41 protein-coding genes and 7 tRNA genes are annotated in these 57,671 nt (G+C 61.6%); 21 read left to right on the forward strand and 27 right to left on the reverse strand.

Going from position 1 to position 57,671, the window contains the following annotated elements; translation table 11 throughout:
• Positions 1-111 precede the first annotated feature (111 nt).
• Positions 112-188: transfer RNA gene (locus HF885_RS04710), tRNA-Arg, on the forward strand.
• Between the two features lie 33 nt (positions 189-221).
• Here the strand turns inward: HF885_RS04710 and HF885_RS04715 are convergent.
• A complete protein-coding gene (locus HF885_RS04715) occupies positions 222-581 on the reverse strand; it encodes a hypothetical protein (protein WP_170103797.1) in 360 nt (119 codons plus the stop codon).
• A 148-nt stretch (positions 582-729) separates the two neighbouring features.
• Positions 730-2,016, reverse strand: coding sequence for a serine--tRNA ligase (gene serS / locus HF885_RS04720; protein ID WP_170103798.1), 1,287 nt, complete (start codon positions 2,014-2,016; stop codon positions 730-732).
• Positions 2,017-2,148: 132 nt separating this feature from the next.
• On the opposite strand from serS, the gene HF885_RS04725 reads away from it, so the two are divergent.
• Positions 2,149-2,373: a DUF6724 family protein gene (locus tag HF885_RS04725; RefSeq protein WP_090847084.1), complete on the forward strand. Its 225-nt coding sequence runs from the start codon at positions 2,149-2,151 to the stop codon at positions 2,371-2,373.
• A gap of 143 nt (positions 2,374-2,516) precedes the next feature.
• Here the strand turns inward: HF885_RS04725 and HF885_RS04730 are convergent.
• A tRNA-Leu gene (locus tag HF885_RS04730) sits at positions 2,517-2,603 on the reverse strand.
• A gap of 213 nt (positions 2,604-2,816) precedes the next feature.
• Between HF885_RS04730 and HF885_RS04735 the strand changes: the two genes are divergently transcribed.
• The 6 genes from HF885_RS04735 (at position 2,817) to pknB (ending at position 12,358) form a co-directional block, all read left to right on the forward strand.
• Complete coding sequence (locus HF885_RS04735; RefSeq protein ID WP_328804329.1) at positions 2,817-4,598, forward strand: serine/threonine-protein kinase; 1,782 nt, start codon at positions 2,817-2,819, stop codon at positions 4,596-4,598.
• Positions 4,585-5,697 carry an FhaA domain-containing protein gene (locus HF885_RS04740; protein WP_170103799.1) on the forward strand — a complete coding sequence of 371 codons (1,113 nt, stop codon included), beginning with the start codon at positions 4,585-4,587 and terminating at the stop codon, positions 5,695-5,697. The genes HF885_RS04735 and HF885_RS04740 overlap by 14 nt, the downstream gene beginning before the upstream one ends.
• Positions 5,697-6,113 carry an FHA domain-containing protein gene (locus tag HF885_RS04745; RefSeq protein WP_170103948.1) on the forward strand — a complete coding sequence of 139 codons (417 nt, stop codon included), beginning with the start codon at positions 5,697-5,699 and terminating at the stop codon, positions 6,111-6,113. The genes HF885_RS04740 and HF885_RS04745 overlap by 1 nt, the downstream gene beginning before the upstream one ends.
• Positions 6,110-7,414, forward strand: a complete 1,305-nt coding sequence (locus HF885_RS04750; protein WP_170103800.1) for a Stp1/IreP family PP2C-type Ser/Thr phosphatase — start codon at positions 6,110-6,112, stop codon at positions 7,412-7,414. The genes HF885_RS04745 and HF885_RS04750 overlap by 4 nt, the downstream gene beginning before the upstream one ends.
• 5 nt (positions 7,415-7,419) lie before the next feature.
• Complete coding sequence (locus HF885_RS04755) at positions 7,420-10,272, forward strand: FtsW/RodA/SpoVE family cell cycle protein (protein ID WP_170103801.1); 2,853 nt, start codon at positions 7,420-7,422, stop codon at positions 10,270-10,272.
• Between the two features lie 97 nt (positions 10,273-10,369).
• Positions 10,370-12,358 (forward strand): Stk1 family PASTA domain-containing Ser/Thr kinase, encoded by a 1,989-nt coding sequence (gene pknB, locus HF885_RS04760; RefSeq protein ID WP_170103802.1) that lies wholly within the window; start codon positions 10,370-10,372, stop codon positions 12,356-12,358.
• Positions 12,359-12,593: 235 nt separating this feature from the next.
• On the opposite strand, the gene HF885_RS04765 is transcribed toward pknB, so the two are convergent.
• From HF885_RS04765 to HF885_RS04835, 15 genes are all read right to left on the reverse strand, one after another.
• Positions 12,594-12,669, reverse strand: a tRNA-Arg gene (locus tag HF885_RS04765).
• Between the two features lie 47 nt (positions 12,670-12,716).
• Entirely contained in the window at positions 12,717-13,415 is a 699-nt protein-coding gene (locus HF885_RS04770) for a hypothetical protein (protein WP_170103803.1), read from the reverse strand.
• Positions 13,402-14,298, reverse strand: a complete 897-nt coding sequence (locus tag HF885_RS04775) for a phosphoribosylaminoimidazolesuccinocarboxamide synthase (protein WP_206109809.1) — start codon at positions 14,296-14,298, stop codon at positions 13,402-13,404. The genes HF885_RS04770 and HF885_RS04775 overlap by 14 nt, the downstream gene beginning before the upstream one ends.
• 171 nt (positions 14,299-14,469) lie before the next feature.
• On the reverse strand, positions 14,470-16,008 hold the full coding sequence (locus HF885_RS04780) for a sensor histidine kinase (protein ID WP_170103804.1): 1,539 nt from the start codon (positions 16,006-16,008) through the stop codon (positions 14,470-14,472).
• Positions 16,009-16,033: 25 nt separating this feature from the next.
• A complete protein-coding gene (locus HF885_RS04785; protein ID WP_090847058.1) occupies positions 16,034-16,756 on the reverse strand; it encodes a response regulator transcription factor in 723 nt (240 codons plus the stop codon).
• Positions 16,757-16,861: 105 nt separating this feature from the next.
• A complete protein-coding gene (locus HF885_RS04790; RefSeq protein WP_170103805.1) occupies positions 16,862-18,097 on the reverse strand; it encodes a Tat pathway signal protein in 1,236 nt (411 codons plus the stop codon).
• A 7-nt stretch (positions 18,098-18,104) separates the two neighbouring features.
• Positions 18,105-18,380 carry a TIGR03905 family TSCPD domain-containing protein gene (locus tag HF885_RS04795; RefSeq protein ID WP_170103806.1) on the reverse strand — a complete coding sequence of 92 codons (276 nt, stop codon included), beginning with the start codon at positions 18,378-18,380 and terminating at the stop codon, positions 18,105-18,107.
• A 131-nt stretch (positions 18,381-18,511) separates the two neighbouring features.
• Entirely contained in the window at positions 18,512-19,864 is a 1,353-nt protein-coding gene (purB, locus tag HF885_RS04800) for an adenylosuccinate lyase (protein ID WP_170103807.1), read from the reverse strand.
• A 143-nt stretch (positions 19,865-20,007) separates the two neighbouring features.
• Complete coding sequence (argH, locus tag HF885_RS04805; protein ID WP_170103808.1) at positions 20,008-21,405, reverse strand: argininosuccinate lyase; 1,398 nt, start codon at positions 21,403-21,405, stop codon at positions 20,008-20,010.
• 36 nt (positions 21,406-21,441) lie between these two features.
• Positions 21,442-22,704: an argininosuccinate synthase gene (locus tag HF885_RS04810; RefSeq protein WP_170103809.1), complete on the reverse strand. Its 1,263-nt coding sequence runs from the start codon at positions 22,702-22,704 to the stop codon at positions 21,442-21,444.
• Between the two features lie 684 nt (positions 22,705-23,388).
• A tRNA-Lys gene (locus HF885_RS04815) sits at positions 23,389-23,464 on the reverse strand.
• Between the two features lie 38 nt (positions 23,465-23,502).
• Positions 23,503-24,786 (reverse strand): aminopeptidase, encoded by a 1,284-nt coding sequence (locus HF885_RS04820; protein WP_170103810.1) that lies wholly within the window; start codon positions 24,784-24,786, stop codon positions 23,503-23,505.
• 118 nt (positions 24,787-24,904) lie between these two features.
• Positions 24,905-24,979, reverse strand: a tRNA-Gly gene (locus HF885_RS04825).
• Between the two features lie 550 nt (positions 24,980-25,529).
• Positions 25,530-25,605 (reverse strand) — tRNA-Ala (locus HF885_RS04830).
• A gap of 60 nt (positions 25,606-25,665) precedes the next feature.
• A tRNA-Ile gene (locus tag HF885_RS04835) sits at positions 25,666-25,742 on the reverse strand.
• A 230-nt stretch (positions 25,743-25,972) separates the two neighbouring features.
• Here HF885_RS04835 and HF885_RS04840 point away from each other — a divergent pair.
• Positions 25,973-26,476 carry a bifunctional nuclease family protein gene (locus HF885_RS04840; RefSeq protein WP_170103950.1) on the forward strand — a complete coding sequence of 168 codons (504 nt, stop codon included), beginning with the start codon at positions 25,973-25,975 and terminating at the stop codon, positions 26,474-26,476.
• A 154-nt stretch (positions 26,477-26,630) separates the two neighbouring features.
• Here the strand turns inward: HF885_RS04840 and gyrA are convergent, their stop codons facing one another.
• From gyrA to HF885_RS04875, 7 genes are all read right to left on the reverse strand, one after another.
• Positions 26,631-29,447 (reverse strand): DNA gyrase subunit A, encoded by a 2,817-nt coding sequence (gene gyrA, locus HF885_RS04845; RefSeq protein ID WP_328804330.1) that lies wholly within the window; start codon positions 29,445-29,447, stop codon positions 26,631-26,633.
• Between the two features lie 39 nt (positions 29,448-29,486).
• Positions 29,487-31,496, reverse strand: coding sequence for a DNA topoisomerase (ATP-hydrolyzing) subunit B (gene gyrB / locus HF885_RS04850; RefSeq protein ID WP_170103811.1), 2,010 nt, complete (start codon positions 31,494-31,496; stop codon positions 29,487-29,489).
• Between the two features lie 129 nt (positions 31,497-31,625).
• Entirely contained in the window at positions 31,626-32,228 is a 603-nt protein-coding gene (locus HF885_RS04855; protein WP_170103812.1) for a hypothetical protein, read from the reverse strand.
• Positions 32,221-33,309 carry a DNA replication/repair protein RecF gene (gene recF, locus HF885_RS04860; RefSeq protein WP_170103813.1) on the reverse strand — a complete coding sequence of 363 codons (1,089 nt, stop codon included), beginning with the start codon at positions 33,307-33,309 and terminating at the stop codon, positions 32,221-32,223. The genes HF885_RS04855 and recF overlap by 8 nt, the downstream gene beginning before the upstream one ends.
• A 2-nt stretch (positions 33,310-33,311) precedes the next feature.
• Entirely contained in the window at positions 33,312-34,415 is a 1,104-nt protein-coding gene (dnaN, locus tag HF885_RS04865; protein WP_170103814.1) for a DNA polymerase III subunit beta, read from the reverse strand.
• 238 nt (positions 34,416-34,653) lie between these two features.
• A complete protein-coding gene (locus tag HF885_RS04870; protein WP_170103815.1) occupies positions 34,654-36,204 on the reverse strand; it encodes a chromosomal replication initiator protein DnaA in 1,551 nt (516 codons plus the stop codon).
• Positions 36,205-36,427: 223 nt separating this feature from the next.
• On the reverse strand, positions 36,428-37,534 hold the full coding sequence (locus HF885_RS04875) for an ATP-binding protein (protein WP_170103816.1): 1,107 nt from the start codon (positions 37,532-37,534) through the stop codon (positions 36,428-36,430).
• A gap of 381 nt (positions 37,535-37,915) precedes the next feature.
• Between HF885_RS04875 and rpmH the strand changes: the two genes are divergently transcribed.
• The 8 genes from rpmH (at position 37,916) to HF885_RS04915 (ending at position 44,151) form a co-directional block, all read left to right on the forward strand.
• Positions 37,916-38,050 (forward strand): 50S ribosomal protein L34, encoded by a 135-nt coding sequence (gene rpmH / locus HF885_RS04880; RefSeq protein ID WP_019127408.1) that lies wholly within the window; start codon positions 37,916-37,918, stop codon positions 38,048-38,050.
• Positions 38,051-38,057: 7 nt separating this feature from the next.
• On the forward strand, positions 38,058-38,384 hold the full coding sequence (gene rnpA / locus HF885_RS04885; protein WP_170103817.1) for a ribonuclease P protein component: 327 nt from the start codon (positions 38,058-38,060) through the stop codon (positions 38,382-38,384).
• A 30-nt stretch (positions 38,385-38,414) separates the two neighbouring features.
• The gene (gene yidD, locus HF885_RS04890) at positions 38,415-38,627 is read left to right on the forward strand and encodes a membrane protein insertion efficiency factor YidD (RefSeq protein ID WP_170103818.1); all 213 of its coding nucleotides are present in this window, start codon (positions 38,415-38,417) and stop codon (positions 38,625-38,627) included.
• Between the two features lie 21 nt (positions 38,628-38,648).
• Entirely contained in the window at positions 38,649-39,404 is a 756-nt protein-coding gene (locus HF885_RS04895) for a YidC/Oxa1 family membrane protein insertase (protein WP_170103819.1), read from the forward strand.
• A gap of 106 nt (positions 39,405-39,510) precedes the next feature.
• Complete coding sequence (locus tag HF885_RS04900) at positions 39,511-40,053, forward strand: R3H domain-containing nucleic acid-binding protein (RefSeq protein WP_170103952.1); 543 nt, start codon at positions 39,511-39,513, stop codon at positions 40,051-40,053.
• A 1,560-nt stretch (positions 40,054-41,613) separates the two neighbouring features.
• Entirely contained in the window at positions 41,614-42,360 is a 747-nt protein-coding gene (gene rsmG / locus HF885_RS04905; RefSeq protein ID WP_170103820.1) for a 16S rRNA (guanine(527)-N(7))-methyltransferase RsmG, read from the forward strand.
• 122 nt (positions 42,361-42,482) lie between these two features.
• Positions 42,483-43,283, forward strand: a complete 801-nt coding sequence (locus HF885_RS04910) for a ParA family protein (protein WP_170103821.1) — start codon at positions 42,483-42,485, stop codon at positions 43,281-43,283.
• Positions 43,276-44,151 carry a ParB/RepB/Spo0J family partition protein gene (locus tag HF885_RS04915; protein WP_170103822.1) on the forward strand — a complete coding sequence of 292 codons (876 nt, stop codon included), beginning with the start codon at positions 43,276-43,278 and terminating at the stop codon, positions 44,149-44,151. The genes HF885_RS04910 and HF885_RS04915 overlap by 8 nt, the downstream gene beginning before the upstream one ends.
• A gap of 302 nt (positions 44,152-44,453) precedes the next feature.
• Here HF885_RS04915 and rlmN read toward each other — a convergent pair whose 3' ends face one another.
• Positions 44,454-45,533, reverse strand: a complete 1,080-nt coding sequence (rlmN, locus tag HF885_RS04920; protein WP_170103823.1) for a 23S rRNA (adenine(2503)-C(2))-methyltransferase RlmN — start codon at positions 45,531-45,533, stop codon at positions 44,454-44,456.
• Positions 45,534-45,643: 110 nt separating this feature from the next.
• On the opposite strand from rlmN, the gene HF885_RS04925 reads away from it, so the two are divergent.
• Positions 45,644-46,615 (forward strand): D-alanine--D-alanine ligase family protein, encoded by a 972-nt coding sequence (locus HF885_RS04925; RefSeq protein WP_170103824.1) that lies wholly within the window; start codon positions 45,644-45,646, stop codon positions 46,613-46,615.
• Positions 46,616-46,624: 9 nt separating this feature from the next.
• Positions 46,625-49,579: a helicase C-terminal domain-containing protein gene (locus HF885_RS04930; RefSeq protein ID WP_170103825.1), complete on the forward strand. Its 2,955-nt coding sequence runs from the start codon at positions 46,625-46,627 to the stop codon at positions 49,577-49,579.
• Between the two features lie 84 nt (positions 49,580-49,663).
• Here the strand turns inward: HF885_RS04930 and HF885_RS04935 are convergent, their stop codons facing one another.
• The gene (locus HF885_RS04935; protein WP_170103826.1) at positions 49,664-51,655 is read right to left on the reverse strand and encodes a helix-turn-helix transcriptional regulator; all 1,992 of its coding nucleotides are present in this window, start codon (positions 51,653-51,655) and stop codon (positions 49,664-49,666) included.
• 195 nt (positions 51,656-51,850) lie between these two features.
• Between HF885_RS04935 and HF885_RS04940 the strand changes: the two genes are divergently transcribed.
• Positions 51,851-57,043 (forward strand): hypothetical protein, encoded by a 5,193-nt coding sequence (locus HF885_RS04940; protein WP_170103827.1) that lies wholly within the window; start codon positions 51,851-51,853, stop codon positions 57,041-57,043.
• 32 nt (positions 57,044-57,075) lie between these two features.
• Positions 57,076-57,540 (forward strand): hypothetical protein, encoded by a 465-nt coding sequence (locus HF885_RS04945; protein ID WP_170103828.1) that lies wholly within the window; start codon positions 57,076-57,078, stop codon positions 57,538-57,540.
• Positions 57,541-57,671: the final 131 nt, after the last annotated feature.

Raw genomic sequence — 57,671 nt, forward strand, 5'->3', positions numbered from 1 at the left:
GGCGTTACCTCAGCTGGATAGAGGGTCTGACTACGAATCAGAACGTCATAGGTTCGAATCCTATACGCCGCACCAGATTATCCGGGAGCCCCGGAAGGGGCTCTTGCACAGGCGGCGTTACCTCAGCTGGATAGAGGGTCTGACTACGAATCAGAACGTCATAGGTTCGAATCCTATACGCCGCACCAGAACTTGCGAGGCCCCGAAAGGGGCCTCTTTTCTTATAAGAAGAACCCGTCGACGGATGACACGGCCTTGTAGGGAATGGCACTCCAGTCGAGCCAATCCATAAGGTCGAGCGTGGTTCTCTCCCCCGTCTTGAAGAACTCGCCAAAAACCTCCGCCGGCTCGCCGTCGCGGTTTCCAAACAGCGACATCGCCTCGTTTGCTGCGGAAGCATCGAGCACGACCCTGTTTATGTGGCTGGGGACTCCATGAACAGACATGGTGGTGGGACCGAATGTCTCCTCCCACACCTCCACGCCGTTATCACTCATGACCACGTCCACGGTCCTGGACTCTCCGGCCGCGTGCACCGAAAGGACGTTGGTGCCGACAGATCCCACGAGAACATCCTTCATCTCTTCTCCCTCCCCGACGATTTCGTTGGAACGAGTATACTACGTCCGATTGAAAAATAGAACTGTTGTTCGTAACTATTTCAAGAAGAAAGGCGAACGCCCGGATGAGCGCCCGCCTGGGAAAAGCAAGCCGTGCGTGTGGTCGCGGCTACGCGAGAGGCTTGATGACCTCCATGTCGCGCATGTAGGGGCGAAGAACCTCGGGGACCGTGATCGAGCCGTCGGCGTTCTGGTAGTTCTCCATGATGGCGGCCATGGTGCGTCCGACGGCGAGGCCCGAGCCGTTCAGCGTGTGGACGTAGCGGGACCCCTTGAACTCGGACGGGTCCTTGTACTTGATGTTCGCACGGCGCGCCTGGAAGTCCCAGCAGTTGGAGCAGGAGGAGATCTCCTTGTAGTTGTTGTAGCTCGGCAGCCAGACCTCGAGGTCGTAGCACTTGGTGGCGCTGAAGCCGATGTCGCCGGTGCAGAGCGTCACGACGTGGTACGGGAGGCCAAGCAGCTGCAGGCACCTCTCCGCCTCGGCGACCATGGACTCGAGCTGGTTCATGGAGTCCTCGGGCTTCGCGAACTTGACCATCTCGACCTTGTCGAACTCGTGCACGCGGATGATGCCGCGCGTGTCGCGACCGGCGGAGCCGGCCTCCTCGCGGAAGCACGGGGTGAACGCCGTGTACCACAGTGGTAGCTGGGAGCCGTCGAGGACCTCGCCGCGATGGATGTTGGTCAGCATGACCTCCGCGGTCGGGATGAGGTACATGCCGCCCGAGACGTGATAGAGGTCGTCGTCGAACTTGGGGAGCTGGCCGGTGCCAAACAGGCTGTCATAGTTGGTTATGACGGGGGGCCACCACTCCTTGAAGCCGGCCTTCACGTGTGTGTCGATAAAGAAGTTGATGAGCGCACGCTCCATGAGGGCTCCGGCGCCGCCAAGCAGGTAGAACCTGGTGCCCGCAAGCTTGATGCCGCGCTCGAAGTCGATCATGCCGGTGCTGGGGCCAAGGTCCCAGTGCGCCTTGGGCTCGAAGTCGAAGTGCGTCGGCTCGCCCCACTTGCGAACCTCCGGGTTGTCGGAATCGTCGACGCCGTAGGGAACGCTCTCGTGCGGGATGTTGGGGATGGCCGCCACCAGGTCAAACAGCTGCTTCTCCACGTCGGTGCGCTTCTCGTTAAGATCGGCGATCCTTTGCTTGTTTGCGGTGACCTTCGCCTTCGCGGCCTCGGCCTCGTCCTTCTTGCCGTCGCGCATGAGCAGACCGATCTCCTTGGAGGCGGCGTTACGCTCTGCCTGGAGGCTCTCGACCTCTGCGATCACGGAGCGCCTCTCCTCGTCGAGCTCGAAGAACCTCTCCCTATCCCAGTGCGCGTTTTGCCTGGACGCACACGACTTGTCCACTGCGTCAGGATTTTCGCGTACGAACTTGATGTCGAGCATCTCGTTTCCCCTTTGTATCGGTAACAAGCGACCTGTCGGGACAGGCCTACGTACAGCCGTTCAAGTATATACTTGTTGTTCTGAATCTCGCTTTTTAGCCTGAGTTGTTCACCAAGATAGAAAGGTCACCTCATGGGTCAGATCGGCACCTTCTTCGACTGGCTGTTCAACAAGCCAGCGGGCGTGCTCTGCCTTATCGTCGGCGGAATCATCTTCTTCCTGATCGTCTCCGTCGTGCTGGAGCGCAAGACGCGGAAGATATACAAGAACCACGAGAAGTCCCCCGAGGACTGGGACCTCTTCGACGACGATGACGACGAGAGCGGCTGGAGCAGCTTCGAGGACGACAACAACTAGCTCCATAAGACAGAACGACGAGAAGAGCCGCAGGTTAGGGGTCCCACAGCCACGTTGGCCGCGGGGCCCTCTTGTTGGCGAGCGACGTACGCATAAGCAAAAAGCCCCACCAGCCAATCCGACTGGTGGGGCCTCGCATGCAATGGTGCGGGCGAAAGGACTTGAACCTTCATGAGATTGCTCTCATACGGACCTGAACCGTACGCGTCTGCCAATTCCGCCACGCCCGCGTGAGTCAGCATTCTAATACCATCCACCATCGTTTGGCAATGGGTAATTTTGAAGAGTTTCGCCGCGGCGGGAGTCGCCACATCACGTTCACACCTTTCATATGCTGAAATGGGTTGCGTCGTGGCAGACACGCCCTTCTCGACAGTACAATGTTCGTGCCGTGACACTTCATCGCGCCAGCACATGCAACTCAAACGGACAAGGATGGCGTCGTGGGGGACCAGGACTTCTTGCAACATCAGACGGGCACCGCCCAGCCTCAGCCCAGGCAGGCGCTTCTGCTGGGCCGCTACCGGGTCATGAAGCCCGGCGAGGCGGGCGGCTTTGGCACCGTCCTCACCTGCTGGGACACGCGGCTGCAGCGCAGGGTCGCCATCAAGCGGATTCCCCTTATGGGCCAGCCGGGCGGCGCGGCGACCTCGACCATAAGCGAGGCTCTCGCGGAGGCCCGTACGGCAAGCATGCTGGCGCACCCCAACATCGTCACCATGTACGACTTCGAGGTGGACCGCGCGTACGCGTACCTCGTGATGGAGTACGTGGACGGACTCACGCTCGCGGACTTCCTCGCGCGCGTCGAAGGCGGCACGCTCACAAACGACGAGTGCGCCTACCTGGTGCAATCCGTCGCGAGCGCCCTGTCCTTCGCGCACGAGAACCGCGTGCTGCACCTGGACATCAAGCCCACGAACATCATGATCGAGCACTCGGGCGCCATAAAGCTCTGCGACTTTGGCATGGCGATGCTGGCCTCTGCGGCCGGCTACGGCGGCGCGCGCGGCGGCACCGTTGGCTACATGCCGCCGGAGCAGATCGAGGGCGACCTGGTGGACGAGCGCGCGGACATCTTCTCGCTCGCCGTCGTGGTCTGGCAGGCACTGACCGGCCAGAACCCCTTTGCGGCGAAGACGGCCGAGGAGTCGCTGCGCAAGATCGAGCGTGGGCCCAAGGTGGCGCTGTCCAAGATGGACCCGACGCTTGCGGGCATGGCCGAGGAGGTCATCATGCAGGCGCTCGACCCCAATCCCACGCAGCGCACCCCCTCCGCGGAGGCCTTCGCGAACGAGCTTGTGTTTGGCCTGGGAGACCCCGACCTTGGCGCGGAGTCCATAAGGGAGCTCATGTCGCAGGACGAGAAGGACGTGGCGCTCAGGGCAGACGAGTTCAAGCCAGAGGCGCTGCCCGTTGCCTATCGCTACCCCTGGCTCGGCAGCGTAGCGGCGCGCGCCGGGGCCGCGGCTCTTTCCGCCTGGGCGGTGTACGTGGCGCTCACGGCGTCGTCGCTCGCGCGGAGCGCGGGCGCCGCGGCAGTGGCTGCGGCCGGCGTCGGGGCCGCGTGGCCGCCGGCGGGCTCGGCGCTCGCGCTGGCGGCGTTCGCGTTCTCGCTCTTCGGCGTCGGGGCCACCGCCGCGTCCATCCTGCTGCCGCTTGCCTGCGTCATGGCGTTCCTGGCGTGGTGGATTCCCGTCGGCACGAGCGAGCGCCTGTCCACGTGCGCCGTTCTTCTCCCCTGCGCCCTTGGCCAGCCGTTTGGCGGGGCGGCGCTCGCGGCGTTCTGCCTTGCGCCCGCGCGTGCCGCTGCGACCGCGGGGGTGGGCTTCGTATGGCAGCTTGCCTTTGGCGCGGCGCGGCAGGCCGGCTTTGGCGCGGACGCCGTGGGCGCGGCGCTCGTGGCCAGGCTCGCGCAACCTGGCACCTGGCTGCTTTTGGCTGGCAGCTGTCTGGGGGCCCTTGTCGCCTCGCTCCTGTACCGCTCCGGCAGGCTCAGGAGCTCCGTTGTCAGCGGTGTCGCAGGTCAGGTCGTTGGTACCGCGATTCTTATAACGTCGCAGTTCATGGCGGCGCGAGTGGAGAATGGCGGTATATGGACCAGCCCTAAGTTTGCAGACGTCGCCGTTGCGATACTCTTATGTGTGTTTGTGTGCATTGCCACCAACCTAAGGGGCCCGCTCGACGCGGGCGGGGAGGTTGAGGAAATAGATGAACTTGCTTAAGACGTTCGAGACCCGCGTGGGCGACGCGTTTGGCGCCGCGCCCCAGGGTTACACCGCGCCGTTTTCTTTCAAGAAGCTCGCAAAGCGCGCCACGCGCGAGATGGAGAACGAGACGTTCGAGATCGACGGCATAAACACTGCGCCCGCGCTGTATACCATCCTGGTCTCGGCCGCGGACGACGCTGCGATGCGCCCCCTGTATGCGCAGCTCACCGCAGAGATCGTCGCGTTCGTGGAGGCTCAGGCCCAGAGCAAGGGGTACATCTTCGTGGGCAAGCCGCTCGCGCGCTTCATGATCGACCCGTCGCTTCGCAGCGGCAAGTTCGCCGTGTTCGCGGAAAACGTCGACGCCGGCACGCTCTCCAGGCTGCGCGCGGAGGAGGACGCCTTCCTCTCAAGCTCCGTCGGCCTTGGCGGCGCCGCGGGTCAGCTCCGTCCCGAGCCGCCCGCGGCGGAGCGCAAGCCGCGCCGCGCACGGTCCCCGCACCGCGCGCCCGCAGAGCCCGCCATCGAGGTCCTGCCGCCGGAGCCCGCGGCGGCGCCTTCCGTTCCGGAGCCCGCGCCCATCAACCGCGACATCGTGGACGGCCTCCTGCACGAGGAGTTTGCCCCCGTCGTCGAGCCCGTCGCGGACGCGTCCGCTGGCCTCAAGGTCATCCCCACGGACTTCGTCCAGCCGGACGACATCCCGGCCGCCGCGCAGCGGCAGGATGAGGCCATCCCCGTGCCGCAGACGCAGCGCCGCAACGTCCCCCTGGTCAGCCGCGACCGCAACCTTTCCAGCGCGCAGGAGGCCGCCGCGGACGTGCCCACCTGCCTGCTCGTCAACCACCAGACCGGCCGCACGTACACCGGCATCGCGCCCACCACGGTCATCGGCCGCGAGCGCACGCCGCACGGCATCGTCCTGCACGACCCCAACGTGTCGCGCCACCACGCCGAGCTCTCGTTCGACGGCCGCACGTGGCACATAACGGACCTCAACTCCACCAACGGCACCATGGTGAACGATGCCGAGGTCAGCTCGTGCGCCCTTGCGGACGGCGACCTCATCACGCTTGGTTTGGTGAACCTTGAGTTCAGGGAGAACCAGTCATGATGATCGACCTCGTTCTGTTCATCGGCAGGATCGTCCTCGTCGTCCTGTTGTACGCGTTCCTCTTCGCGGTCATGAAGACGGGCATCGGCCTCGTGCGCGGCCAGCGTCGCGACGCGGCCATCTGGTCCGTCGACGTCGAGAAGGGCTCGCGTGCGCTCCGCGGCCTCCACGTGGACATTCTGGGCCCCGTGGTCATAGGCCGCTCCCCGTCCTCGGACATCGTCATCAACGAGCCGTTCGTCTCGGCCACGCACGCACGCTTCACGCTGCAGGGCCCGGCGCTCGTGCTCGAGGACCTTGGCTCCAAGAACGGCACGCTCGTGAACGGCCACCCCATCGGAGACACGCCCGTCACGCTTCGCGACGGCGACGAGGTCCAGGTGGGCGACGTCATCATGCATGTGAGCCGCCGATGAAGCTGAAGCCGTTGCCGCTCCCCCTCCACAGGGAGAGCCTATACACAAGGATCGCCGGGCACGGCGCCAAGAAGCCCGTCGCAAGCCCCGGCCACGACGTCATACCCGTCGAGAACCGCGAGGGCACGGACTCCAGAAAGGGTGCCAGCGGCATGCTGGCCTGGGGTGCGCGCACGGACATCGGCCTGGTGCGCAGCCACAACGAGGACTCGTTCCTCGTGCAGGCGCCCGTGTTCGCCGTGTGCGACGGCATGGGCGGGCATGCGGCCGGCGAGGTCGCCAGCTCCATCGCCGTCGAGACCATCGCCGCTAACGCCCCGCTCCACGCGGACGACGTCCTTCTCGGCGCCGCCGTCGAGACAGCGAACGCCAAGGTGATCGAGGGCGCCAAGACCGGCAAGGGCAAGCCTGGCATGGGCTGCACCGCATCGTGCATACTCGTCGAGAAGAACAAGGTCGCCATCGCCCACGTTGGCGACTCGCGCATCTACCTCCTCCACGCAGGAGCGCTCGTGCGCCTCACGCACGACCACTCGTACGTCGAGGAGCTGGTGGACGCCGGCGAAATCACCGCGGACGAGGCGAGGGTCCACCCCTCGCGCTCCATCATCACCAGGGCGCTCGGCAACGACCCCGACATGTACGCCGACCACTTCACGCTCGAGGTCGCGACGGGGGACCGCATCATCATCTGTTCGGACGGGCTTTCCTCCATGGTAGAGGACTCCGAGATAGAGGACATCGCCGTCTCGTGCGTCGACCCCCAGACCGCAGCGGACAACCTTGTTTCCGCGGCCCTCGCGGGCGGCGGGCACGACAACGTCACCGTCATCGTGGTGGACGTCCTCGACGACGGCTCCTCTGAGGCCAGGCGCACGTATCGCAGGCGCTGGATGTTTGGTGGCCTGCTGGCCTTCGTAGTCCTTCTCGCCCTGGTCACCGGGGCGCTGGCGCTGTACGTGCGCAGCTCGTGGTACCTGGGCAACAACAACGGCACCGTCGGCATCTACTCCGGCGTGAACCAAAGCGTGCTCGGCATCCGCCTGAGCCACCTGGTAGACACCTCGTCCGTGCAGGTGAGCGACCTGCCCGCGGCCATCCAGCAAAGCCTGAGGAAAGGCGTCGCCGTCGATTCTGAGCAGGCGGCGCTCGACACGGTCGAAAGCTACCGCGACCAGATCGACACGGACAAGACCGATGCGGCGATCACGGCAGACAAGGCAAAGGCAAAGTCGGATTCGGACCAGGACACCAGCGACTCGTCGCAGTCGGACGCCTCGTCCACGTCCGGAGGTGAGTAGTCACGATGCCAAGGGCAATCAACACCCGCAGGAACACTGAGCTTGGCCTGCTCATTGCGGCGGCCATCCCCGTCATCCTTCTGTATGCAATGTATCTGCTCAACGCAAAGGTCGCGCTGAGCTTCTCGTCGCTCGCGGTGCCCATCGGGCTGTTCGCGGCGTTCGGCGTCGCGCACTTCGCAACGCGCCGCTTTGCTCCAGAGGCCGACCCGGCCATCCTTCCGCTTGTCTTCCTGCTCTCTGGCATCGGCATCGCGTTCGTGACGAGGCTCGCGCCCTCGCTCGCCATAGGACAGGTCACCTGGCTCTTCCTTTCCGTCGCGGCCATGATCGCCGTGCTGGTGCTCGTGCCCAGCATCGAGGCCCTGGCGCAGTACAAGTTCACCATGGGCATCGTCGGCGTCGCGCTGCTGCTCCTGCCCATGCTCATCGGCACGTCGCGCGGCGGCTCCAAGCTCTGGATTGTCCTGGGGCCGCTCTCGTTCCAGCCCGGCGAGCTCGCGAAGATCCTCATCGTCCTGTTCCTCGCAGCCTACCTCGCAGAGAACCGCGAGATGCTCTCGGCGTCCGCCGTCAAGGTCGGCCCGCTCGACCTGCCGCGCCCGCGCATGCTCGCGCCCATGATGCTCATGTGGGGCATGTCCCTTCTGGTCGTTGTGTTCGAGCGCGACCTGGGCAGCGCACTTCTCTTCTTCACGTTCTTCGTGATCATGCTGTACGTCTGCACCGGGCGCGTGGGGTACGTCCTCGTGTCCATCCTGCTTTTGGCCATCGGCGGCGTGTTCTGCTACCACTTCTTCGGCCACGTGCAGACGCGCGTCCAGATCTGGATGAACCCGTTCAAGGACCCGTCCGGCAAGGGCCTGCAGATCGTGCAGTCGCTGTACTCGCTCGCGGACGGCGGCCTCGTGGGCTCCGGCATCGGCAAGGGGCTTCCCAAGCTCATCCCCGTCGTCGAGTCAGACTTCATCTTCTCGGCCATCGGAGAAGAGATGGGCCTCCTCGGCGCGTCCGCCGTGCTCATCTGCTACATGCTGCTCGCCGTGCGCGGGCTGGCCACTGCCGCGCGCGCAAAGTCCGACATCTCCGCGTTCACCGCGGTTGGCCTCACCGCAGCCATCGCGGTGCAGGCGTTTCTCATCGTGGGCGGCGTGACCAAGCTGCTGCCGCTCACGGGCGTCACGCTCCCGTTCATGAGCCAGGGCGGCAGCTCGCTTCTGGCCAGCTTCATCATCGTCGGGCTTCTGCTGAAGGCCGGCGACGAGGGGACGGGCCGCGAGGCCCTGATAGAGCAGGGCTCCGGAAGCGTGGGCTCTCAGACGCAGGTCGAGAAGGCCATGGCCTCCGTGGTGCACGGCGCCCATGCACGCGCCCGCCGTGGGCTTGACACCCCGGAGTCCGGCGTCCTGGGCCGCGTGGCCCTCGGCAACAGGCTCGTGTCGCTCGTGACCGTGTTCACGATGATGTTTGCCCTGCTGGTGGCCAACCTCACCTACATCCAGGTCTTCAAGGCCGACTACTACCAGACGCTTCCCAACAACAACCACACCATCGCCAAGAGCGCGAAGGTCCAGCGCGGCGCGATCATCGCGGCGGACGGCGCGACGCTCGCAGAGTCCGTCAAGCAGCCCGACGGCACGTATGTGCGCACGTACCCGCAGGGAAACGTCGCCACGCACACCGTGGGCTACCTCTCGTCACAGTACGGGGCAAGCGGCGTCGAGGCCACCATGAACCAGACGCTCACGGGCCACTCGGACTACTCAACCTGGTCAAGCGCCATCAACGCGATGGCCGGCATCGAGACTCCGGGGTCGTCCGTGGTGCTCACCATCAACTCGCAGATGCAGAAGGCCGCCGAGCAGGCGCTCCACGGTCACCGCGGCGCCATCGTGGTGCTGAACCCCACCACCGGCGCGGTGCTCGCGAAGGCCTCCAACCCGTCGTTCGACTACAACGACATCGGCTCGGCCATGTCCGGCAACAACGCCAGCCTGGTGGACCGCGCGACGCAGACGCTGTACACGCCGGGCTCCACGTTCAAGATCGTGAGCCTTTCTGCGGCGCTCGACTCTGGCGTGGCGACGCTCGACAGCACCTACCGCGCTCCCGCGTCGATAGAGATCGGCGGTGCAAAGGTCACGAACATCGATGGCGAGGCGTGGAGCTCGCTCTCCCTCAAGGAGGCTCTCACCTATTCCGTCAACACGGTGTTTGGCCAGCTGGGCCAGCAGGTGGGCGCAAGCAAGCTCGTGAGCTACTCCGACGCGTTCGGGTATGGCCAGAAGCTTGGCCAGGACTTCTCCACCGTGGCCTCGCTCATGCCGGACCCCTCGCAGATGACCGAGTGGGAGACCGCGTGGTCGGCCGTCGGCCAGCCCGTGGGCCAGCACTCCAGCCCCGCGGGACCGCAGACCACGGTCATGCAGAACGCCGTCGTCGCGGCCGCGATCGCGAACAAGGGCGTCGTCATGAACCCCTACGTGGTCGACCACATCCTCACCCCCGAGGGCGCGACCAGCTCTACCACGAAGCCCAAGTCGCTGGGACAGGCGGTGTCCGCCCAGACGGCGCAGCAGATCGGGGAGGCGATGCTGGACGTCGTGAACGACGGCACCGGCATGGGCGCCCAGGTCCCCGGCGTGAAGGTCGCGGGCAAGACCGGCACCGCAGAGGTGAGCTCCAACACGGCAAACTCCCTGTTCGTGGGATTCGCCCCCTACGACCAGCCCACGGTGGCGATTTCGGTCTGCATCGAGGGATCCGAGGGCGAGAGGATGGTAGGCGTCGCCGCGGGAGTTGCAGGTAAGGTGCTTGCCACGTGCCTGCGCGTACAGGCGATGGGAGCCGGCGTATAGTATCGAGTTCCCACACAACGACGCGATGGCGAGCGGGTAGATTAGTATGTTGAATGCCGCACGAGCGCGCGGCTTTTGAGGATGAGACGGAGTGACGATGGCAGAAAGAGTTCTTGGGGGGCGCTATACCGTACAGGACAGAATCGGCACCGGCGGCATGGCGATTGTCTACCGCGGTCTGGACGAGGTGCTGGGACGAACCGTAGCCATCAAGACGATGCTACCCCAGTACGCCGCCGACCCCTCCTTCGCGGCACGCTTCAAGCAGGAGGCCCAGGCGGCCGCCGCACTGCAGAGCCCCTACATCGTGTCCGTGTACGACTGGGGCAAGGACGGCGACACCTACTACATCGTCATGGAGTACCTGCGCGGCACCGATCTCAAGAGCGGCATCCGCAAGCACGGCGCGCTTGACAGCAAGAAGGTCGCCCAGATCGGCAGCCAGATTGCGCAGGCGCTCTCCGTCGCGCACCGCCACGACATCATCCACCGCGACATCAAGCCGCAGAACATCATGGTGCAGCCGGACGGCAACATCAAGGTGATGGACTTCGGCATCGCCCGCGCCAAGAACAGCCACCTGACCACGGACAACTCCGTCCTGGGCACCGCCCACTACGTATCGCCCGAGCAGACGCAGGGCAAGGAGCTTGGCCCCACGACCGACATCTACTCGCTCGGCATCGTCATGTACGAGGCCGCGACCGGTCGCGTCCCCTTCGACGGCGACGACGCCATCTCCGTCGCGCTCAAGCAGGTGAACGAGCAGCCGGTGCCGCCGACGGCCGTGAACCCCGCCGTGGACTCCGCGCTCGAGAGCATCATCCTCAAGTGCATGCAGAAGGACCCGAAGGACCGCTTCCAGACCGCGGACGAGCTGTACCACGTCCTGCGCGACTACCTTGCGGGACGCCTCGCGGCCGTCAACAACGCTACCGAGGTGCTGCCGGCAAACCCCGTGGTGCCCGCGATCGCGCCCATCGCCGCGTCCAGCACCCAGAGCCTGCCGCGCATCGACACCGCCGAGCACATCAAGCCGCAGACCGCAACGCAGAAGGCCCAGCAAGAGGCCGACGCCGCCATGAAGAAGCACAAGCGGCGCGTCGTGCTCTTCTCGATACTCGGCGTCATCGCCCTCATCGCGGCGATCGTAGGCATCTACACGCTCGTGAACCCCAGCAACCAGAAGCGCGAGGTGCCAAACTACCTCAGCATGACGGAGGCGGACGCCCTGAAGGCGATCGACGAGTCCGAGTTCTTCAAGAAGGGCTCCGTCAAGGAGCAGTACTCCAGCACGGTCGAGAAGGGCGTGGTCATGGACCAGGACCCCGATTCCGGCCGTATGGTGGCAAAGGGCACGAAGATCAACCTGGTAATCTCCAAGGGCAAGGAGCCCGCCGCCACGGTGAAGGTCCCCGACCTCACGGGCATGAGCCCCTCGCAGGCCGACAAGGCGCTCGCGAAGGTTGGCCTTGTGGGGCAGGCCGGCGACTCCGTGTACGACGAGAACGTCTCGGTTGGCATGGTCGCAAAGCAGTCTCCGGTGGGCGGCTCCGAGGCCAAGGCCGGAGACACCATCACCTACCAGCTGTCCAAGGGCAAGGAGTCCGTGGACGTGCCCAGCGTTGTGGGCCAGGACGCGGACTCCGCGACGTCCGCGCTCAAGGGTGCCGGTTTCGAGGTCAACGTCAGCTACGGCAACAGCGACACCGTCCAGAAGGGCTACGTGTACGACCAGTCCCCCACCGGCAGCGCCGACAAGGGCACCACGGTCACGATCTACGTCTCCAACGGCCCGAAGACGGTCTCAGTGCCCAACGTCGTGGGGTCCACGGCAGACGACGCCAAGGGCGCGTTGGAGGCCGAGGGCTTCAAGTACAACCTCACTTACCAATACAGCTCCAGCGTCGCACAGGGTACCGTCGTCTCGCAGTCGGCAACGAGCGCCAAGAGCGGAGCCACGATCACCCTCGTGATCTCCAACGGTCCCGACCCCACAACCAGCGGCGCCAACACCAACACGGACAGCACGACGACCAACAATGGCGCCACCGGCACGACGACCAAACCAACCGGAGGCCAATAGAGGCCTAGCGCACCAAACATAGGAAGACGCCCGCGGGCGAGAAGAGCCGTTCTTCTCGCCCGCGGGCTTTTCTGTGGGCACATGTGGAGGCGTCGGGCAGCGACCCACCAGAGCCTCGCGCGGCAACGGCCGGTCAAAAGGCGCATGCCACCGAGACGCGCAGCCATCGCACCTGGCCGGCATTGCCGCGCTAACGAAAAAGGCCAGCGACCTAAGCCGCTGACCTCACATTTCATGGTGACCCCGGTCGGATTCGAACCAACGACACCAGGTTTAGGAAACCTGTGCTCTATCCCCTGAGCTACGGGGCCGTGCTCGACCATTCTATCATCTTCTGGACGATGTGGGGCCGAGAGTTTTACTTGTGCTGCTCGTGCCTTCCAGAGCGCTTAGCACGGCGCGCGGCCTTGGCCTCGTCGCGGGCGGCCTGCTCGCGGGCGATCTCGTTCGCCTCGCCGCGGAGCACCTTCGTGACCTTCTTGTTGGTCATGGCACCCGTGGTGGACTCGGCTTTCTTCCTCATGGGGCGCACGACGCGCCAGTCGTACACGAACGCCGAGATGATGAGGGCGTACGCCGCGACCAGCATGATGAACACCGCAACGCCCATGGGGGTCGTTCCCTCGTTCACCTGCTGGGGGAAGAGGTTCGGCAGCAGCCACGAGATGATTGTGCACACGAAGCCCGTGCCAAGCAGCCCCCACCAGACGCGCTGGGACCTCTTGTACCCCGGGATCTGCTTCAGCACGATCTGCGAGGCGGACGCGCGGCGGTCGGCCTCGTCGCGGCGCTCGCGGCGCGCGCGCTTCTTCTCGTCCTTCGTCATCTGGACCGGGGCCTTGCCCGAGGCAGCGGACTTTCCCGCACCGCCGGAAGCGCCTACGACGCGCACGCCCGATGCGGCCTCGCGCGCGGGCTTTGCACGAGAGACGGAGCGCTTCGAGAAGCCCGAGCGCTCCTCCTCGTCGGCTGCGGCCTTCTCTTCCTTCTTGGCGAGGGGCGCGTTTGCCTCCTGCGCCTCCCTCTTGGCCGCGTTAATGGTTTCACGCAGAGACATTTGACTCCTTCATGGGGGTGAACTTCTCGCCAGTGATGATCTCGAAGGCCTCCTGATAGCGCTCCGAGGTACCCTTGACGACCTCTTCGGGCAGGTGGGGCGGCTCGCCGGTCATGTCCCAGTTCGCCTTCAGCCAGTCGCGCACGTACTGCTTGTCATAGCTGGGCTGCACCTTTCCGGGCTCGTAGCCGTCCGCGGGCCAGAAGCGGCTCGAGTCGGGCGTGAGTGCCTCGTCAATCAGCGTCAGCTTGCCGTCGATGAAGCCGAACTCGAACTTGGTGTCCGCGATGATGATGCCGCGCGTCAGGGCATACTCCGCCGCCGCGGTATACAGCTTCAGGGACTCGTCGCGCAGCTGGGTCGCGACGTCCTCGCCCACGAGCTCGGCGCAACGCTCGAAGCTGATGTTCTCGTCGTGGTCGCCAAGCGCGGCCTTGGTGGACGGGGTGAAGATCGGCTCGGGAATCTTGGACGCCTCGGTCAGGCCGGCGGGCAGCTTGATGCCGCAGACGGTGCCGTCCTGGTCGTACGTCTTCTTTCCAGAGCCGGTGAGGTAGCCGCGGACGATGCACTCGATGGGAACGGTCTTGGCCTTCTTCACGAGCATGGAGCGACCCGTGAGGTACTCGCCGTACTTCTGGTACTCCTCCGGATACTCGCTCACGTCCATCGTGATCAGGTGGTTGGGCATCAGGTCCTTGAACCTGTTGAACCAGAAGGCCGAGATGCGGGAGAGAATCTCTCCCTTGTACGGAATCTCGTCGGGCAGGATGTAGTCGAACGCGCTGATGCGGTCGCTCGCGACCATGAGCAGGCTGTCGCCGCAGTCGTAAATGTCGCGAACCTTGCCGTGAGAATCCGGACGAAGCTCCATGGCTCCCATTAGGTGTCTCCCCTCATCGAGGTCCAGTTAACACACGTGCATAGCGCATCCATTGTAATGGATTAGCCATTTCAGGCTCAGGCGCGCCGCGATGCGTCACGCAATTTAAACCGGCCCGTGCGTCATTCGCAGCGGGCCGGCGAGCGCGGCGCTGGGACTATTCCGCTGGGGCTACTCCTCGCGAGAAGGGCTTCCCGCCTTGTGCTCGAGCGGGATGTGCAGCGTGAACGTCGTGCCCTTCCCAAGCTCGGACTCCACGGAGATGCTGCCATTGTGCTTGTCGACAATCTCCTTCGTGAGCGCGAGGCCCACGCCCAGCCCGCCAGAGACCCGCTCGCGGCTTGCGTCTGAGCGCCAGAAGCGCGAGAACACCCTCGGAATGTCCTCCTTCGCGATGCCGATGCCCGTGTCCCTAACGGATATCTGCATGTAGCTGCGACCCTCGTAGCCAATGCTCACCACGACCCAGCCGCCCGCGGGCGTGTAGCGCATCGCGTTTGACATGAGGTTCGTGATTGCCTCGCGAATGAGGTCGGGGTTCACGTCCGCAAAGAGCTCGTGGTTCGGCGTCTTGTCGTCAAAGCGCAGCCGCAGGTCGCAGTCGGCAAACAGCTGCTGCTGCATCGTCACCAGGCTCTTCAGCACGAAGACCATGTCGGTCTTCTCGGTCTTGAACTTCTCGTTGTTCTCAACGCGGGAAAGGTGCAGCATCGCGTCGACCAGGCGAGAAAGGCGTCTCACCTCGCTCGCGACCGTCTCGAAGTGCTCGTCGTCCGCCGGCAGCACCCCGTCCTGCATGGCCTCGACCGTAGCCTGCATTGCCATGAGCGGCGTGCGCAGCTCATGCGCGACGTCGCTCGTCAGGCGATGCTCGAACTTGATGTCGCGCTCGAGCTCCGTCGCCATGCCGTCAAACGTCTCGCCCAGCTGGCCTATCTCGTCCGTGCCCTTCAGCCCTGTGCGGGCCGTCAGGTCGCCGTTCCTGATCTGCGTCGCGGTCGCGGTTATCTTCTTGATCGGTCGCGTCAGGGCGCGCGACGTGTAGTAGCCAATGATGCTTGCCAGGAATATGGCGACAGCCGCGGCCATCAGGATCGCGGTGTACGAGTTCTGCCTGAAGGCCGCATCTGACTTCGTGATGAGGGCCTCGGACCCAAACGCCCAAAGCCGAACGGTGCCGACCTTCTTGCCCGTGCTGTCGGTCACCTCGGCCGATACGATGTCGTTTGCCGAGGACGGCACGGGGTTCTGCTTCGAGTCGTGCGACATCTTGCCAGAGGCGGCGCGGTTTGCCGCGGTCTCGTCGTACACCAGGGCGTCGTTGGCGTCCAGTATCTGCATGCTTATGTCCGGGTACGCGGACACGCTCGTCTTCGCGTACTCGATGACGCTCGAGGTCCAGCGGTCCCCGCCCTTGTCGTACTGCGTTCCAAGGGTGTCGGCGGTCTGCTGGGCAAGGCGCTGCATGTTCTGCCTGGTGTAGCCCTGGAACTGCTGCTCCCACACCACCGCCAGCACGATGGAGAGTATGGCCGCCGTCATCACGGCGGTCAGCGCCGAGAAGAAGGCCATGCGACCCGTGAAGGACGTCGTCGGGTTGGCAACGCGCGGCGCGCGCCTCAAGGTCGAGTACTCGGCCTTCGCGCTCTCGCTCTTCTCGCCTGCGTCCTCACGCTCGTCGTATGACCTGGTTGCGTCTATGTCTGCCACGTCTGTCGCTTACCTGTCTGCGGCGCTATTCCGCACTCTTCTTCTCCGGCTTCTGCGGTGCCTCGAAGCGGTAGCCAACGCCGTGCACCGTATAGAGCCAGCGCGGGTTGCGGGGGTCGTCGCCCAGCTTCGCGCGAAGGTTCTTCACGTGGGAGTCTATCGTGCGCTCGTATCCCTCGAAGTCGTAGCCCAGGACCTTCTCGACCAGCTCCATGCGCGTATAGACGCGGCCCGGGTAGCGTGCGAGGGTCGTGAGCAGCTTGAACTCTGACGCGGTGAGGTCGACCTCCTTGCCCTCGACCATGACCTTGTGGCCAGAGATGTCGATGACGAGGTCACCAAAGTCCAGCACCTCAAGCTGGGGCTCGCTCTCCGCATGCGCGCGGCGTAGCAGCGCGCGAACGCGGGCCACGAGCTCGCGGGGCGAGAAGGGCTTGATCAGGTAGTCGTCGGCGCCAAGCTCCAGGCCGATGATGCGGTCCTCGACCTCGCCCTTCGCGGTCAGCATGATGATGGGGACGTTAGAGGTCTCCCTGATGGCGCGGCAGACGCGCTCGCCAGAGAGCTTCGGGAGCATGAGGTCCAGAATGATGAGGTCGAAGGAGTGCTTCTCGAACTCCTCCAGGGCGCTTTGGCCGTCGCCTACGCCACGTACGATGTAGTTCTCGCGCTCAAGGTATGCCGCGACGGCGTCGCGAATGGTCTTCTCGTCCTCGACCAATAGGATGCGTTTCTCGTCCGAAGCCATGGATGGCCTCCTCCATTTACTGCTCAGGGGCTGTTATGTGCATTGTGCGCCTTTTTTGTGATTCAGAGTAATGATACCCCAGAACGAAGCCCCTAAAAGCGGGAACTAGAGAGAAAATATTCGGATAGACACTGATTCGGGGTAGCCGGTGTCCTGGTTCTTGATGGTCGAGAAGGTCACGAACCGCGACGTGTAGCCCACGCAGGCCGGATACTCCCCGTAGTCCACGCAGCGGTTCTGCGCCGCAAGCACGGAGTACTTCCTCTTGTCCGTGTCGATCACGAAGTACGACGCGCGGCTCTTCACGATGTAGGTGCCGTCCTTGCCGCAGATCGGGGCGAACGGCTCGCGGGACAGCGCCACGAACGGCCCCTCCGGCTTGCCGATGTAGGAGCCCATCGTCCCCAGCAGGCCGCCGGAGTCGTAGCTCGCCTCGATGGAGAACGCGAAGCGGTCGTCTATGCTCACCGCGTTGAGCGGCTTCACGCCCGCCGGCAGCACGAGCTGGTCCACCTGCTCGGAGAGGTCGTCGCTCAGCTTGTACGATGTTATGCCGTAGTACGTGCCCTTGTCCGCGCGCACGCGGGGGGTGAGCGTTACGGTGCCGTCGGAAACCGCCGGCTCCGTCGCAAAGCGGCCCGGGGACTCTATGGCCCGCCGCGCCTTGGAATCCCCCAGGGACCACACGTAGCAAGACGAGCTCTTCGCGGCCTTCGCGCCCGTTGCCGATGGCATGACCTGCCAGATCACGCGCTTGCCCGCAACGGCAAACAGCGGCGGGTCATAGTCCTTGCTCGCGTGCCAGAGCGTGGACACGTCCCCCGCAAGGGCGCCTCCAGAGAACGCCGCGGCGTACAGGTACCACTTGTGCGTGAGCAGGTCCAGCTCGCTCCACGCATAGACGCTGTCCGAGCACCTCACGTCGTATATCACCATGTTGGTGTTGTGCGACGTGTGGGTCTTGCTCACGACCTCGGAAAGCGTGCCGCTCGTGATGTCGAGCGCGGACCCCTTCACCATGGGCGTCGCGGAGCTCCCCGCGGACGTGACGGGAATCCACGTGTCGCCGCCGGGATGCAGCACGTTGCCCACGGGAATGGTCCACGTCGCGACGGGCTCCTTCTTGAAGTCGACGGACTTGTACTTGCTCTCGTTCGTCTTCGGGTCGATCACGTAGTCCGCGGACTTGTCGTTCACCACGGTCGGGGCGGTCTCGTCGTCCTTCGTGTTGCGCCCGCAGCCCGCCATGACGCCAATGGCGGCCGCCGCCACGCCCGTGGCCGCGCCCGCCCTGAACAGCCCGCGCCTGGTAAGCGCGTGCCTCGCGCCGCCCTTCTCCATGACCGGACTAGTCCCGCGCCCGCGCAAGCTCGCGCTGGGCCTCGCACAGGGCGATGGTCATCTGGTCCGCGCACGAGGTGCCGCGCATGCCGCAGGTGTTGCCCGCAAGAAGCTCCACCACGTCCGCCACGGGCCTGCCCTCCACCAGCTTGCCGACGGCCTTCAGGTTGCCCTCGCAGCCGCCCTCGAAGCTCACGCCCTCGATGGTTTGCCCATCGTCGCTCAGGTCCAGGTGGATGACGCGCGAGCACACGCCGCGCGGCACAAAGTCGTAGTGAAACATTCCCGTCCTCTCTGTCGGAAACAAGTATACCCAGCGCACGCTGCACGCGGCCGCCATACACAGGAAGACCCGCGGCTGGCGTCGCGGGTCTTCTCGCCTAGACGTTCCCTTGCATTTGCCTGCAGCAGGCGCTAGTCGAAGCTCAGCTGCTCCAGCCTGTCAAACACCACGTCGATGCGGCCGAGGAAGCTCCACGGGTCGAAGATCTTGTCCAGCTCCTCCTTCGTCAGGTGGCTGCAGCGCGGGTCGGCCTCGAGCTTCGCGCGGAACGTGGTGCCGTTGGGGTCGCACTGCTGGATCTCGTGCCACGTGGCCATGGCGTTCTCCTGCACGATCTTGTAGGCGTCCTCGCGCGTGATGCCGGTGTCCACCAGGTGCAGAAGGACCTTGGACGAGAAGATCAGCCCCTTGGTCTTGTTGAGGTTGGCCATCATCTGCGCGGGGTACAGCTGCAGGCCGTCCACGATGCGGATGAGGCACTGGAACATGTGGTCCAGCGCGATGAAGCTGTCCGCCTGCGCCACGCGCTCCGCGGACGAGTGGCTGATGTCGCGCTCGTGCCACAGCGCCACGTTGTCGAAGGCCACCTGCGCGTTTGCCTTCACCACGCGAGAAAGGCCGCATACCTTCTCGACGGTGATGGGGTTGCGCTTGTGCGGCATGGCGCTGGAGCCCTTCTGCCCCTTGCGGAACGGCTCCTCGGCCTCGAGGGTGTCCGTGCGCTGGAGGTTCCTGATCTCGGTCGCGATGCGCTCGCACGTGGCGGCCGTCGTCGCAAGCACGCCGGCGAGATACGCGTGGTGGTCGCGGCTGATGACCTGCGTCGACAGCGGGTCGTGCACCAGGCCCAGGTGCTTGCAGACGTATTCCTCCACGCGCGGGTCGATGGAGCTGTACGTTCCCACCGCGCCGGAGATGGCACCAAACGACACGTTCTTGCGGGCGTCCCTCAGCCTGTCGAGGTCGCGCTTGAGCTCCCACGCCCAGCTGCCAAACTTCATGCCAAACGTCATGGGCTCGGCGTGGATGCCGTGGGTGCGGCCCACGCAGAGCGTGTTCCTCTCCTCGAACGCGCGGCGGCGGCAGATCTCTCCCAGCTTGCGGCAGTCATCTATCAGGATGTCCGTCGCCTCGCACAGCTGGTAGCACAGGGCGGTGTCACCCAGGTCAGAGCTGGTCATGCCGTAGTGCACCCAACGGCTGGGCTTCGGCTCGCCCTCGGGCACGTCCGCGTCGATGTAGGAGCCCATGTTCGTCAGGAACGCGATCACGTCGTGGTTGGTCACGGCCTCGATCTCGTCCACCTCGGCCTTGTTGAACTTCGCGTGGTCGCGAATCCACTTGGCCTCCTCCTTGGTGATGCCGCTCTCGCCCAGCTCCGCGTGGGCCTCGCAGGCCAGGACCTCGATCTCCTGCCAGACCTCGTACTTGTGCTCGAGCTCGAAGATGTTTCCCATCTCGGGACGAGTGTAGCGATCAATCATGCGGCTTCCCTCCGTATGGCAACAGGTTGGTTACGCTCCTACACGCAAGATTCTACCGCGCAAAAAAGAGCCTGGGCCGGCTGTGGCCCAAGCTCAGAAGACCGTCATGCAAGAAACGTGCGAGTTTACCCATGCGAGAAGAGCTACATGCCCTCCACCATGGCCTCGTCGGACTGAAGGCGCGCCTTGGCCTCGCCCAGCTGCACGCGGACGGCGTCGTGCCCGGTGCCGCCGTAGGTGTTGCGCGCGCGAGCGATGCCCGCGGGGTCCAGGTCCGCCACCACGTCCTCCTCAAACAGGTCGCTCGCTGCCTGGAACTCCTCCAGCGTCAGATCCTCCAGGCCCTTGCCGTGCTTCTCGCAGTACAGCACCAGCTCGCCCACCACCTCGTGGGCGCGGCGGAACGGCATGCCCTTCTTCGCAAGGTAGTCGGCCACGTCCGTCGCGGCCGTAAAGCCCGCCTTCGCCTCCTCTAGCATCCTGTCCGCATGCACGGTCCAGGTGTCGATCATGCCCTCCATGCAGGTCATGCAGTCACGCAGGGCCTTCGCTGAGTCGATGGCGCCCTGCTTGCACTCCTGCAGGTCCTTGTTGTACGCAAGCGGCAGCCCCTTCATCGTCACCAGGAGCGCCACCAGGTTGCCAACCACGCGCCCGGACTTGCCGCGCGTGAGCTCGGCAAAGTCGGGGTTCTTCTTCTGCGGCATGATGGAGGACCCCGTGGAGTACTCGTCGCTCAGCGTGACGAACCCAAACTCCGTGGTGGACCACGTGATAATCTCCTCGCACAGGCGCGAGAGGTGCATCATGCTCACGCTGCAGGCAAACAGCAGGTCAAGCAGGTAGTCGCGATCAGATACCGCATCCATCGAGTTTGGGATGGGGTGGTCGAAGCCCAAAAGCTCCGTGGTATAGAAGCGGTCCAGCGGGTACGTCGTGCCCGCGAGCGCGGCCGAGCCCAACGGGTTCGCATCGGCGTCCTCAAAGGCAGACTCGATCCTCTTCAGGTCACGCGTGAACATCCAGAAGTACGCCAGAAGATGATGCGAGAAGAGCACGGGCTGGGCATGCTGCATGTGCGTATAGCCCGGCATCACCACGTCGAAGTTCTTCTCGGCCGCCGAAAGCAGGGTCTTCCGCAGCTTGCAGTTCTCTTTCGCGAGCTCGCGCAGCATGTCCTTTGCCAGGAGCCTGATGTCCGTCGCCACCTGGTCGTTGCGGGAACGCCCGGTGTGCAGGCGCGCTCCGGGCGCGCCGATGTCGCGAATGAGCGCGCCCTCCACGGCCATGTGGATGTCCTCGTCGTTCACGTCCCACGCAAACGTGCCGGCGTCGATCTGGCCCCTTATCCTCAGCAGGCCGGCCTCGATCTTCTCTGCGTCCTCCTGGGGGATGACACCTTGGCGGGCAAGCATCCTTGCGTGCGCGATGGAGCCCGCGATGTCTTGCGCGTACATGCTCTTGTCATCCTCGAGCGACGCGCCAAACTCCTGCGTGAACTCGCTCACTCCCTGCTCAAAGCGGCCTGACCAAAGTGCCATCCCTGTCCAATCTCTCGTTTTTCTGCCCTGGCGACCCTACGCCACGTGGACGTTCTCGCTCTGCTTCTGCAGCTCGTACTCCGCGGCGGGTCCCTGCGTCTTGGACCACGTGGTCGCGGCGAGCGTGTGCAGCTCGATGAAGCCCTTGGAGGCGCTGCGGTCAAAGGTGTCACCCTCACCATACGTCGCCAGGCTGTAGTCGTACAGCGAGTACGCGCTCTTGCGGCCGGTCACAGTCATGCTGCCCTTGTAGAACTTAGCCTTGACCTGGCCGGTTACGAACTTCTGGGTGTCCGCGCAGAACGCGTCCAGGGCCTGCTTGAGCTGGGAGTACCAAAGCCCGTTGTAGACGGTGGTCGCCCACTGCTGGTCGATCATGTGCTTGTACTGCAGGGTCGCGCCGTCCAGGCACATGGTCTCGAGCGCCTTGTGCATGTTGATGATCGCAAGGGAGCCGGGACACTCGTACACCTCGTGGCTCTTGATGCCCACAACGCGGTCCTCGATCATGTCCAGGCGGCCGTAGCCGTGCTTGCCCGCGATCTTGTTCATGCTGATGATCAGGCTCAGCAGGTCCATCTTCTTGCCGTTGAGCGAGACCGGCTTGCCCTGCTCGAATCCAAGGACGACCTCCTCGGGCTCGTCCGGGGCGCTCATCGGGTCGGCGGTCAGCGTGTAGATGTCCGCCGGAGCCTCCTTCCACGGGTCCTCAAGGGCGCCGCACTCGATCGCGCGGCCCCACAGGTTCTCGTCCAGGGAGTACGGCTTCGCCGCGGTGGTGGGAACGGGCACGCCGTGCTGCTTCGCCCACTCCATCTCGTCCTCGCGGGTGTGAAGGTCCCACTCGCGCGCGGGCGCCAGGATCTTCAGCTCGGGATCAAGCGCGTGGATGCTGGACTCGAAGCGCACCTGGTCGTTGCCCTTGCCGGTGCAGCCGTGGCAGATGTAGGACGCGCCGGTCTCGTGCGCGATGTCCACCAGGTGCTTCACGATCAGGGGACGAGACAGGGCGGACAGCAGCGGATACGTGTCCTCGTACATGCCGTTTGCGGCGATGGCCTTCGTCAGGAAGTCCTCGGCGTACTCCGAGCGCATGTCAAGCGCCTTGGAGTACACGGCGCCCATGCCCAAGGCCTTCTTCTCGATCCAGGTGAGGTCCTGCGCGTCCTGGCCAACGTTGCCGCAGATCGCGACGACGTCGAGGTTCTTCTCGAGCTGCAGCCACTTCACCATGACGGAGGTATCCAGACCACCCGAATACGCCAGGACGACCTTTTCCTTGTTCTTCTCTGCTGCCATCTTAAACACCCCTGCTTCCTATGTGCGATTTTCCGTGTGATGTGCCAAATTTTCGATAGCTATGACCACGGGGCCATGCCCCGGTTGTTTGCACCGTTGCGTAGGTACAAAAAAGGCGCCCGGCTCTGCCAGGCGTCTACACTGTCCAGTTTTAGGCTTGTTGAACTATGCCTCGAGGACCGAAGTGAGCGCGCGCTGGCGTCGCAGCGTGGAACGTCGATCCTGGCGTCGGAGGGAGTTGATCATGTTGAGCGTGAATGCCATATAAAACCCCTCCTTCATGCGTTGTGCTGCATCCATTGCAGCGCTTCCTGCGTTGGTGAAAGACTTTAGCGGCAAAATCGGGCCACACAACCCAGAATCTTGGTTCGAGACACGTTCGTAACAATGTCAACACAACTCCATAACGATTGTCACGCACGTGGCCACGGTGCAAGATACGTGCAAAAACGTGCCCGCGGCGCTGCCAATGACCCCTGTGGGCGCCCGATGCCGCATCTCACAAGCTGTCATGACATCGCTATTCAAACCATTGCATCAAGAAGTTCACGCCATGACGCCGTAGAGAAACAGGGGCCCGCCTAGGCGAGAAGTGCCTGATAGGCGGCTGTAAGGCCGCTGCCGTATGCTAGGCACAAAAAGAGCCCCACACCGCGTTTTCGCAGGTGTGGGGCTTGTTTTTAGTGGTGGGTCGTGTGGGTCTCGAACCCACGACCTTGGGATTAAAAGTCCCCTGCTCTACCAACTGAGCTAACGACCCTCATGTGTGCGTACGGAAAATGATATCACGTCGGGCAGCTATTCGCTCTCCCAGGCCCACGCACCGTTGCGAAACACGGGGACCTCCTCGCCGGACGCCTTCACACCCGTGACGTTGAGGTCGTCGGAGCCAATCATGAAGTCCACGTGCGTGGCGGACTGGTTCACGCCGCTCGCGAGCAGGGCGTCCTTGTCCATGTCCAGGCCGCCCTCCAGGCACTCCGGGAAGCCCGTTCCCAGCGCAAGGTGACAGCTGGCGTTCTCGTCGTACAGGGTGTCAAAAAACAGCAGGCCGGACTGCCTTATCGGCGTGCGCTTCGATATGAGCGCGCACTCGCCAAGGTACGCGGCGTTCTCGTCGGTCTCTATAATGTGGCGCAGCACTTCTCCCCCGCGCGCGGCGTCGTACTCCACGACCTTGCCGCCCTCGAATCTCAGCCAGAAGTCGTCCACGATCTGTCCGGCGTGCACCAGGGGCATCGCGGAGTACACGATGCCGTCCACGCGCGTGCGTGCCGGCGTGGTGAAGACCTCCTCCGTCGGGATGTTCGGGAAGAACACGGTGCCGTCCACGGTGCGGCCGGCGCCACCCTCCCAGATGCCTTTCGCGTTCAGGCCAACCGTGAGGTCGGTGCCGTTCTTCGAGGTGTAGTGCAGGCGATCGAAGGCCATGTCGTTCAGGAAGCCCTTGTTCTTCTCGAACGCGGCGTTGTGGGTCTCCCAGTCAAGCTGCGGGTCAAGGCCGTCGGCGCGCGCGACCTTCAGGATCGCAAGCCACAGGCGATAGACCGCCTCGTAGGGGGCGCAGTCGGGAAAGACCTTCCGCGCCCACGCCTCCACGGGCGCGCCGGCGATGCACCAGACGTTCTTGCCAAAGTCCATACCGTTTCTGAACGAGAGGCACTCCGTGTTGCGCGCGTGCGCCGCCGCGGCGGGCTTCGCGGGGTCGATGCCGTCCAGCGCGGATGGGTCGCTGCCCTCTATGAACAGGAAGCACGCGCCCGCCTCGGCAAGCGAGTTCAGCTGCTCCACCTTCCACGTGGGCGTGTGGCGAAAGTGCTCCAGCGGCACGTTCTCATACTCCAGCCGCGCCATCGCGTCGTCGCCCCAGATCACGGTCACGTGACCGGCGCCCTCGCGATAGGCCAGGCGCACCACGCGCCTGGCAAAGTCAGCGCACTCCACGGGGGCCTGGACCACGACCTCCTGTCCTTCTCGCACGCAAAGGCCCTTGCGCACAAGCAGCTCCGCGTACTTGTCAATCTGGCCGCTCAGGCCCTCTATGGCCAGCGTGCACTCCTCGCGGGTCATTCCCTTGCTCACGTTCGCACCTCTTCTCTTGTGGCTTTGCGGCGTCAACGGAAGACGCCCGTAAGGTCCCGGCCAACCGGCCGCCGGACCGCAAACAAATACGGGCCCCGAAGGGCCCGTCTGACATCCATGGAGCGGGCAACGGGATTCGAACCCGCGGATGATGGCTTGGGAAGCCATTGCCTTACCACTTGGCGATGCCCGCATCTGTTTGAGCATTCTAACACAGCTTGCCCAACGCGGGGAGTGCGGGCACAATTCCTTCCGCACAAGCCGCAAAGCAACGCGCATGGCCGCGGGCGAGAAGGACATGGGGCCAAGACTAGCAGGCATCTCCTTACCATGTACGCAATTCCAGCCCGTCGCGGTACCCCTGACCTGCAAGAAGGTAACTGCAAGACGCGTGCGAGCCATCTGCAGGTGCCGTTTGCTACGCTTTCCGTCCACGAAGGCCCCCATAGGAAGGTGAACCACATGGTCGAACGCGAACCGCGTCAGAACGCCGAGGTCACAAAGGCCAAGGAGCCAACACGTCATGGTCTGGCCAACAGGCCGGGCCGCTGTCAGCTTCGCGGCGGGGACCCCATAAGGGGCGGCGTCCCGCTTGCCGCCGGGCATGCCGGCCTCTTGGGAGGTGATCGTCGCGCGCTGTAGAAGAGCCGTCACATCGCAACAAAAAGGAAGTCCACCAATGTAGGAATGTCGTTGCGCGTCTAATAAAAAACCGCGGGAGCGTACCCGCGGCATCATAAACATGGTGGAGACGATGGGGATCGAACCCACGACCTCAGGCTTGCAAAGCCCGCGCTCTCCCAGCTGAGCTACGTCCCCGATAATAATCGCCCCAGCGGCGACTCGGCTAGCGCTGGGGCGATTATTCTCAAGAAAAAATGGTGGGCCCGACAAGGTTCGAACTTGTGACCTCCCGGTTATCAGCCGGACGCTCTGACCAACTGAGCTACGGGCCCAACGCGAGAAGTAATATTACTCAGCATCGGTACCTAGGTCAACCGCAATCCCAAATTTCTTTCCCTTCTCTTTTCCTCCACATTTCGTTCGTTCTGTCCGGAAGCGCGGCCGTGCAGCGGGGCAATGCAACGCGGCAGTGTATATCTGGTGTTTGCCAAATAGTGCTTGCGCCCCTTCCTATTGTGGGTAAGATATCCACGCTAAAGAGAGGTGGATTCACTTGGTAAGAATGGACATCCAGACAGTGGTGGTCGGCGGAGGTCCCGTCGCGTCCCTCATCGTCCTCAGGACCAGGAAGCCCAACGCGGACGGCAGCTTCACGCAGCTACCCATCCGCATCGGCGCGGTCGAGGCAACCGCGATCTCCATGGGGGTCGATGGCGCGCACGGCAGCCGCCCCATGACGCACGACCTTTTGGCGTCGACCATCAAGGCGCTGGGCGCACAGGTCTCTCGCGTCGTCATTTCCGACGTCGAGGGAACCACGTTCTTTGCCCAGGTGGCGCTCCGGACCGATTCTGGCCGCATCGTTCAGGTGGACGCGCGCCCGTCGGATGCCATCGCCCTTGCGGTCCGCGTCGACGCGCCGCTGTTTGCGGAGGAGTCCGTGCTCGAAGCCGCGACCCTGCCCGATTTCGCGTCGGTCGAGAAGGACGAGGAGAAGCAGGAGCTCGAGAAGTTCCATGCCTTCGTCGAGGGCCTCTCCCCAGACGATTTCAACGCCACCCACTAGCTCCGGCCTCGTACCTGCCCCCGGCGCACCAGGGCGTCGCAGGGGCTTCAACACGCACATGCCTGCCGCTATGGCAAACGCCCGGGCGAGAAGATCAGCTCTTCTCGCCCGGACGCCTTTCTAGCGTCAGCCTTTCCCAGGGGTCGCGGACCCGCTACTCGTCGTCCTCGATGAGCGTGTCGTCCAGCTCCTCCTCGCCGCCGATGTCGACGGGATCCTCGTCGTCGGCCTCCTTGGCACCGGCAGCCGCAAGGTCAAGCGATCCCTGCATCGGGTTCGCCTTCGCGGCCTTCTTCTTGTGCGCGACCATCCTGGCGACGGCGCTGATCTTGTCGCTCTCGCCCAGGTTCATGATCTTCACGCCCTGCGTCGCGCGGCCGAGCCTCGATATGTCGCTCGACTTCACGCGAATAACGACGCCCTCCTCGGACACGATCATCAGCTCGTGCTGAGGCCCAACGACGCGGCACGCCACAAGGTTGCCCTTCTTCGTGGTCATCGCGATGGTGGCCACGCCCTGGCCGCCGCGCTTGTGCTCGGGGTACTCGGACACGGGCGTGCGCTTGCCATAGCCGCGGTCCGTGATCACCAGCAGGTCACCGTTGCCGTTCGTGATCTCCATGCCCAGCATCTTCGCGCCGTCCTTCAGCGTGATGCCGCGGACGCCGGAGGTGTCGCGACCGGTCGGGCGGATCTCGGCCTCGTCAAACAGGATGGCCTTGCCCAGGTCGGAGCACAGGATGACCTTCTCGCCGGACTTGACCCTCCTCACGTTGACAAGCTCGTCGCCCTTCTTCAGGTTGATTGCGATGATGCCGTCGCGGCGGCTCTTGTCGTAGTCGCTCATGGCGGTCTTCTTGATCATGCCGTCGCGCGTGGCAAACAGCAGGTACTCGTCCGCGGGGAACTCCCTCGTGGTGATGACGGCCGTCGGGTGCTCGCCATCCTCAAGCGGCAGCACGTTCACGAGCGCGGAGCCCCTTGCGTGGCGGCTGCCCAGCGGCAGCTCGTGCACCTTCAGGCGGTACACCTTGCCCCTGTTCGTGAAGAACAGCACGTAGTCGTGGGTAGACGCCACAAACAGGTCCTCGACGAAGTCGTTGTCCTTCAGCGAGAGGCCCTGGACGCCCTTGCCGCCGCGCTTCTGGGAGCGGTACGTCGCCACGGGCAGGCGCTTGACGTAGCCGGCGTGCGTGAAGGTGACGACCATGTCCTCCTCGGCGATGAGGTCCTCGACGTCGAGGTCCACGGGTGCGTCAGATATCTGCGTGCGACGCTTGTCGCCAAACTTCTGGGCAATTTCCTGCATCTCGGTCTTGATGACCTCGAGGATCTTCCTCTGGTCCGCAAGGAGTCCCTCGTAGTACTCGATGGCCTTGCGCAGGCCGTCGAGCTCGTCCTGGATCTTGTCGCGCTCCAGGCCGGTCAGGCGGCGCAGGCGCATCTCGAGAATCGCCGTCGTCTGGATCTTGGTGAACCCAAACCTGTTGATGAGCCTCTCGGACGCCTCCGTGTCCGTGCGGCTGGAACGGATGATGGTGATGACCTCGTCGATGTGGTCGAGCGCAAGCAGCAGGCCCTCGAGGATGTGCGCGCGGGCACGCGCCTTCGCAAGGTCGAACTTCGTGCGGCGGGTAACTACGTCGACCTGGTGGTCGATGTAGTACTGAAGCATCTCGCGCAGCGTGAGCGTCCTCGGCACGCCGTCGACGAGCGCGAGGTCGATGATGCCGAAGGAGCTCTGCAGCGCGGAGTACTTGTAAAGGTTGTTCAGGACGACCTCGGGCACCGTGCCCTGCTTCAGCATGAGCACAAGGCGCAGGCCCTTGCGATTCGACTCGTCGCGCATGTCGGTGATGCCGTCGATGCGCTTCTCGTTTACCAGGGCCGCGATCTTCTCTTGCAGGGTGCCCTTGTTCACGCCATACGGGAACTCGGTGAACACCAGCTTGTTGCGGCCGCCCTTCGTGGACTCCACGTGCGCCTTCGCGCGGATGGTGATGATGCCGCGACCGGTCTCGTACGCCTGCTTGATGCCCTCGGAGCCCATGATGAGGCCGCCGGTCGGGAAGTCAGGTCCCGGCATGACGGTCATGAGCTCGTCCACCGTCGCATCCGGGTTGTCGATCAGCATGCAGACGGCGTTGATCGCCTCGCGCAGGTTGTGCGGCGGAATGTTCGTCGCCATGCCGACTGCGATGCCCTGAGAGCCGTTGACCAGCAGGTTCGGGAAGCGCGCGGGCAGGACCACGGGCTCCTGCAGCGACTCGTCGTAGTTCGGCTGCCAGTCGACCGTGTCCTTGTTCAGGTCGCGCAGGAGCTCCATCGCCGGCCGGGCAAGGCGTGCCTCGGTGTAACGCATTGCCGCCGCGCCGTCGCCGTCGATGTTGCCAAAGTTGCCGTGGCCGTCCACCAGGGGCACGCGCATGCTGAACCACTGGGCCAGGCGGACCATGGCGTCGTACACGGCAGAGTCACCGTGCGGGTGGTACTTGCCGATGACTTCGCCAACGGTCCATGCCGACTTCTTGTGCGGCTTGTTCGGGAAGATGCCCGCCTCGTTCATGGCGTACAGGATGCGCCTGTGAACGGGCTTCAGGCCGTCGCGCACGTCCGGGAGCGCACGGGCCGTGATGACCGACATGGAGTACTCGATGAACGACTGCTCCATCTCGTGACCGAACTCGTGAAACTGCAGACGGCCGCCATGCACGTCCACGCCGTCGCCGGCGCCACGGTTGTCGTCGCCCATCTGGAGCTGCTCGTCGGCGTCGTCGTCCTCGGCGTCGTCCTCGTCGTCGGAGCCACCGTCGTCCATGCCGGCCTCGTCCTCCGCGTCCGGGTCGTACACCGGCGCGTCAGAGTCGTCCGACTCTGCCCTGTCCAGCAGGCGCTGCAGGTCCTCGGGCAGGGTGACGTCGTTGTCGCCGCCCTGTCCCAGACCGTCGTTGCTGTTGCTGTTATCTGCCACTTATCGTGCCTTTCGTCTGTCGCTTGCCTGTCTGCGCCGCTACGCGTCCAGGAAGCGGGCGTCCTTCGCGTGCTTCTCGATGTAGTCCCTGCGGTACTCGACGGAGGTTCCCATCAGTCGCGACACCGCCTGCTCGGCGCGCGCGGCGTCCTCGATGCCAATCCTCTGCAGGATGCGCGTCTTCGGGTCCATCGTCGTGTCCGCCAGCTGCTGCGGGTCCATCTCTCCCAGGCCCTTGTAGCGCTGGACGGTGTACTTGCGCTGCTTGCCCTCCGCGTCGCGCGGCACGTACTGCTCGATCGCCTGGGCGAGAAGAGCCTCCTCCGCCGTCTTGCCGTCTGGGTACACGTAGTGGATCTTCTTGCCCACCTTCACGCCGAAGATCGGCGGGCAGGCGCTGTAGATGTAGCCTGCGTCGATCAGCGGACGCATGTACTTGTAGAAGAACGTCATCAGCAGGATGCGGATGTGCGCGCCGTCGACGTCCGCATCGGTCATGATGATAATCTTGTGGTAGCGGGCCTTGTTGATGTCGAAATCGCCCGCGTCCGTCGTGACGCCGGTGCCGATTGCCGTGATGAGGCTCTGGATCGTATCGGAGTTGAACGCCCTGTGGTCACCCACGCGCTCGACGTTCAGGATCTTGCCTCGAAGCGGGAGGATCGCCTGGATATCTCGGCGGCGGCCGTCCTTCGCCGATCCGCCTGCCGAGTCACCCTCGACGATGAAGAGCTCGGTCATGGCCGCGTCGCGCACGGAGCAGTCCGCAAGCTTGCCGGGAAGCGACGCGGACTCGAGGATGCTCTTGCGGCGCGTTGCCTGGCGCGCCTTCTGGGCCGCAAGGCGTCCCTTTGCGGCGCTCGATGCCTTCTTGAAGATCTCTTTCGCCTGCTTGGGGTGCTCCTCCAGGTAGTCCGCAAGGCCGCGCGACACGATCTTGTTCGTGAGCGTCCTCATGTACGAGCTGCCTAACTTCGCCTTCGTCTGTCCCTCGAACTGCGGGTCGGGAAGCTTGACGGATATGACGGCCGTCAGACCCTCGCGGATGTCGTCTCCGGTGAGGTTCGCCTCCTTCTCCTTCAGCAGCTTGTGGCTGCGGGCATAGTCGTTCACCGTCTTCGTGAGGGCCGTCCTGAAGCCCTCCAGGTGCATGCCGCCCTCCTCGGTGTAGATGTCGTTCGCGAACGACATCACGTGCTCCGAGTAGCCGGTGTTCCACTGCATGGAGACCTCGACCTCGCCCTTCTTGGCGAGCGGGGTGTCCTCGTCCGTCTTGCCCTCGATGTAGATGGGCTTCGACAGGCCGGGAAGCACGGTCTTCTCGTACGCCTTCTTCTCGGGGCTCCAGCCGTTCAGGAACTTGACGAAGTCGTTGATGCCGCCGGCATAGCAGAACTCCTCCACGCGCGGAACAAGCTCGCGCTCGTCGGTCAGTACGATCTTCAGGTTCTTGTTCAGGAACGCCGTCTCCTGCAGGTGGTTCTTCAGGGTGTCGAAGTTGTAGACGGTGGTCTCGAAGATCTTCTCGTCGGGCCAGAAGGTGATGGTCGTGCCCGTCGTCTTGGACTTGCCGATCTCCTTCATCTTCTCGATGGTCTTGCCGCGCGAGAATTGCATCTCATAGATCTTGCCATCGCGCTTTACCTGCGCAATCAGCTTCTTCGAGAGCGCGTTCACAACGGAAACGCCGACGCCGTGCAGGCCGCCGGACACCTTGTATGCGTTGTTGTCGAACTTTCCGCCGGCGTGCAGGATGGTGAGCACGACCTCGAGGGTCGGCTTCTTCTCGGTGGGATGCATGTCGACGGGGATGCCGCGGCCGTTGTCCACGACGGTGATGGAGTTGTCCGGATGGACCGTGACAAGAATCTTGTTGCAGTACCCGGCCATGGCCTCGTCCACGGAGTTGTCGACGATCTCCCACACCAGGTGGTGGAGACCGGTCTCGCTCGTGGTGCCAATGTACATGCCGGGACGCATGCGGACGGCTTCGAGACCCTTGAGGACCTTGATCTCGCTTCCGCCGTAGTTGCTTTCTTCTGTCGCCACTCAGTTTCCCCTCTATATTGAAATAAAAAGAGACTCCTCGATTTTAGTCCAAGGGGTCTCTTTTAGTTTGAGCCAAACATAAAATGGAATGCTGCGCCATCTTAAAATCACGTCAGCGGGCTTGTAAGCCTATTTCTGATGATTTGTCCGATTCTTCGTGTTCTCTAGCAGTTCTCTTCTGAACGAGAGCTCAATGGCTCTCTCCGCCTTCGCGCGAATCCCGTCGGGAAGGTCGCGCGTCATGTCCTCGATGCGGCCGCGCTCCTCCTGCGAAAGGCCGGGCAGCGCCACCGAGGCATGCTTCTTGCCGATGCCCTCGTACTTCTCGCCCGTGGCCTTGCGCATGTGCCGCGCGTCGGAAAGCCTGAACTTGACGCCAGACACTTGCAAGCCAACGCCATGGAGCCGCGCAAGGTAGATCTCCTTGTTCGCGTTGAAGTCCGACATCCTCACGTGCGAGTCCACGTACACGCACAGGACGGGGTCCCTCCCCTTCTTCGTGGGTGTCTTGTCGAGAAAAACGCCCGTAGTGTGCTTTCGCTCTATGTCTCCGTTCGCGCCGTACCAGGCCGCGCGGGCGCGTTGGTTCTCGGTCATGTGCGCGCGCATGTCCGTGCTCACCGTACCGCTCAGTATGGACGAGAGGGGCGTGTCGTTCCTGAAGCGCTCCTCGTCGAAGACGTAGCCCCTCCCGTAGTTCTTGGACGTGCCTTTTTCCCTGGGGTTACCCATCTATCCTCACGACTCTCGCGTCCAACAGAAGCTCCTCCGGGAAGTATCCAAGGTTTGTCGTCGTCACGACCGTCTGTATGCCGGACTGCACGAACCTCGTCATCGCGTCGCGACGCCCTTCGTCCAGCTCGCTCATGACGTCGTCCAGAAGCAGCAGCGGCTGCTCGCCCACAACCTCCTGCGACAGCCTCACCTCGGCCATCTTCCACGCCAGCACGATCGAGCGCTGTTGCCCCTGCGAGCCGTACGCGCGGGCGTCGCGGCCGTCGATGGTGAAGGCGATGTCATCGCGCTGGGGTCCCACAAGCGTCTGCTGGCGCCTGAGGTCGTCCTGCCTGCCCTCCTCCAGCTTCCTCGCAAAGAGGTCGCAGAGCTCGTCGCGGGTGCGCCCGCTCAGGTCCTCGCCAAGAGACGAGACGTACTGGCAGTCCAGCTTCTCGCCGGAGGCGATCTCGCTATAGATGTCGCGAAGATAGTGCCCGAGCCTCTCGAAGAGCCTCAGCCGCGCGGCGAGCAGCGTCGCCCCGCCAAGGGATACCGATGCGTCCCATGCGTCCAGGAGCGCGAGGTCGGGGTAGTCCTCCTTCAGGAGCCGGTTCCTCTGCTCCACGGAGCGCAGGTAGGCGGAGAGCACCTTCGCATAGCCACGATTCGCCTGCCGGCCAAAGCCGTCGAGCTCGTCGCGGCGGTACGAGGCGCCCCGCTTCACAAACGAAAGGTCGTCGGGGTTGAAGAGAACCGACATGAGCGTTTCAGGAAGGTCCTGAGAAGAGCACTTCTTGCCGTTCCTGAAGAATCGGCGGCGCCTGTCCTCCACCTCGCACGATACGTCTATCACGCGTCCGTCGCCCTCGAGTCTTGCGGATATCTTCGCGGCGGCACAGTCCTCGCGAACCTGCTGAGACGGCTTCGCCTTCCTGAACGAGGTTCCGGCGGTAAGCATCTGCAAGGCCTCGACGGTATTCGTCTTACCGACGGCGTTCCTTCCCGCAAGGATGGTCATGCCGTCGGCAAAGTCGATGCTCTTCTCGCCAAAGTTGCGCCAGTCGCGCATGCCAAGGGTCTTGACGCGCAGTCCCACGGCTACATCCTGACGGGCATCAGCAGATAGAGGTAGTTGATCTTGGAGTATGACTTGAAGATGCCCGGCTGCATGGTGCTCTGGAGCTCGAGCGTGATCTCCTTCTGGTCGTTCGCGGCGTTCACGCAATCGAACACGTAGTGGTAGTTCAGCGCGATGGACATGGCGTTGCCCTCGACTTCCACCGGCAGCAGCTCCGTGGACTCGCCCTGGTCGGGCGAGCTTGCAGAAAGCTTCATGACCTTGCCGTCCGGGTCGATGTCAAAGCGTACGGAGGGGTTCGTCAGCGCGATGACCGAGACGCGCTTGAGCGCGGCGGAGAACTGCGCCACGTCGATCCTGACAGACGTGTTGCAGCTGGGCGGCAAAAGCTGCTTGTAGTTGGGGAAGGTTCCGTCGATCTTGCGCGACACGTAGGTCGTGTCGCCAAACGCAAACACGACCTGGCTGTTCGTCGTGCCAATCGTGATCCTCTCCGTCATGGACGGGAGCGACAGGACGTCGTGGAAGGTGTTGCCCGGGACGATGGTCTCGAACGCCTCCTGTATGGAGCTCGTCTCCACGTTCGAGTCGCACACGGCCAGGCGGTACGAGTCGGTCGCCACGAGTCTGATCGTGTTGTCCTCGACGGTCAGGAGCACGCCGGAAAGGATGGGGCGCGACGTGTCCTTCGAGGTCACCTTGTAGACCTTCCCCACCATCTCGGAAAGAAGGTCGCTCGGCAGCTCGACGGTGCGGTCGAGGTCATACTCCGGGAACTCGGGGAAGTCGGCGGGGTCGAGGGTGTTCAGACGGAACGACGACTTGTCGCACTGGATCGTCAGGACCCTCTCGCCGCCCTCGAACATCACGGCCGCGTCGGGAAGCGTCTTCACGATGCTCGTCAGGATCTTGCCGGACGCCACCGTCGCGCCCGGCTCCTCGACGTCAGCTGCGATCCTGTGCCTGATCGATATGTCCAGGTTCGTCGTCTGGAACTCGAGGACGCCTTCCTCCGCCTTTATATATATGCCCGAGAGCACGGGGAGGGTCGAATTCGAAGCCATTCCCTTTGCTACCACAGAGAGGGCTTGCATGAGTGCAGACTGGCTTACTGTGAATTTCATTCGGTACCCTCCATTGTTATTGGTACTTATATATAGAAAAGAAGTAGTGGTAATAATAAGGCTTGTAGAAAAGTTGAAAAGTCAGAATCTCCGCAGGTAAATGGAATGTAAGCGCGACTTGGGCTACTTCATTTCTCCTTACGTCAGTTAACACTCACAATATGTCGAAAACCTCCGTCTACAACGATGCCGCACTTTTCGACTCTTCTCTACAGGATTTCTTCCAGCTTTTCGAACCCTATCTGTTGTCGGTTATCCCGTCTTGCAGAGTCTGGATCCTATCTTGGAAGATCCTGTCCTCCTTGCGGGTCTTGTCGACCCAATAGATGCTGTGCTTGACGGTCGCGTGGCTCCGTCCGCCGAACTTCTTTCCTATGTCTGCCAACGTGTTGTCGGTAAGCTCCCTCGTGAGCCAGACTGCCACGTGCCTTGGCTCCATCAGTTCCTTGTTGCGCTTCGAGCCAACCAGGTCCATATGCGAGACGTCGTAGTAGGTCTCGACCGCCTTCTGTATCTGCTCGACCGTGATGGTCTTCTGACCGGTCGGCCACTTGGCGTTCGCAATCTTTATGATGTCTTCCCGGTCCAGTCGCTCGCCCAGCTTTTCCTTGCGCGACGCGGTTATCAGGCAGGTGTGCACGAATCCCTCGATGATGCGGATGTTCGTGCCCGATTTCTCGGCCATGAGCTTCCGGTCCGTCTCGGATATCGTTCCCGTCATGCCGGGGATGTGCTCCCTCACGGCGTCCTGCTTCATGGTGTCGTAAAAGCTGTTGATGAGCTTCAACTTCAGCTCGTAGTCTGGCACCTGTATGCTCACGGTCACGCCGGAATCCATGCGACTGGTCTCGCGCTCGTCGAACTTGCTGTCACCCATGCCAAGCTGCGAGGGGGATCGGTCGGCCGCAAGAACTATCTGCTTCCCGTGCGACATGAGCGTGTTGTACGTCTCGAAGAAGAAGCTGATCGTGCCCGCCGCGCGGCGCATGTTCTGAATGTCGTCGATAATCAGCACGTCGACGTTCTGGTAGTTGCGAGACAGCGCCGCCTTTGCCGGGGTGTCGCCCACGTTCATCGCGTTCACGTAGTCGTCCACAAACTCCGTGCCCGTGCGGTACACGCACAGCCGCGACGGGTCGTTCTGCGCAATGTAGTTCTGGATCGCGCGCAGCAGGTGGGTCTTTCCCAGCCCGCTCTTCCCATATATAAACAGTGGGTTGTAGCTCTTGTTCCCGCCGTTTGCCACCTGCTTCGCCGCGTCGAACGCAAACTCGTTCTCCTCGCCGGACACAAAGCGGTCAAACGTGAGCTTCGAGTCGGACGGGTCGATGACCTCGTTCTGGAAGTCGCTCACCGGTCGCTCCGCGGCCTCCGGGCGAGAAGGGCCGCCCGCCGTCGCCGTTGGCACCGTCCTGGGCGCCACGCTCGCCGGCGCCGACGCAGGCTCCATCGCCGTGGCCGTCGTGTTGATGCGCCCGACCTCCTCGCGCGACATCTCCGCGCCCGTCTGTACCGGGCGACGTACGGAGTCGTGCGTCAGCATGACCTCGAAGCCCACGGGCTGGAAGGCCGCCTGCTCCAGGCACTCCTCGATCATGGGAGTCTGCTGGGATATCTTGCGCTGCGCAAATCCCATGTTCGTGGACACCGTCAGCTTCTCGCCGTCAAACGAGACCGCCTGGCAGCTCCTGAGCATTGCCAGCGTCGCGGGCGCGACGTTCCTTTCGGCAAGAAGCGTCAGTGCGTCTTCCCAGAGCGCTATCGCATCCGATTCCTGAGATGAAGTCATACCTACCATTTACCTCTGCAATGTTGAAAAGTGCACCCATTATATGATGAAAACCGTCCGAGCACACCCTCGGCGCCGGTCGAGTACTTCTCGCCCGGAGTTTTTATTGCCGTATGTCGCCCGCCGCGTCCGCGCCCGCACGCCCCCGCTCCGCCAAGGCCGCACACCGCCTTCCCGTCGTCGCACTGGGCTGGGGCTTTATGGCTTGCGCTATTTGGCTGCGCTATATCTGCTGCGCGTACGTCCTGCCAAGGTCGGTCAGGGCATACTTCTGGGCACCCTTGTTCTTCCTGATGAAGCCCGCCTTCTCAAGCTTCTGCAGCTCGCGCGTCCACGTGGGCTGCGAGCTGCCAAACGCGCGCGTCAGCTCCGTCGGGCCCACGGTCGGGTTCGCCTTGAGGTACGAAAGCACGCTTACGTCCCTTTCGCTTAGCGAGAAGGGCGCGGGCTGCGGAGCCGCCATGGGCTGTTGGGGCTGCATGTATGGCTGGTATTGGCCCTGCTGCTGGTATGGCATGCCCTGCTGCATGGGCATCTGCTGGAACTGCGGCCACCCCGGCGCGAAGCCCCCCTGCGGATAGGCCGGCTGCCCATAGGGCATCGCCCCGTACTGCTGCATCCCGACGCCCTGTGGCATCTGCGGCATCGCCGCCGTCCCGGGCATTGCCGCCGGCATCCCGCCTCCCGCCGGGCTCTGCATGCCCGTGGGGCTCTGACCCTGCATGCCGCCCATGGCAAAGTCCTGGGTGTCCATGGGCTGGTCCGTCATCTGCTCGTCGTCCTGAACCACATTGGATATCGTGACTATGGTTCCACCGGAAATGTTGTCCTCGATGGTGAGCGACCCGCCGCGGTCCGTCATGTACTGCTGCACGTACGGCAGACCGCTCCCCACCCCGCGGATGTACTGCTTCATGGGCTCCGTCGCGGACGTCGTCCCGTACTCGAGCGCGAGTTCCTTGGACTTGATGCCCGGCCCCTGGTCCGAGAACTTGATCGTCTCGCCGCCGTCCAGGATGCTAATGGTCGGCTCGAGGAAGTATGCGTGAATGAAGTTCTCGACAATCTCCCTTATCACCATAAAGGGAATGGTGCCGCCCTGCTCCTTGGAAAGTCTCGTCACCGTCGCGGTGATCTCCTCAAGATAGGAGCGCACGTCCTTCGGCTCCACAAGCACGACGCGCGGCGCCGCCGCCGCGTCGTCGTACACGGCGATGCGCGCGGGGTATTTCACCTTCAATTCATCGCCATCTGTGGAGGTTTTGGGGGTCCCCTGCGCCTCATTCTCGCCGTCTGCGTTCTCTACAAACGGGTAGAAGTCACGCGGCATGTTCGTCCCTTTCTCCTTAGTTTTAAACAATTCATCTACGCATGTTGAAAACTATTCAATCTGAATAACATCCGAATGAAAGATTTCAACACGGGATGAAACGTTGTTCAAAACTTGGGCGGATGTTGTTCGTATCGGGTGAAAAATCATAGCATCATTCATCAACAAAACCGCAGATGAGACTCAAGTATCGCCGAAATCATGCTCAATGAATTTCATTCAACATAGCCTGAATGACCTGTGTGTGCCCACCTAGCGTCGCCTCAAGGGTCAAATTGTGGTCTCTAGCAGAGGGAAATTGACATTTCGCCTGACAGTTCACTACAATCTTGTGGCTTGACGCTATTGGTCCTATATGTTGATCCTCGGGAGGATTTAAAAATGAAGCGTACTTATCAGCCTAACAAGAGGAAGCGCGCAAAGACCCACGGCTTCCGCGCCCGCATGGCAACCAAGGGCGGCCGCGCCGTCCTCGCCCGCCGTCGCGCCAAGGGCCGCAAGAGGCTTACCGTCTAGGCACGCCATGGAGACCATCAAATCCAAGCGAGATTTTGAAGCGGTCTTTTCTGGCGGGAAGAGAGTCAGCCATAGACTCGTCCGAGCTACAGTTTTAAAGTGCAACGAAGGCGACTTGGGAAAGGTCGCCTTCGTCGCACCTAAGCGACTGGGCAACGCGGTCTATAGGAACAGGTGCAAGAGGGTGCTTCGAGAGGCCGCCCGCTCGTGTGGCTTTCCCGTCCAGGGCACAAGAATCATCCTGTTCGCAACGAAGGCAACGCACGAAAGCTCCCCGGACGAAGTGTCCGAGGCGCTGCGAAGCCTTCTCAAGCGTTGCGGCATCAACGGCTAAGAACGGCGCTGGGCGAGAAGGGCTTGCCATATGGTTAAGAGAGTTCTTCTCGTCTTGATAAGGGGTTACCAGAAGTACCTTTCCCCGCTGTTCCCGCCATCTTGCATCTACGAGCCGTCTTGCTCCCAATATGCCCTCGAGGCCATTGGCAAGTACGGCGCCCTGAGAGGTTCGTGGCTCGCCTTTAAAAGAATCCTGCGGTGCAACCCATTTCACAAAGGCGGCTATGACCCTGTCCCCTAGCTTTGATAACCGGAGGAATCCATGTGGGACTGGTTTATTGATTTCCTGATGCAGATACTGCAGTGGCTCGCCAACTTCAGCGGCGACTGGGGTATTGCCGTCATCATCCTCACCATCATCATCCGACTCCTGGTCATGCCGCTCATGACGAAGTCGACTGCCTCGAGCGCAAGAATGCAAGCGCTGCAGCCAAAGATGATGGAGATCCAGAACAAGTACGCGGACGATCCCGAGCGCCAGGCAGAGGAGCTTCGCAAGTTTACTGCAGAGAACAAGTTCAACCCCCTTGGGGGCTGCCTTCCCATCCTCCTGCAGATGCCCGTCTTCTTCGCACTCTTCACCGTCGCCAAGCAGGTCCCCTCGTCCGCTCACTTCCTCAACATCATGCCGTCCCTTGGCATGTCTGCCGCGCAGGCAATGGATAAGGGCATAAGCGTCGCGGCGGTTTATATCGTCTTTGACGTGCTGTTTGGCATCCTCACCTTCATCCCTATGATTATGAATCTCCAGAACACCCCCGAGGAGCAGCGCCAGCAGACTCTCGTCATGGGTGTTGTCATGGCCGCGATGATGCTCTGGTTTGGCTGGACCGTTCCTGGTGCCGTCCTTCTCTATTACGATGCGTCTGCCGTTTGGCAGGTTGCACAGCAGAAGATCGTCACCCAGAGGGTCATGGACAAGGTCAAGGCCGAGACCGAAGCCAAGCTTGCGAACCAGGGTGTACAGGTCGACGTTGTACGCAAGGAGCGCAAGCCGCGCCCGCACAAGAAGAACTAGAATTAGTGGATTCAGCTGCGCGGCCCCTTAGGATGGGTCGCGCTATCGTTTGTGGAGGTAACACGTGGAGGACGTTCAGAGTGCCTCTTCTGAAGAGAGCGAGCAGATGCAGGCTCCTGTGATTGAAGATGAGTTCTCGAGCATTCGCGAACACTTCGAGAGCGACGTCGACCTCACCGATGAGGAAGTCGACAAGATCGCTGACGTCGCCGTGACGTACATCAGAGAGCTGCTTGGCTTCTTCGGTGAGGAGCACATCTCTATTGATGAGTATGACGGCGACGACGGCGAGCTCATCCTAGACATCAGTGGCGGAGACCTCGCAGTTCTCATCGGTAGGCACGGCAAGACGTTGGATGCCCTTCAGATGGTCGTATCTTCCTACCTAAGTAACAGGCTTAAGTTCCACTATCCCATCGTTGTCGATATAGAGGGCTACAAGAGCCGTCGCCGCGAGAAGCTTGCAGAGCTGGCACGCTCAGCGGCGGCACGAGCGAAGAAGCAACATGGACGCGTTGCGATGGCCCCCATGAATGCCTATGACCGTCGAATAGTTCATCTTGCGCTCGTCGACGATGAAGAGGTAACCACCCATTCCGAGGGTAGCGAACCTGAGCGAAGGGTAATTGTTACCTATGTGAAGGCATAATTCAGTCCATATTGTTGAAGTCAGCAGGGAGACTGCCTTTAAGGCAGCCTCCTTTTTTATTTGGCTAAGTTCGCTGCCGCGCAATGCGAAACAGGGGAAGATACCTGAGTCTAAAGACGTCTCTGATGATATGCGATGAAGTCGACTTCCTGGAGCTGTGATCGATTGTCCTGTCGGCCGAGAGAGCAATGAGAGCGTAATGACACAAGAGGGGTCTCGCATGCAAAGTGACGGTGTGAGCGAAATGTCGTAGGACTCCAGGCGAAAAGATAGGGCCTACATTGTCTTTACGGGACTATCGTAATGATGCACGCTAGTCGCCTATTTGGTGGATGCAAGTCATCTAAGTGGCGGGTAAAGCAAGATTACGTAGGTGTGTTGATGGTCGACTGTCAATATGTGCTCTTATAGCTTTACGGATTGCTTGGGAGTTTAGACTAATGGCCTAAAGTACGTTATGGGACACCACTTTCGAACGAGTTTCGGACCAGTAGACGCTTCAAATGCAGGCCTATCAACGTCCATCACGGGAATGGTCGCGTCTGAGAGCAACGACTACAGAAGTACGACTTAATGTATTTATCGATAGTGTGCGTACGATTGTGTATAGAAGTGTTTGGGGTAACCTGGCGAAGATGGTCTGTCAGAATTCGTCCGAGAGGTTGCTGCAAAGCTCCTGCCATTAGGTTTGATTTACGGCCTGTAAAGACAAAAGTGGCTGATCGTGACGCTGAAGGTGAGCTGGCAGAAACAAACCATATGGAGAACCTAACGGTCTCAACAATTTGAATTAAGTGAATACTGTCGCGCCCAGCAACTCGAATACTTTGATCGACTAAAGCACAAGTGAGATGATCATGTCGAAATTTAAGGCACATTGCTCATAAGACGCGCACCTACTATTGAAGATTGCATTTTGCCATAGGCAGAATACCTTGGTGTATGTGTTGTCACAGATGTTGGTCAATGTCAGTTTGGGCTCGAGGATGGACTCGAAGATTCGAGCTTGATTGATCATATCAATCAAGAAGGATGCATTGTTCGCATCGATGAACAATGCGGATCCTCAGTTCATCACGGGAGATCTTAGCAAGATTTGGGATTTCAGAAGTCCAACGTAACGCATATGGACATTCATAGCCAAACGTATGGGTCGAAACGAACCGCCTTGGCATACCGATTTGATGATAGTGGACGAAGCGAATCATTGCTGATTAGAACAACATCGTTGCTTATGGACTATGGTAGGCGCAGCGCCTTAGTGAATGCAGATCATCGTCTATCTGGGTATCAATCTACGCCGGTTAGTTTTGTTTCCATTGACTATGTTCAAGGATACTTTCGCTCGTGAGCCACAGGTCGCATGTACACTCAAATGGCTGCTAAGTCATGAACTACAGTCTTTCGTCTAAAATCTTTGCCATGTTGAAGGATGCCTTACTAATAACACTAGGACGCTATGAGCTAGGCGTTAGAATCTATACTCTCGAACCCTGCGAACAAATTTTATGACAATAAATCCCGATACAAGAGATTCTGTCATGGTGAAGGAATTTTATTATGTTGGATAACGAAATAGAATACGAAAATATACTTAAGCAAAGAGCACTGCAGTATGGAATAGCAATAAATGATGCTGAAGCCTGTAAACTATTGCAGCATCTAAAATTGGTGATTGAAGCTAATAAGTCAATCAACCTAACGAGAATTACTTCTATATGCGAAGGCATCAACCTTCATATACTTGATTCTCTACTCTATATCGCTGCTAATGAGAGTATCAGGGAGTCTAGTGGGAAATTGCTTGATATTGGTACCGGAGCAGGATTCCCTGGTATCCCAATAGATATATGTTCCCCAATGCATGTAACAATGATTGATTCTGTTGGTAAGAAAGTAAGGGTACTTCAAAGCTTTGTAGATGAACTCAAGCTTGGAAACAAGACCGAATGTATCCAAAGCAGAGCAGAAGAATTTGCAAATGATAGAAGTGAGTCATTTGAACTTGTGACTGCCAGAGCTGTTGCCAAGCTATCTACTCTTATAGAGTATGCAACCCCTTTTCTAAAATTAAATGGCAAGGCTGTATTCTCTAAAGGCAGACTCTCGTCTGATGAATTTGAACACGCGAAATTGACAGCTCAGATTTGCGGCATGAAACTTGTTTCACGTGAAACATTTGAGCTTCCTGATGAATCTGGCCATAGGGAACTTCTTACATATGTTCGTGAAAAGGATCCGAAGGTAAGACTCCCAAGAAGGAATGGATTAGCAAAGTCAGAACCTTTATACATGAAGTTGAAGTAGTGTTTCACGTGAAACATTGTCGAGCACAGTGAATGAGACAGTTCCTTCAAACGATGCGTAGCTATGTTGGTGTGAACTAGATACAATGTTTCACGTGAAACAGATTTGTGGATGGAGGAGCCTTGGGATTTGAAGAAGTAAAGAGAGCATTTCCGGACAGAGATGCAAAAGTATTGGCGATTATCAACCAAAAAGGCGGTGTTGGAAAGTCAACGACTGCCGTAAATCTTTCTGCAGCACTCGGAGAAAACAAGAAGAAGTGTCTTGTTATAGATTTGGATCCTCAGGGAAACACGACAAGTGGCTATGGAATAGAAAAAGAAGAGCTCGAATACGATGTTTATGATGCACTGCTACAGGACTATCCAATCGAGAAGCTGATTGAAGACACTGTAGAGCCAAATGTCTTCGTTATACCGGCAACAATACAGCTTGCTGGTGCAGAAATCGAATTGGTTTCTGCAATGGCTCGTGAGAGCATCTTGAAGAGCATACTTGATCCAGTCAAAAACAAGTTTGATTACGTGTTTATCGACTGCCCCCCATCCCTTGGATTGCTGACGATAAATGCACTTGTTGCTGCAGACTCACTCCTAATTCCGATTCAATGTGAGTTTTACGCGCTCGAGGGCGTGACCAAGCTGCTCGAATCAATGAAAATGGTTAAGGCTAGACTAAACCCAGACTTGGATGTGTTTGGTGTGGTTATGACCATGTATGATGCACGTACTACTTTGTCGAAACAGGTAGTCGAAGAAGTAACGAAATACTTTGGTAGGAAAGTCTTTAAGACAATAATTCCCAGGAATGTAAAACTCTCTGAGGCACCCTCGCATGGTCTTCCGATTACTATGTATGCACATGTAAGCAAGGGTTCTCTTGCATACATGAAGCTCGCAAAAGAGGTGACAAGGCGTGGCTAGAAAAGGCGGTCTTGGCAAGGGGTTAGAATCATTGATGGGCAGCGCTGATGCAGAAATTAGTGCTATCTCTCCAGAAGCGAGCTTACCGATTTCAAAAATCAAGGTTAACAAGGACCAGCCCAGAAAACAATTTGACAAAGAGGCTTTAGAGGAGCTGGCAGACTCTATCAAGCAAAATGGAGTGCTGCAACCTATACTTGTAAGAAAAGTTGGACAGAATTATGAAATCGTTGCTGGCGAAAGAAGATATCAGGCTGCGAAACTAGCAGGACTCAAAGAAATCCCTGTCAATATCAAAGATATCTCAGACAAAGAAGTATTCAAGCTTGCTCTTATAGAGAATCTTCAGCGCTCAGACCTGAATCCTATAGAAGAGGCACAAGGATATAGGAAGCTACTTGAGCAAGATGGACTAACTCAAGAGCAACTCGGTCAGGCTTTGTCGAAATCAAGATCTGCGATTGCAAATACTTTAAGGCTGTTAGATTTGCCAGATGAAGTGCAGCAAATGATGCTCGAAGGTAAACTGACGGCAGGGCATGCAAGAGCAATTCTTGCGGTTGCTGGTGTTGAAGGCAAAATAAGGCTGGCAGAGAAAGTTGTTCAGGAGAACTTGACTGTCAGACAGACAGAAAATATGGCTCCATTGTTTTCTGACAAAGACACCCAAAAGACAACGACAACAAGAGAACCTACGCCAACTTCATATAAACGAGCTGCTAGACAACTCAGAACGGTATTGAATACAAACGTTAAGGTCAAGAAGCTAAGAAATAGAAATAAGATTGAGATCGAATTCACCACTGAAGATGATCTTGCGAGAATCGTTGATATGTTGTCTTCAGTCCAAGAAGGTGAAGGTGACTAGTTGAGACGTTTGAATGCTATTCTCCTATCGGCGGCAACAGTTGCAACCGGTGCATATATAGGTTGGCACGTGTTGCTAAATGATGATGCCCGCACATCTGTCGTAGAGACATTGAACCAAATTGTTCATGCGGCAAAGAATATGCGAGAGACGATAAATAGACAAAATGGCAATAGCCGTAAGACTGAAGATGTCTTCAAAGATGACGTGATAGAGCAGTGGGGCTCTATCGGATACTAAGTAAAAAAAGGGGGGGCTGAAGCCAATAGGTTTCAGCCCCCCACTCTTCTATTCTTCGTTCCTTATCGTCTTAAGGCACGCTCGACATTTTGTCTAAGCTGTCCACATGCCGCATCGATATCGGAACCTCTGGAGTTACGTATTGTTGCCTCAACGCCTACACTTGCAAGACGTCTAACAAACTCCTGGGCGCGAGCCTCAGAAGTAGGCTGGAACTTCGATCCCCTTACATTGTTAAGCTGAATCAGGTTAACGTGGGCAAGGTTGCTGCGACAAAAGTCGCATAGCGAAGCTAGCTCCTCTTCAGTATCATTGACCCCCTTGATGAGGGCATATTCGTATGTCGGTCGTCTTCCCGTCTTATCTACATACTCTCCCATTACGTCGTAGAGATGAAGTAGGGAGTACTTCTTAACTCCCGGCATCAGCATGTCGCGAGTTCTCTGCACGGCCGAATGGAGCGAAACAGCCAGTGTAAACTGCTCGGGTTCGTTGGCGAACCTCTTGATCATGGGAATCACGCCACAGGTCGACACGGTTAGATGCCTTGCACCTATTCCTGCACCTTCGGGAGAATTGAGCTTGCGCAGCGCACCAAGTACCGCATCGTAGTTCATGAAGGGCTCACCCTGGCCCATCATCACGACGCTGGTAACACGTGTATCAAAGTCATCTCGAACGTGCATAACCTGTTCGTAAATCTCGCCAGCGGTGAGGCTTCTCGTAAGACCAGCTGCTCCGGTAGCGCAGAAAGCGCAACCCATAGCGCAACCAGCTTGTGACGAGGCACATACGGCAAGCTTTCCACGACTGGGCATTCCAACACATTCGACCGATACACCATCATCGTAGCGAAGAAGATATTTCCTGCTTCCGTCCTGCGATGCCTGCTTTACAACCTCTTCGACCCCGCCCATAGAGCAGCGTTCGGAGAGCGCCGCGCGAAGGGATTTGGGCAGGTTTGTCATGTCGTCAAAGGATGATGCGTTCTTCTCCCAAACCCATTCCTCAACTTGTTTTGCACGGAACTTGGGCTGACCCATCTCCTCGAATAGCGCCAAGAGATCCTTGTGGGAAAGTGTGTGAATGTCTGGGCGGTTCGACGTCTTCGAACCTGGCTGCCTAGTGTTGTCATCTTGCATGATTTGGGACCTCGCCTGAGTCTGGTTGTACTTGTGGAGTATCCTCTTCTGAGTTATCTCGCCTATCGAGTTGATACTACCGCACGATGCGGCATGTTAAGGAGTCTAAGATGGAGAAGACCGACGTTACACAATATAAAGTTGCCGTTCTTGCAGGTGGCTGGTCTGACGAAAGGGAAATCTCCCTGCAGTCGGGAAAGGCTTGCGAGAAGGCATTGCGCGACGCTGGTTTTGAGGACGTCGACTTTTTGGACGTGGCGGCCGACGACTTCGTGACGTCGCTCGCAAACGGTGGGTACGACGTGGCGTTTGTTGCCATGCACGGCCGTTACGGCGAGGATGGATGTATACAGGGTATGCTTGAGATTATGCATATTCCATATACGTTCTCCGGGGTGCTTGCCTCGGCAACCGGAACCGAGAAGGAAGTTGCAAAATCTATATATCGCTCAGCGGGAATTCCAGTTCCCGAAGGCGTCGATGTCGCATGCGATGCGGAAATCGACGAGGCGGAGGCTGCCAAGATGGTAGAGCGTCTGGGCCTCCCCATCTTCGTGAAGCCCGCGGCAAACGGCTCCAGCTATGGTGTGACACGTGTGACCAGTGCGGACGAGATTGCGGCTGCCGTGAAGAAGGCCGGTGCCGAGGGAGACAGGGTGCTGGTGGAATCTTGTATCGAGGGCACGGAGATCTCCGTCCCGGTCATAGGCAACGAGGACGCTCGCGCACTTCCGATCATCGAGATTGTGACTGGTGCGGACTTCTATGACAGCAAGGTGAAGTACGAGCCTTCCGCTCTTCACCACATCATTCCGGCACGTTTGCCGGAGGGTCCCTACAAGAAGGCTCAGGAGCTTGCCGTCCGAGCCCACCGGGCGCTTGGATGCCTGGGCGCTTCTAGGAGCGACTTTATCGTCAAGGCCGACGGGACGCCGGTCATCCTCGAGACCAACACCATTCCCGGCATGACCGAGTCGAGCTTGCTTCCCGACTCCGCCAGGCATGACGGCATCGAGTTTCCCCAGCTATGCCGCATGTTCGTGGAGTTTGCCCTCCAGGCTCACGCGAAGGACAAGGAGTAGGTGTACTGAATGGCGAAGGCAGAAGCGACCAAGGCTCCCTCGACGACCGTAGAGTCACTCCTCATGCCAGGGACACCCTCCTCCGTCAGGGAAAGGTATCTGTCACTGGAGGAGCGTGCTCTCACGACAGACTTCGGCCCGCTCGAGGAGGACATCGTCGTTATTGACACCGAGACGACGGGGCTCTCGTTCAAGAACTGCGACCTCATAGAGATTGCCGCGGCGCGCCTGAGCGGACGGGAAATCGTGGACCGCTTCCAGACCTTCGTGCACCCCCATGGTCCCATACCGAAGGAGATAACTGCCCTTACGCACATATCTGACGTAGACGTAGCGGATGCCCCCTCTGCCGAGGACGCAGTCCACTCCCTGTCCGAGTTCGTTGCCGGCTCGCCGGTCCTTGCGCACAACGCGACGTTCGATAGGACGTTTATCGAGGGTGTGTCGGGCGGCCGCGACGTGACAGACAACTGGATCGACACCCTGTCTCTTTCCAGGATCGCCCTGCCCCGCCTGCGGTCTCACAGGCTTTCGGACATGGCCCAGGCCTTCGGGTGCGATTCTGTCACGCACAGGGCGATGGCAGACGTGGACGCCCTCTGCGGCATGTGGCGCATTCTGCTTCTTGGCCTAAGCGATCTGCCGGTTGGCATGCTCGCCCTTCTCGCCCAGATGCACGAGGACGTCGAATGGTCGTTCAGGCCGATTATCAGGCACGTCATGCTCCAGAAGGACAACGTGGACGCTCCGTTCTCTTTGAAGGAGTTGCGCCACGGGCTTCTGGCGGAGGATTCCGTGGAGCCGCGCGGCGATGCGGCCGAGAAGAGCGGTCACCTCAGGGTGATGAGCCAGGACGAGGTGAGGTCTGCGTTTGGGCCGGACGGGGTGGTGCCGAGGCTGTACGAGCACTATGAGCCGCGTCCCGAGCAGGTAGAGATGGCCTTGCAGGTAAGGGCCGCGCTCGCCACGTCGACGCACCGCGCCATCGAGGCTGGTACGGGCGTTGGCAAGTCCATGGCATACCTGCTCCCCGAGGTGGACTTTGCCCGCCGAAACGGTGTGACCGTTGGCGTGGCCACAAAAAGCAACGCGCTTACCGACCAGCTTGTGACCCACGAGCTTCCCGCGCTTTCCGACGCGTTGGGAGGGGTCTCCTTCACGAGCCTCAAGGGCTACGACCACTACCCCTGCCTGCACAGGATGGACCAGGCGGTGCAAAACGCGCTGCCGGAGGAGCTTCTGGGGCAGTCTGGCAGGTCTCTTGCGGCCGTGGAGGAGGACGTCCTGACGGCGCTCGCGGTGACGTATGCGTTTAGCTGCCAATCCCCCGATGGTGATCTGGACGCCCTTGGCATCAGGTGGCGCTATGTCCCTCGGCCGCTTCTGACCACGACGCCCGCGGAGTGCCTGCGCGGAAAGTGCCCGTACTTCCCGAACGAGTGCCTGGTGCATGGGGCCCGCCGCCGCGCGGCGTCGAGCGACGTCGTCGTGACGAACCACTCGCTGCTGCTGCGCGACATCGACATGGACGGGAAGATACTGCCGCCCGTGAGGAACTGGGTGGTGGACGAGGCGCACGGCTTCGAGGCCGAGGCCCGCCGGCAGTGGGCCGTGGAGGTCTCGGGCGAGCGCGCCCGCACGGGGTTCGAGCTGCTTGGGGGCTCGAAGACAGGCGCGATCCACAACGTGATGACGAAGGCCACGGGGTTGGAGGGGTCTACGCTTCTTATAAGGCTCCTCACCAAATGTGCCGCATCAAGTGCGCGGGCGCAGGTTGCCATGTCGGACGCACTTGTTGCGCTTCACGACCTTGCGAAGGTGGCCGGCCCCGGCGGCGGGTACGACAGCCTCACGGTGTGGCTTGACGAAGAGGTGCGCGCCACGCCGGAGTGGGCGTCGCTTTCCGAGGCGGGGCATGCTGCGGCTGACAAGCTCGAAGAGGCCGAGAAGGACGTGCGCTCCGCGGTTGAGGAGCTTGGCAAGGTGGCGCCCCAGCTTGGCGCCGATCTTAACGAGGCCGGCCGCTTCCTGGGCGATCTGAAGGACGGCCTTCGGCTGATAGTGGAGGGCACGGACGAGACGTACGTGTACTCCGCTCAGGTGGCGCGCCGCAAGAAGGACATGTCTTCCGAAAAGCTGCTGGCAGAGAAGCTCGACATTGGTGCCGACCTGGGCGAGCGGTGGCTACCCGAGATGCAGAGCGTCGTGTTTACCTCTGCAACCATCGCGGTGGGCAAGAGCTTCGACCACTTTGACCATGCCGTCGGACTCGACAGGCTTGGCAAGGACATGCACAAGGACGTGCGCCTGGATTCGAGCTTCGACTATGACTCGCACATGTCTGTGGTGGTTGCGAAGGACATGCCCCAGCCCAACGACCCGCGCTATCTGGACAGCCTGTGCGACCTGCTGTTTGACGTGCACAGGTCCATGGAGGGGTCCGTGCTCACCCTGTTCACGAACAGGAGGGACATGGAGCTTGCCTACGGGGTGCTGAAGCCAAGGCTCGCCGGCGTTGGGCTTGAGGTCCTGTGCCAGGAAAGGGGCTCTTCTCCCCGACGCCTTCGCGAGAGCTTTCTGGCGGACAAGAGCCGCTCTCTGATGGCGCTCAAATCGTTCTGGGAGGGGTTTGACGCCTCTGGGGACACGCTGCGCTGCGTGGTGATTCCCAAGCTCCCGTTTGCCAGCCCGCGCGACCCGCTTGTGCGCGAGCGAGAGCGTCGCGAGGACCGCGCGTGGTGGAAGTACTCGCTGCCCGAGGCAGTCATCGAGGTGAAGCAGGCAGCTGGAAGACTGATACGCAGCGCTTCTGACAGCGGCGTTTTGGTGCTTGCGGACTCCAGGCTGGTCACGAAGCGTTACGGTCGGCAGTTTCTGACGTCCCTGCCCAAGACTTCCGGCACCATGCTGGAGTGCGAGAACGTGGGCAGATACATAGAGATGTGGCGAAAGTCGCACGAGTAGGCATGCTGCGAGTGTCTGCGCTGGGTGCGCGGGCGCCCGCAAGCTATGTACAAGCGTGTGCGGCAAGGGCAATGACCGGCGACACTACGCCTGCAGCGCGGACCTTGCGTACTGGCGCACAAGCTTGCACATGTCTGCGTCCTCGATAACGACGGAGCCGCCGCAGGCAGCGAGCCTTCGGGGAAGCCACGTGCCGCCAAAGTAGGGGCAGCTCACGAGCGTTGCGCCGGAAGCCAGCGGCGTAAAGCTCGTCTGGTTCCACAGAAGCGCGTCCACAAGCGTCTGGTCGAGAAGAACGAAGCGAATCGTGCGCTGGGGCGCGCCGTCGGGTGCGACCTTCGGCACGTTGAAGTGGCCTTCTGCAACGGCGACGCCAGTCATGCGGTCTATCCTGAAGTTGCGCATGGAAGAGCGGGAGAGGTCGTAGCCCTCGAGGTACCACTGCCCGTTCCGGTGCGAGATGGCGCCGGGCTTCACAAGGCGGCTGCTGTGCTGTCCGGTGGTGGACGTGTACGCAAACGAGATGATGTTTCGGCTGGTTATGGCATCCGCACAGGTGGGAAGGGCCTTTGGACAGGAAGGTTCTTGCATGGCAGCCGCAAGGCCCGCGACGGCGGGTGCGTCACCGATCGCTGCGGACAGACTTTGCGAGAGCTTCTGGAAGAGAGGGTCCTGGGGCTCTACTCCCGCAAGCAACAGGGCCGCAATCAGCGACACGGACTCTGTCAGCGTAAGGCGAATGGGCCTTCCGGCGGTGGTGCCGAACAGGAGGACCGCCTCGCTCATGTCGTCGTCCGTGGCGAGGGGAAGCCTGTTGAGGCTCTCCTCGTCCGAAGCGTCGATGAGCAGGCTGAGCAGGTGCTTTGCATGAGCGATGGTGCAACCCAGGCGCTGTGCCACCACGTTTGCGCTGATGGTGGCGCCCTCCGAGTCGAGCGAGCCGATGAGGGCGGAAAGCTGCCGAGCCTCGAGCACTCCTCCCTTGCGACCGCGCCGTCGTGGGTGGGACTGACTTGCATGTGACTTTCCTGCCGCCAGCCAGGGGTCGAGGGCCCGTGGCTGGCAGTCGCTTGCCGCCAGCAGAATGTTGCGATATGCCTGCACCAGGGACTCTGGCTCCACGGGCGCGACGACGGCGTCAATGGACCAGGCGGCCGCGACCTGCGCGTTCGATACAGGCACGCCCTGCACGAGGCCATCTTCCATCGTGTAGCCCCGTGCGGCAAGCTCGGATACGCCCGGGGCACAAGGGTCGCCCGTGTGACCTGCCGCGCCAAGGGGCGAGAAGGACGCGCGCAGCGTGACCTCGCCCATCTGGAACGGGAGCCTGACGAAGTCGCCTATGCAGAAGTCTTGCGGTACCTCGTACGTTCGCGAGGCGATTGCCCTTACCTTGCGGAAGCGGTCGAGACGGAACGTCCGCGGGGATGAGGCTACGGCGCGGGAGTCCCTGTCATACTCGCACGCGACGAAGTACGTCTGCTCCCTGAAGCCGAAGGAGCCGTAAAGGGCAAGGCAGTAGTCCTTCTCGGCAGCGTCTTTTGGCTGGTAGCGCACGTCTATGGGGTGGCGAGCCTGCAGCGCGTCCAGAAGCTCGGCAAGGGTCGAGTCCCACGGTTTGCCGCCGGTGGCGTCGCGGCGCGTCACCACTGCGTTGTACCTGCGGTTTATCTTTGCGAGTGCGAGTGTGAGCTCGTCTCGGTACGGAAACGCCGGGTCGTTTGCAAGCGGCATGCACGCAACGTCGATGAACGCGGCGTCCTGCCTCGTGAGCTCCTGCGGATGGGCGAACGTCGCCTGCGCGTCGATGGCCCACAGTGCCCCGCTGGCGTTGCGACCGGACTCGACCACGGCTACGCCGCAGGTAGAAAGCATCTTTCTGTCGCGCTGGAACTTCTTGAAGAACGCCTGCTCGTCGAGGTCCGGATAGTAGAGGGAGCGGATTGTGGCCGTTGGCATGGGCACCCTGCTGGCCGCGAGGCCGATCATGAGGGAAGAAAGCCGCAAGGCCTGGATGTCGTCGCTGTTGCGATCGTCAAACTCGTCTTCCACGGTGTTCTTGCTTTGCCTTGCCATGCTCTCACTTTCCCTGGCAGATATCTGCACCTGCTCGCGCGCCTGGACCGTGTGCCTCCGGGTGGCCTTTGGCCGCTTGATTACCCTCCAATATAGGGTAGGTTATGCGCGTTTGGGAAACGCGGGAAGAGAAGACGTATACTCAGACGATGGAGTACTAGCGGAAAATCGTTGCCTGGGGCAAAGGACAATAGCATGGCGACAACTCGCACCTATCTTGATTACCTAGACGAGAAGATCGACATCTCGCCCGCCAACAGCCAGGAGGAGCTTGACGCTGCCGAGCTGATGGGCTCCCTTATGGAGGAGCACGGCCTCGACGTGCAGATGCAAGAGTTTGATGCGCCGTCGCAGGGGAAGCTTGCGCACTACGTGCTTTATATAATTATGTTTGTGGGTATGCTGCTGGCAGGGTTTTTGGGAACCATCGCCGGTGCGGTGGGCCTCATTCTTGTGGCGGCTTCCTTCGTGCTGCTTGCCATGGAGTTTGCCGGCCGTGACGTGCTGGGCAACATTGGCCCTAGGGGTCGCAGCCAGAACGTGATCGGTGTGCACCGCGCCACCGGTCCGCTTGTGATGAAAGGCAACCGCCCCATCGTGATTGTGGCTCACTACGACAGCCCGAACGAGGACCTGCTGAGCCGCCCCCAGATCGCAAGGTACCAGCCCACGTTGAAGCGTGCGACGTTCTATTGCGCGGTGGTCGTCCCGATCTGCGCGCTGGTACAGCTGTTGGGCTTTCTTCCGGAAGGCTTTAGGCACATATTCTGGATCGTGGGCATTCTGGCGTCGCTTCCGCTGCTGGCGGTGGGAGTCTCTGCTATCTATCAGAAGTTTGCACCCTGCACGACGGGCGCGAATGACAACAAGGCCTCTCTTGCGGCAATGCTGGGCGTGATGGACATGGTGCGTCCCGCCGACGATGCCGCGAAGCGCTATGTTGCGCTGCACCCGCGTCAGCCGATGGAGGAGCTCCCGCAGGAGGAGCCGGCCCAGCAGGGCGAGGAGTATGCGGAGCCGCTTGCCGGCGAGGGGCAGTACGCTGGCGAGGACGGCTACTACCCTGCCGAGGCGGTTGCCGGGGAGAACGCTCCCGAAGAGGCTGCTCAGGCGCAGCCCGTGCCGGAGGCCCAGGCGGAGCCCGAGGCGCCGGCAGATGCGGCAGGCTCGCCATCCGCTGTGGAGCCGTCCGACGCGGAGGGCGCGGACGCGTACTACCCCGAGGCATACGACGCCGTCGCGCCGGAGGCCGCTGCCAACGCCGCACCGGCCGCGAAGCCCGAGGTGCCGACGAACCCCGTTGCCGCCTTCTTCAAGAAGGCCTCTGCAAGCATCGCCGGTGGCGTGCGCACCATTCGCGACGAGGTAGAGGCGCGTCGCGCCGGCGACGCCGCGCACGCGGCCGAGCAGCCCGCAGAGGGCGAGGACTTTGCCGAGGCGACCGCCGGCTATCCGGAGGACTTTGCCACGGAGGAGGAGCCGCAGGGCGAGAAGAGCGAGGCACCCGCGCCGCGCGCCGACGTGTCTGGTGCGCATGACGTGCACGTGCGTCGCGCGACCCCTCTGCCCGCGCAGGTTCCGGAGGTCGACCCGTTTGAGGACAACGTCCGCCGCGGTCCGGACTTCATGGGGAGCCTGAACATTCTTCCGGCTGACTGCGAGATCGTGTACGACAATCCGCCGCGCCCGCGCCCGGACCTCTCTAACCTTCCGGAGGTCCCCGAGATCCCGGACTTCACGGCGGAGTTTGAGGAGAAGTACGCCGCGTCCTTCTCGCCCAAGGCGCCCGAGGCACAGCCCGCGCCCGACTCGACTGCCGATGCCGTTGCGCCGCGCGACGTCGAACCGCTTGCCACCGTGCAGCCGCATGTGGCAGGGAATCTGGACGAGACGAGGTATTCTCCCGTCGCGGCCGGCAACCCCTATATAGAGAGCGCGCCCGCCGAAGTCGACTACATACATTATGTGACGTACGACGAGCAGTACCCCATTGTTGAGGAGTACGAGGTAATAGAAGAGCCGAAGCACGACGAACCGGGCGACTCGGGCGAGGCGCCGGGAGCCGCTGCGGCTGACGCGACCGACGCGCCGCGTGGAGACGGGGCCACGCCGGTTGCGGGTGGACCCGCTTCGGACGCATCGGACTATGCGACGGATGCCGTTGCGGCACCGGCTGGCGAACCCGCGCATACAACTGATAGGCACGACGCCACGTCGCGCGAGGACACCGCGCACATGGACGCGGCCTCCGCTGTCGACGACGGCCAGCCCCACCTGATTGACCTTCCGGAGATCGAGCCTCACTACACGGCGATCGACCATGCGGTTCCCGAGGTCATATATGAGGACGAGCCTGAGCCCGAGCCCGAGCCCGACGCTGAACCTGCCGCGCAGCCGGAAGCCGCGCAGGATGAGCAGGCCGTGGCAGAGGCGCCCGCGTCTGATGCGGACCTTGCGCCGGAACAGGAGTGGGAGTCCGACGAGTCCGATACGGTCGTGGACGAGGATTACGAGGTCGAGGATTCCACGGGCGACGAGGCCGCGGGTGCCGAGCAGACAACTGCAGAGGACGACGAGTTTCTCATCCCCGTGAGCAATGACGCGGCGGAGCCCTACTACTATGATGCGCCCGCCCTCGAAGGCGATGACGCCGAGAAGGACGAGACCACTGCGGCCGAGGGCGTTGACGATGGTGCGGGCGTCGTGCCGACCGAGGATGATGCCGCCGGCGAGACTTCGTGGGAAGAGCTGGTTACCGTTGGACCCGCGCGGTCGGAAGAAAAGCAGAAGGCGTCTGGCTTCCTGGCGAAGCTGAAGTCGCTGTTTGCCGGACATGGTGCTCGCCAGAAACCCGCAAGGTATGCGGCACCGGGCGAGGAACCCTTGCCGGTTGACTCGACGGCGGACATGCCGGTGCTCCACCTGGAAAACGACGACAAGAGTGAGCCAGGCGAGCACGCTGCAGCCAACGTTGACCCGACGCAGAGATACGACCCCGTCTCCCAGGAATCTGCAAGCGATTGGGACGCGCAGCCGTACGCCGAGTATGCCGAGGAAGACTCGGCGGACTACGACGATGATTACCGTGTCGACGCGACGGACGACGATGGCGCGTACGACGACCATGAATACGATGTAGCGCCGGCCGGCGAACCGCATGATGCATCGTTTGGGCCGGAGCCCGCGCCCGAAGCCGAGGTTGCGCCCGAAGCTGAGCCCGCGTCGGAATACGAGGCTGCGCCCGAGTACGAGCCAGAGGCCGAAGCGGCGCCGGAGGAGGAGCACGGCTTTGCCGCAACCTTTGGCGTTGACTCCATTGGGGACGACGCCCCGATAATAGAGGACTACGAGGTCATCGACGACACTAGGGCGGACGACCCGAAGGTGCCCGGCTCGCAGCTTCCTGATGCGGACGCGATCCCTTATCAACAGTCGGCGCCGGAGGAGGAGTTCTCGGACGAGGCTGCGGACGACACCGCGCGGCTTGACGCCCTTGAGGCGACGGCTCACCTTAAGCCGCTTCGCCCCGCCACGCTGAGGGACGAGTACGGCGATGGCGTGGAGCCCATGCCGACGTACGACGAGCCGGAGGACGCGGCCTCGCAGGAGGAGCCCGCCGCAGCGGACGACACGACGGAGCAGGACACCGTGCCCGCCGAGCCGCTTGAGGCTCCGGTTGCGACGCAGGCTGACGAGACGGTGCCGGAGGTCGCTGCGCAAGTGGCCGAGGTAGAGGCGCTACCGGTGGCCGGCACCGCCGAGAACGTGACGGAGCCTGCAGACGACGCGGGCGCGCCGCTGGGCGGTGATGGCGAGGCGCGCGCCGAGGCGGATCGCGACGTTGACGAGACGGCGGATGCAACGGAGGAGACAGAGTCGCAGTTGCCTTCCGAGGCGGAGGCGACTGGGGCCATGTCTGGCTACAGCTTTGTTCCAAACGAGGAGGTTCCCGAGGAGGAGCTTGCCGCAAAGGACGCATCCGGCCTGGACGCGCCCATCGAGGACGACACCCCTGCGGAGAAGATCCCGGCGCCGCGGCCGATTGACGACCCAAGCTGGGGCCGGAGCGAGTTCAGGCCGGCCCACAACAGCATGGCCCGCCGCGCCGTGCTGTTTGACCTGCCGGATCCCAGCGAGGCTACGACCGACCCGTTTGGCACGGGCAACATTGGCAACTCCGGCGCGCTTCGCACTGGGCGCACCCCCATTGCGGCCGGCGCCGAGAAGGTGGACTCCGCGCCGCTTGGCACGCGTGAGCCCATCGGCCTGGTCAACGGCACCCATGCCATGCAAGACGAGGCCAGCCGCCTGAGCGGAAGCGCGGAGCGAACCAGAAAGGCGCAAGCTGCCGCGGCACGCAAGCGCTTCTCGTCCCTTTTTGGTAACAGGGAGAAGCGCCGCGACCCAGAGCCGGAGCAGCAGTCCATGGGAGAGTGGCTTGGCGTGGGAGACGACTTCGACGCGAAGACGGACGGTCGCAAGATTGGCGACTGGCAGCACTTTGGCGAGGACGAGAAGAACGGCGACTCCGGTCGCCGCGGAGACTGGAAGGGCGGTGCCACCACGCGCTCTGGCTTTAGGGTCGTGGAGGGCGACGGTGACGATTCCGCCGGCGTCTATGGCGGGCAGCCGTACGATGGGCAGCCGTACGACGACCAGCCGGCCTACGACGACCAGCAGCCAACCTATGACGACCAGCCTCAGGCCGACGACGCCGCCCCGCAGGCGGAGGGCTACGACCTGTACCCGGCGGACGATTCTGCCTACCAGCAGGGCGCGAACGATTCCGGCACAGACGCGGCGGCAGGCGCTGAGGGCTATGCCGTCGACGGCTACGCGCAGGGCGCGGCGCCCGCGGACGCGTATGCGGGCGCGGAGGTCGCCGGGCAGGAGCCCACGCAGGAGGACCTGCGCCAGGCCATACTTGGCATGAGCAACGACGAACTGCTGGCGCACGACATCTACTTCGTGGCGCTGGGCGCGTCGAACGTGGACCATGCGGGCATGAAGCACTTCCTGGCGGAGCACCGCGGCGACATCCGCGGCGCCTTCCTGCTGAACCTGGATTCCGTTGGCGCGGGGGACCTGGTGTTCCTGACGCACGAGGGCCGCACGAACACGCGCCGCTCTGACAGGAGGATGGGCAGGATGCTGATGGGCATAGCAAAGGACCTGCACATTCCGCTGGGCAGGGCGAAGCTCGACTGGGGAGAGACCGACGCGACCCTGGCCATGCAGAACTCCGTGCGCGCGACGACACTCATGGGCATGAGCCCGGACGGCGTGCCGGCGCTTTCCGCAACATCGGACGACGTGCCAGAGAACGTGAACCCGTCGCAGGTAGTGGCGGTTAGCGACCTGATCGCAGAGCTGATCCGTCGCTCGTAGGGGCAGGCGACGGGATTTCGAAAGGCGGACGCATGTCTAGCAAACGCGAAGACGAAACGAGGGCCGATGGCATCTCGCCGGAGCTCGACCGGCTCTCGGCCGCGCTCATGGGGGATGCCCTGGACCTGCTGGCCGCCGGCGAGGACGTGAACGTGCTGCTGGTGGCATCGGACGCCAAGGGAAACGTCGCGTCCTTCTCGTTTTCTGACGACGGGATCGAGGAGTGCCTCGAGGGCGCGCGCGATAAGGTGCGCGCGCTTGCGAAGGCCAAGGGCGACGCGGAATCCGGCGTGGGGGAGCCCGTGCGCTATGCCATCACGTACGTGGGCGCCGTGGCGGACGAATCCGGCACGTACCAGGACGCCCTGTTGCTGGAGTTTGGCGAGAAGGGCTACAGGTCGTACTCGGCATACTCATACTTCAAGGGCAAAGGCATGGGCGAGGGATTTGCCTGGACCGATCCCGCGCCCGCAGGGGAGCTAGAGCCCCTGCTGTGAGGGCACGTCCTTCTCGCCCGAGAAAACCAGACGCGCGGCAGGCCGGCCTTGTCTTGAGGCTGCCTGCCGCGAGCAGTTTAGATGGAAAGCGGCAGGTGGCGCTCTTGCACGTGTCTGCGTGCTATAAAGTT

Origin of the sequence: Parafannyhessea umbonata, assembly GCF_012844235.1 — a bacterium.
Taxonomy (GTDB): Bacteria; Actinomycetota; Coriobacteriia; order Coriobacteriales; family Atopobiaceae; genus Parafannyhessea.

Bases quoted from the DNA above. Each gene is read 5' to 3' on its own strand.
- HF885_RS04715 (WP_170103797.1), bottom strand. From the start codon at position 581: ATGAAGGATGTTCTCGTGGGATCTGTCGGCACCAACGTCCTTTCGGTG.
- serS (WP_170103798.1), bottom strand. From the start codon at position 2,016: ATGCTCGACATCAAGTTCGTACGCGAAAATCCTGACGCAGTGGACAAG.
- HF885_RS04725 (WP_090847084.1), top strand. From the start codon at position 2,149: ATGGGTCAGATCGGCACCTTCTTCGACTGGCTGTTCAACAAGCCAGCG.
- HF885_RS04740 (WP_170103799.1), top strand. From the start codon at position 4,585: ATGAACTTGCTTAAGACGTTCGAGACCCGCGTGGGCGACGCGTTTGGC.
- HF885_RS04745 (WP_170103948.1), top strand. From the start codon at position 5,697: ATGATCGACCTCGTTCTGTTCATCGGCAGGATCGTCCTCGTCGTCCTG.
- HF885_RS04750 (WP_170103800.1), top strand. From the start codon at position 6,110: ATGAAGCTGAAGCCGTTGCCGCTCCCCCTCCACAGGGAGAGCCTATAC.
- HF885_RS04755 (WP_170103801.1), top strand. From the start codon at position 7,420: ATGCCAAGGGCAATCAACACCCGCAGGAACACTGAGCTTGGCCTGCTC.
- pknB (WP_170103802.1), top strand. From the start codon at position 10,370: ATGGCAGAAAGAGTTCTTGGGGGGCGCTATACCGTACAGGACAGAATC.
- HF885_RS04770 (WP_170103803.1), bottom strand. From the start codon at position 13,415: ATGTCTCTGCGTGAAACCATTAACGCGGCCAAGAGGGAGGCGCAGGAG.
- HF885_RS04775 (WP_206109809.1), bottom strand. From the start codon at position 14,298: ATGGGAGCCATGGAGCTTCGTCCGGATTCTCACGGCAAGGTTCGCGAC.
- HF885_RS04785 (WP_090847058.1), bottom strand. From the start codon at position 16,756: ATGGCTTCGGACGAGAAACGCATCCTATTGGTCGAGGACGAGAAGACC.
- HF885_RS04790 (WP_170103805.1), bottom strand. From the start codon at position 18,097: ATGGAGAAGGGCGGCGCGAGGCACGCGCTTACCAGGCGCGGGCTGTTC.
- HF885_RS04795 (WP_170103806.1), bottom strand. From the start codon at position 18,380: ATGTTTCACTACGACTTTGTGCCGCGCGGCGTGTGCTCGCGCGTCATC.
- purB (WP_170103807.1), bottom strand. From the start codon at position 19,864: ATGATTGATCGCTACACTCGTCCCGAGATGGGAAACATCTTCGAGCTC.
- argH (WP_170103808.1), bottom strand. From the start codon at position 21,405: ATGGCACTTTGGTCAGGCCGCTTTGAGCAGGGAGTGAGCGAGTTCACG.
- HF885_RS04810 (WP_170103809.1), bottom strand. From the start codon at position 22,704: ATGGCAGCAGAGAAGAACAAGGAAAAGGTCGTCCTGGCGTATTCGGGT.
- HF885_RS04840 (WP_170103950.1), top strand. From the start codon at position 25,973: ATGGACATCCAGACAGTGGTGGTCGGCGGAGGTCCCGTCGCGTCCCTC.
- HF885_RS04855 (WP_170103812.1), bottom strand. From the start codon at position 32,228: ATGGGTAACCCCAGGGAAAAAGGCACGTCCAAGAACTACGGGAGGGGC.
- dnaN (WP_170103814.1), bottom strand. From the start codon at position 34,415: ATGAAATTCACAGTAAGCCAGTCTGCACTCATGCAAGCCCTCTCTGTG.
- HF885_RS04870 (WP_170103815.1), bottom strand. From the start codon at position 36,204: ATGACTTCATCTCAGGAATCGGATGCGATAGCGCTCTGGGAAGACGCA.
- HF885_RS04875 (WP_170103816.1), bottom strand. From the start codon at position 37,534: ATGCCGCGTGACTTCTACCCGTTTGTAGAGAACGCAGACGGCGAGAAT.
- rpmH (WP_019127408.1), top strand. From the start codon at position 37,916: ATGAAGCGTACTTATCAGCCTAACAAGAGGAAGCGCGCAAAGACCCAC.
- rnpA (WP_170103817.1), top strand. From the start codon at position 38,058: ATGGAGACCATCAAATCCAAGCGAGATTTTGAAGCGGTCTTTTCTGGC.
- yidD (WP_170103818.1), top strand. From the start codon at position 38,415: ATGGTTAAGAGAGTTCTTCTCGTCTTGATAAGGGGTTACCAGAAGTAC.
- HF885_RS04895 (WP_170103819.1), top strand. From the start codon at position 38,649: ATGTGGGACTGGTTTATTGATTTCCTGATGCAGATACTGCAGTGGCTC.
- HF885_RS04900 (WP_170103952.1), top strand. From the start codon at position 39,511: ATGCAGGCTCCTGTGATTGAAGATGAGTTCTCGAGCATTCGCGAACAC.
- rsmG (WP_170103820.1), top strand. From the start codon at position 41,614: ATGTTGGATAACGAAATAGAATACGAAAATATACTTAAGCAAAGAGCA.
- rlmN (WP_170103823.1), bottom strand. From the start codon at position 45,533: ATGCAAGATGACAACACTAGGCAGCCAGGTTCGAAGACGTCGAACCGC.
- HF885_RS04925 (WP_170103824.1), top strand. From the start codon at position 45,644: ATGGAGAAGACCGACGTTACACAATATAAAGTTGCCGTTCTTGCAGGT.
- HF885_RS04930 (WP_170103825.1), top strand. From the start codon at position 46,625: ATGGCGAAGGCAGAAGCGACCAAGGCTCCCTCGACGACCGTAGAGTCA.
- HF885_RS04935 (WP_170103826.1), bottom strand. From the start codon at position 51,655: ATGGCAAGGCAAAGCAAGAACACCGTGGAAGACGAGTTTGACGATCGC.
- HF885_RS04940 (WP_170103827.1), top strand. From the start codon at position 51,851: ATGGCGACAACTCGCACCTATCTTGATTACCTAGACGAGAAGATCGAC.
- HF885_RS04945 (WP_170103828.1), top strand. From the start codon at position 57,076: ATGTCTAGCAAACGCGAAGACGAAACGAGGGCCGATGGCATCTCGCCG.